This window comes from Enterobacter cloacae complex sp. ECL414 (assembly GCF_021869685.1).
GTDB classification, from domain to species: domain Bacteria; phylum Pseudomonadota; class Gammaproteobacteria; order Enterobacterales; family Enterobacteriaceae; genus Enterobacter; species Enterobacter kobei.
This window is the reverse complement of the sequence record NZ_CP091481.1, coordinates 1,323,440-1,381,110: the sequence shown is the minus strand read 5'-3', so window position 1 is coordinate 1,381,110 and position 57,671 is coordinate 1,323,440. Positions and strand designations below refer to the sequence as shown.

Here is a 57,671-nt window from a genome sequence, read left to right as displayed (position 1 = left end):
GACGTGGGAACGACGCTACCTGACGCACAGCACCGTTAGCCAGCGTCTGGATAACCAGCGCAGAACGACCGCTCTCGAAAGTCACGTATGCCAGTTTAGAACCGTCCGGAGACCAGGCTGGAGACATTAGCGGCTGGGAAGAACGTTTCACCAGGAACTGGTTGTAGCCGTCGTAGTCAGAGACGCGCAGCTCATACGGGAACTGACCGCCGTTGGTCTGCACCACATAAGCAATACGGGTACGGAACGCACCTTTAATGCCGGTCAGTTTTTCGAATACCGCATCGCTGGCCGCGTGAGCCGCGTAGCGCAGGTACTGTTTAGTGACCTTGTAGGAGTTCTGTGCCAGAACGGTACCCGGTGCACCGCCGGTATCTACCAGCTGCCAGGCCACGTTGTAAGAGCCGTCCGGGTTAGGGGTAACCTGACCCACAACGACCGCATCAATACCCAGCGCAGACCATGCAGCAGGCTGTACTTCCTGTGCATTGCCCGGCTGCTGAGGCAGACGAGAACGATCTAACGGGTTGAATTTACCGCTGTTACGCAGGTCAGCCGCCACGATGCCACCAGCATCTTCAGGTGCAGCGCCAGGACCGGCCCACTGGAACGGAACAACACCGATTGGGCGTGCCGAGTCCACCCCCTGGGTGATCTCGATACGTACTTCTGCGTGCAGCACAGCTGCCCACAGCATTAAAAAACTAAATGCTACACGTAATGCCTGCTTCATCATATCTCCCTTATCCGGGTAACCTTACCCACGATAATTTAGCAGAATGTTAACAAACTCAAATAGACAAAACTACACGATCCTGGCTATGACAATAGTCGGTTTTCTATACTTCCCAAAGGAAAGACGATCACAGCTTAAAGTCTAGTTTGGCATCTTTTATCTTATCGTAAACAGCCTCACTCGGCGGTTTAGGAATGTTCGCCGATCTTGCTGCGGCTAACGCTGCCTGGCAAAGCGCAGGATCGCCCCCTTCAGAAGTGACGCTTTTCAACCGTCCATCTGGGGCAAGATTGATATGCAGCACGCACTGTTTGCCCTGATACAGGCCCGCATCAAACAGACGGCTTTGGATCGCCACCTGAATCTGCTTCGCATAAGCGCTGATATCTGCACCCGTTGCCCCGCCGTTGGCGCCGGAGGTCCCGCTGTCTTTAGACGGCTGACCGTTCCCTTTCGCCCCGCCACCCGCTTTTGGTGCGTTCTTACCTGAACTCAGGTCGCCCAGTAAATCGTCGACGCCGGCAGCCGCAGCCGCTTTATCTGCAGCGGCCTTTTTGGCAGCGGCTTTTTCAGCCGCAGCTTTCTTATCGGCAGCCGCTTTTTTATCTGCTGCAGCTTTCTCGGCAGCCGCTTTTTTATCTGCTGCAGCTTTTTCAGCCGCAGCCGCTTTTTCAGCCGCGGCCTTCTCGGCAGCTGCCGCTTTCTTCGCAGCGTCAGCCGCTGCTTTCTTCTCTGCTTCCTGAGCGGCTTTCTTCGCCGCTTCGGCTTCAGCTTTCTTCTGAGCGTCAGCAGCCGCTTTCTTCGCCGCTTCGGCTTCGGCTTTCTTCTGAGCATCAGCAGCGGCTTTCTTCGCGGCTTCGGCTTCAGCTTTTTTCTGGGCATCGGCAGCCGCTTTCTTCGCTGCTTCAGCCGCTAATTTTGCCTGGGCATCAGCCTTCGCTTTGGCATCCGCTGCGGCTTTAGCGGCCGCTTCTTCCGCCTGCTTTTGCTGCTCCTGCGCTTTTTTCGCGGCCTCTTCAGCTTGCTTTTGCTGTTCCGCCTGCTCTTTCGCCGCTTCCTGCGCCTGCAAACGTTCTTTCTCAAGCTGCTTCAGACGTTCCTGCTCCGCGGCCTGCTTTTCACGCAGCTCTTCCGCTTGCTGTTGCGCCTGTTTTTCACGCTGTTCTTCAGCCCGTTTTGCACTCGCCTTCTGCTGCTGTTGGCGATTATAGTTTTGCACTACCGCACCGGGATCCACCATAACGGCATCGATGGAAGACCCTCCACCGCCGCCTGATGCATCAATATGCTCATCGAACGAACTCCAGATCAGCGCTGCAAAAAGAATCACGTGCAGCACTGCGGAGACGATTATCGCTCGCTTAAGCTTGTCGTTCTGTTCGGTTGCCTTTGACACTATCGGTTCCCAAAAACTACGCGGATGATCAAATAGGTTGAGTCATTAAGCCAACTGACTTAACACCCGCACTATGTAGCAAGTTCAGCGCTTTAATAATTTCATCGTAGGGTACGTCTTTCGCGCCACCGATTAAGAAGACCGTTTTCGGATTTGACTCCAGGCGACGCTGCGCCTCAGCTATCACCTGCTCCGGTGGAAGCTGATCCATACGATCTTTTTCTACCACCACGCTGTACTGCCCTACGCCGGAAACTTCAATGATGACCGGAGGATCGTCATTGGTGCTCACCGCCTGTGATTCTGTCGCATCCGGCAGATCCACCTCCACGCTCTGGGTTATGATTGGCGCTGTTGCCATGAAGATCAGCAGCAGTACCAACAGGACGTCCAGCAGTGGAACGATATTGATTTCGGACTTGAGCTCGCGACGACCTCGTCCACGCGATCTGGCCATGGTTTACCCCTTGTTGCTCTCGGTGCTGGTAAACGCCTGACGGTGCAGAATCGCAGTGAACTCTTCCATAAAGTTGTCGTAGTTCAGTTCCAGTTTGTTCACGCGCTGGTTCAGGCGGTTGTAAGCCATTACCGCCGGGATTGCCGCAAACAGACCGATAGCGGTCGCAATCAGTGCTTCAGCGATACCGGGTGCAACCATCTGCAACGTCGCCTGCTTCACCGCACCCAGCGCGATAAAGGCGTGCATGATCCCCCATACTGTACCAAACAGGCCGATATACGGGCTGATGGAGCCGACAGTACCGAGGAAAGGAATGTGCGTTTCAAGATTTTCCAGCTCACGGTTCATGGAGATACGCATCGCACGAGAAGCGCCTTCCACAACCGCTTCCGGCGCATGGTTATTTGCGCGATGCAGGCGAGCAAACTCTTTGAAGCCGCTATAGAAAATTTGTTCGGAGCCGGTCAGGTTTTCACGGCGCCCCTGGCTCTCCTGATACAGGCGAGAAAGCTCAATACCCGACCAGAACTTATCTTCAAACGCTTCCGCTTCACGGCCAGCAGCATTGAGGATACGCGTTCTCTGGATGATGATGGCCCAGGATGCGATTGAAAAACCAATCAAAATCAACATGATAAGTTTAACCAGAAGGCTTGCCTTCAGGAACAAATCAAGGATATTCATGTCAGTCACTGCTTAAACTCCGCGACAATAGACTTAGGAAGCGCACGAGGCTTCATTATGGTTGGATCAACACAAACAATCAGTACTTCAGCTGAGTTCAGTACGGTGTTCTCTGCGTTGACTATCCGCTGCGTGAAAACCAGTGAGGTCCCGCGCATTGATGTAATTTCAGTTTGGACTTCGAGCATGTCGTCGAGTCTGGCAGGCGCAAAATACTCAAGCGTCATCTTGCGTACCACGAAGGCAACTCGCTCAGCCAACAGCACCTGTTGACTAAAGTGATGATGGCGCAGCATCTCTGTGCGTGCCCGTTCATAAAAAGCAACGTAGCTGGCGTGGTAAACCACACCACCGGCATCGGTATCTTCGTAATAGACACGAACCGGCCATCGAAACAGCGTTGTATTCACTTTACATCCCAGTAATACAAGAAAAGTTGGAGCTTTCAAACTTCGCTACTATACGCGCGGGAAAGATGGTTTGGAATGGGAGAAAGTAAACGGAGAGTAAATTTTTATGGGCTCGGGTAAGCCCATATCGTTATAGGACATTTCTTATTCAGAAGAAGAAGAAAATCAAACCGGCGAGGAGAACCAGATCGGCAATCAGCGGGCAGAAAATGCCCTGCCAGTGTACCGCTTTCGGACGAAAGCCCACGCCGTGGATCACCCCAGCACACACTGCCCACATAATGAGGAAGCCATGCCAGATTTCCAGTTCGCTGGTTTTTGCCGCGAAACGCGACGGGTCCCAGAAGATGCAGCCTGCCAGCAGTAATGCCATCACTAAAGAAAGCGCCCGTAACGGGCGCTTATCCATTACCGCGTAAAGCGTCGCGATAATGTTCATCAGTGTTTTTCTTCACCCGCTTTCGTCGCTTCAACATGCTCAAGCGCCAGGGCGGTGATGACACCAAAAGCACAGGCAAGAAGCGTCCCTAAAATCCATGCGAAATACCACATATTCAGCTCCTTACTTAGTACATAGAGTGGGTGTTGCTTTCGATATGTTCTTTGGTGATACGACCGAACATTTTCCAGTAACACCAGATGGTGTAAGCCAGAACAATCGGAACGAACACGCAAGCAACGTAAGTCATTAAGTTCAGCGTCATATGGCTGGAGGTTGCATCCCACATGGTCAGGCTAGCATTCAGCATGGTGCTGGATGGCATGACGAATGGGAACATGGCAATACCCGCCGTCAGGATGATGCACGCCAGGGTCAGCGAGGAGAACAGGAACGCCAGCGCGCCTTTCTCCAGACGAGACGTCAGCATGGTCAGCAGCGGCAGCAGTACACCCAGAGCCGGGATTGCCCACAGTGCAGGCATGTTATTGAAGTTCACCAGCCATGCGCCAGCCTGACGCGTCACTTCTTTGGTCAGCGGGTTAGACGGTGCCGTATGGTTGATCGCAGACGTCACGACATAACCATCAATACCGTACACCACCCATACGCCTGCCAGTGCGAAGCAAACCAGCGTCACCAGTGCAGCAACCTGAGCCGTCGCACGGGAACGCAGGTGCAGTTCACCCACAGTACGCATCTGCAGGTATGTTGCGCCCTGCGTGATGATCATCGCCACGCTCACCACACCCGCCAGCAGACCAAACGGATTCAGCAACTGGAAGAAGTTACCGGTGTAGTAAAGACGCATGTATTCGTCCAGGTGGAACGGTACACCCTGCAACAGGTTACCGAACGCCACGCCGATCACCAGCGGTGGAACGAAGCTACCAATGAAGATGCCCCAGTCCCACATGTTGCGCCAGCGGGTGTCTTCAATCTTGGAACGGTAGTCGAAACCGACCGGACGGAAGAATAAAGAGGCCAGCACCAGAATCATCGCCACATAGAAGCCGGAGAACGCAGCCGCGTAGACCATCGGCCAGGCAGCAAACAGCGCGCCGCCTGCGGTGATCAGCCACACCTGGTTACCGTCCCAGTGCGGGGCGATGGAGTTGATCATGATTCGACGCTCGGTGTCATTACGACCGAGGAAACGAGTGAGCATCCCCACCCCCATGTCGAAACCATCGGTGACAGCGAAACCGATCAGCAGAACGCCAATCAGCAGCCACCAGATAAAACGCAATACTTCATAATCGATCATTTGATGACTCCTGTCTTAGCGTGCCGGCTGAGTAGTCGCAGTGGACTGCTCGTAGTGATAGCGACCGGTTTTCAGGCTGCTTGGGCCAAGGCGCGCGAACTTGAACATCAGGAACAGTTCAGCCACCAGGAACAGGGTGTACAGACCGCAAATCAGCAGCATGGAGAAGATCAGGTCGCCTGCAGTCAGGGAAGAGTTCGCTACCGCCGTTGGCAGTACCTCACCAATGGCCCATGGCTGACGGCCATACTCCGCAACAAACCAGCCGGATTCGATAGCGATCCACGGCAGTGGAATACCGTACAGCGCCGTGCGCAGCAGCCATTTTTTCTCGCCGATGCGGTTACGAATGACGGACCAGAAGGAAGCCGCAATGATCAGCAGCATGATGATGCCGCAGCCCACCATGATACGGAATGCGAAGTACAGTGGCGCAACACGCGGAATGGAGTCTTTGGTCGCCATCTGGATCTGCGCTTCCGTCGCATCAGAAACGTTCGGGGTATAGCGTTTCAGCAGCAGACCGTAACCCAGATCTTTCTTCACGTCGTTGAACTGGTCACGTACCGCCTGATCGGTAGAACCGGCACGCAGCTGTTCCAGCAGCGAGTAGGCTTTCATACCGTTACGGATACGCTCTTCGTGCTGAACCATCAGCTCTTTCAGACCAGTGACCTGCTTATCAACAGAACGGGTGGCGATGATACCCAGCGCGTAAGGGATCTGAATCGCGAAGCGGTTTTCCTGCGCGTCCTGATCGGGAATACCGAACAGCGTAAAGGCAGCAGGCGCGGGTTGAGTTTCCCATTCAGCTTCGATTGCAGCCAGTTTGGTTTTCTGCACGTCACCCATTTCGTAACCGGATTCATCACCCAGAACGATAACAGAGAGGATGGCAGCCATACCGAAGCTTGCAGCGATAGCAAAGGAGCGCTTAGCAAAAGCGAAGTCGCGACCGCGCAGCATGTAGTAAGAGCTGATGCCCAGAATGAACATCGCGCCGCACACGTAACCAGAAGCCACGGTGTGAACGAATTTCACCTGTGCAACCGGGTTCAGGACCAGCTCGGCAAAGCTGACCATCTCCATACGCATGGTCTCGAAGTTGAAATCAGACGCGATGGGGTTCTGCATCCAGCCGTTCGCCACCAGGATCCACAGCGCGGACAGGTTCGAACCTAATGCCACCAGCCAGGTGACGGCCATATGCTGGACTTTACCCAGACGGTCCCAGCCGAAGAAGAACAGACCTACAAAGGTGGATTCGAGGAAGAAGGCCATCAGACCTTCAATGGCCAGCGGCGCACCGAAGATGTCCCCTACATAGTGGGAATAGTATGACCAGTTAGTCCCGAACTGGAACTCCATGGTCAGACCGGTGGCCACGCCCAGTGCGAAGTTGATACCAAACAACTTGCCCCAGAACTTGGTCATATCTTTATAAATCTGTTTGCCGGAGAGGACGTAAACCGTTTCCATAATGGCCAGCAGGAACGCCATACCGAGCGTCAGCGGCACAAACAGGAAGTGGTACATCGCGGTCAAGGCAAACTGTAAGCGCGACAGTTCGACTACGTCTAACATTATGACTCCTTGCTCATCGCATGAAGACTCCGAGAGTGAACCCCGTCAGAAGAGATCCACACGCATGCCCCAATACAAATTATTCGCATCCTGGTCGTCGTTATTACCCTGAAGAAGGATAAAAACGATGACGTCAGGTTACAAATAGGTTAATAAAAAACTCAAATTGATCCCGCAAATATAATACGCTGCAAAACCCTTACAATAAACAGGTTTTTATTGAATCACATTTACGTTTTTCGACGGCGATCAATTTATAGCAAAATTACCACTTTTCGGCCATTTTGATCGGGAACAATTTAGCGCTTTTCAACGCCTTTTTCCAAGGATTAAACATTGATTTAAATCAAAAACCAGCAGCAATGTTAATCATGTTTAATCGCGGTGAGAATGGTAAAAACCATGTTAACGATATGTACATGCAAGGATGTGATAGGTTATCGAAGAAGGAAAAAATATAAACAGAAGTGATTTTTATTAACGCGAGAGAAATTGTCCTTTTCAAGCGCGACCAACAATAAAGCGTAGTCGAGCCAGATTATTTTTCCATTGCTTTTCTGCAACTCTTAGAAATTACATTTAATTTACCTTTATCACCCCATAAGTTAACACCACGGTGTGACTATTTAATAAAAAAGGCCGCTAACGCTGCAGCCTTTTATCACTGTTTTCAGCCGACAAGCACGCTAAAGGTGCGTGACTGTCCAGGCCTGAATACCCCTGCAATGCCCTCGCCTTCATGCTGCGCTAACACCTGTTCATTCATGTCCGTTTCGCAGCACCGTTTCACCGTCGGATTCACAGATAACGTCGCGTCACATGCGCTGGACGCTGACGGGTTAAACAGACGAAGAATAAGCTCATCACGATCTTCCGCCTTTTTGAGAGCACTGAGCACACATCCCGTTGGCGAAAGCGCTAACAAACTGTAACTTTCCGGCGTGGTAAACGGTGCGGGGTTCAGTTTCATGGCATCCCAGGGAATTTTGTTGTAGCACTGTACGGGCGTTAACCACGATTTAGCCTGCTGCGCGACACCCGCATTTTCCGGCGTACCGCTGAAACTGAAGAGACTAAAGCGACAGCTTAACGCGCCCCGAACCTGGGAGTCAGGAACGGGCAGTTTGATCCCTGATGGTCTGCCGGGACGCAACAGCAAATCTTCTTTGCCGAGTAGCCCCACGCCACGCAACAAGGTTACGGCAAAGGCTTTTTTATCCTCGCCCACCACTTCAAATTCGCGCAGTCCCTCGGTGAACAGCGCCAGCCCGTTTCGTTTCTCCTGCAGGACGGCGTAATTGAGTAAGTTCCAGACGGGAACCGGCGCTTCTTTCCAGCCCTCCTCCTGCCAGTTTTGCATGGCGGGATCCTGCGCAGCACGCGTGACCGTACCAAACTGCGTATCCGCTAATACCTCCTGAGTTGTAAACGGCGTTGGGATCAGCACGCGAACGCGGTGGTCGTCAGCCTGATTGTCCAGACGAACCGCCACATCAATGCGTCTGCTGTTGTGGCTAAGCGTGATTTCACACTCAGCGCTGAGAGAACCGTTCCTCTGGCGCGCCGTGCGTTCGGCCAGATTAGCCGGAACAGCGATCCGATGACGGATCACCGCCCTGCTCTGCCAGCCTTCATGCGTCACCTCAACCTTATGCTCGCCCTGTGCTGAAGTGAGCCTCCACTCTTCCCGGGCAGGCGAGTAGTCGTACTCATCGCCATCATCCGAACTCTCTTCGATTTCCAGTACGCGGTCATAAATCAGCCCGGTTTCTTTGTCACGCAGGCGCAGCGTGCCGTCTTCATTGAAATCAACCTGCCAGAACGCATTTTCAAGTAAGGATTCTGTGTTTTTCACCGCTGCGCGCTGCTTCCCGGCCACGTTCGGTTCGATAAACAACGTACGGTACCCCATCGACGGCAGTATCTGGCTGAGCTGAATATCAAACTCCATAAACGGTTCGTAATTGCCGTAATGGACAATCTGTCGGTCGATGAGACCGGGGTCGAGTTCGCGTGCGCTGCGAATGAAATACGGAATCTCATTGCCTTTATCATCCCACAGACGGAACTGGCTGGCACGCAGTCGGATGGTGGTGTTCATCACCTCTTCACGCGGCCAGGGCATCAGGTTGAACATCACCAGCTTATCGGCATCGCTTTGCGGCATGTTGTCGACAATCTTGCGCATATAGAAACGCACCAGGTTGTCTGCCATGTCTTCAGCCAGTTCGAAGCGGGAGACAATCTCACGATGCACTTTGTCGCTGCAGCAGCAACCGATGCTGTCGTGAGCGTGGTTTTTGAGGATCTCTTTCCACATTTTCTCCAGCAGACCGTGGTGGTAATCGAAGCCCAGCGTCCAGGCAAGGGTCGCCAGCGGCTCGAGGATATTGACAATTTTGTTCTCAATACGCGCATGGGCGATTTTGATGTCCATGCGCGTAGAGCCGATTGTCCGGTGAACGCGCATGTATTTCCCGTCGATAAACTCCCCTTTTACCGTCGCCAGTTCATCGCGGTGCGCATCGATGTGGTCAAATACCTCTTCGAACCGACTCATCACAAACTGACGCTGGGGATAGATTTCTCGCAGCTTGTCCATTACTGCAAAAATATTCTGCTGCAGCGGCATCTGATCGTGACCGTTGGGCAGCAAAATCTCTTTGGTGACGGAGGCGCTTTCCAGCACCTCGAGATAGCTGTCGAGCCGCTTTCGCAGCCCCGCTTCGTCCTCCGGTAAGTACTTACCAATCGCGTAGCCCAGCGGCAGTACCTGTGCCGTCACTTCGCTGCCGTCCTGGCTCTGCCAGAGAAATTCCGTTTTATCGGTTCCGTGTCGTTCCGAGCAGCCGCGCCAGAACATGGTCCGCGTTATGCCAAACCCGTTATAAATATGCGGAAGCTGACCGGACATACCAAATGAATCCGGCAGATAGCCGATTTTCATCGGCTCGCCGAACGCCATACAGTCGCGAATGCCATACATAAGGTTGCGGACGATCGACTCGCCGCTGACGAGGGTGGTATCAGTCTGGGTATACCAGGGGCCAATAATCAGTTTTCCGCGCTCGACAAGGGCCTTCACGCGCGCGCGGTTTTCAGGCACGACGGCAAAATAATCCTCCAGCACCGCCGTCTGCCCATCAAGGACGTAATATTTATACTCGTCATCCTGCTCCAGGCGGGTCAGGATCTCTTCCATATTATTGACCAGAAGAATACGTGACTCTTCGGTGGTGAAATACCACTCACGGTCCCAGTGCATATGCGGTGTGATATGAACGCGAGATACAGCTTTCATCTTCGTTTCCTGTGTGTGAGTTTTTACCGTATGGCGTCTTCAGTGACGTAGTTGCCCTTTTTTACCGCCTGGCGTCGCCAGAGCAGCAGAATAAACGTGGAGATAGCGGCCCCCAGCAGCGCCGCGCCAAACCAGCCCGCCGCGGCAACCACACCGGTCAGCCCTGCGTCGTGAAGTAAAAAGAGAGAGAAAATACCCGCCCCCGGGGTAGACAGCCCGATCCCCATCGCCCCAACAATCGCGCCGGTTACCATGGAGCCGAGCACAAAGGAGCCAATGACGCGAAGGGGATCTTCTATCGCCATCGGAATCGCCCCTTCGGTAATGCCCGCGAGTCCGAGCAGCCACGTTGATTTACCGGTTTCAATTTCAAACGGTTTAAACAGTCCCGGAGCCAGCATCGTTGACGCCGTCACGGTAAAGGCCGAGACCATTTTGACGGAGGCAAAGATGGCATAGGGACCGTATACGCCGTTCGCCATCGCGCCCAGGCAAAACGCGTAAGAGGCTTTGTTGACCGGCCCGCCCAAATCAAATGAACACATAAAGCCGAGGATCGCCCCCAGGAGCAGCGCATTCGCACCGGACAGACCATTAAGCCAGACGGTGAGCGTGTTATTAAGCCAGGCCACCGGTTCGCCGATCACAAACAGCATCAGGCTACCCGCCCCCAGCACGCCAATGACCGGATAGAGATAAAAGGTTAAAAAGCCGTTATAGCGGCTACTCAGGCGGATGTGATTTTTCACCCAGCGCATCAGGTAACCCGCGATCAGGCCGCCCACGATAGCCCCCAGAAAACCGGAGCCGATCATATTGGCAGCAAGACCGGCAGCAAATCCCGGTGTCAGCGCGGGTTTATCCGCCAGCGAGTAAGCGGTATACGCGGCCAGAACGGGAACCATCAAAATTCCGAGCATGCCGCCGCCAAGCTTGCGGTACATCCACAGCCACGAGTTTTCCTGGTCGAACAAGTGCTGCAAGCCCAGGATTTGCGCCAGCAGTACCGACACGGCCAGCACCGTACCGCCAGCGACGATCAGCGGCACCGCAAAGGAGATCCCGCTGAGGAGCGCCTGTTTGAGCTCACTTTTTACGCCCGTTTTCGTTTCGGTATCGACATACTCATGACCCGCATCGGATGAAGGCCGTAGCGCCAGCGCGCGCTCAATTAGCGCTTCAGCATGGCGCAGGGGCTCCGCAACGGGGACGGAAATCGCGGGGATCCCCTGAAAACGCTCACGCTCTTTGATCGCCACGTCTGCGGCAAAAATGCATGCTTTCGCCTCCTTCAACTGCTGCGCAGTGATGCGCCCCTCAATGCCGTTCGCCCCCTGCTTTTCGACCACCACGTTGACGCCCAGCCTGCGTCCCGCTTTTTCCAGGTATTCCGCAGCCATATAGGTATGCGCAATTCCAGCCGGACAGGCGGTAACGCAAACGATCGTCGGGGCATTCACCGCAACGGCGGCCTCTTGCGCTTCAGGGGTCGCTTCCAGGGCAGCAAGCACATCTTCCGCCGTGGTGGCTGCCATCACGCGCGCCCGGAGATCGTCATCCGCCAGGCGAGACGTCAGTTCCGTCAGTACCTGAATATGTGTCGACCCCGCTTCGGCAGGAGGAATGGCGAGAAGAAAAATCAGCTCAACCTCTTCCGGTCCGTCCACGCCTTCCCACTCCAGCGGTTCGCGCAGCGTTGCCACGGCGAAGGCCGCTTCTCTCACGACGGCTGATTTTCCGTGGGGCACCGCCAGCCCTTCGCCCAGGGCGGTGGGGCCAAGCGATTCCCGATGGAAAACTTCTTTAAGAAAAGCATCGGCATCAGCGATTTTGCCCAGCGCCACCAGACGTGTCGCAAGCTGACGGATTGCCTCATCCCGGCAGGAAAACCGCGCCTGAACGCAAACTGCACGCGGATCGGTCAGGGTCGTCAGGTTCATAGTGATCCTCACATTTAGATCGTTATTGTCTGGGATGGATTCTGGCAGATCTTATAATACATGTATGTGATCACTTTCACTAATAAGCCAATTTGTATTTTATTTGTATTATTTACAAATCATCAGTTGAATGCATAATTCCCTGAAAAGGTATTAAGCAGGCGCAATCAAATGGGTAATAAACCGATGTACCGGCAGATAGCCGATGCGTTTCGCGAGAAAATTAACGCCGGGGAGTTAAAACCCGGTGACGCGCTCCCGACGGAGTCCAGCCTTCAGGAGACGTTCAGCGTTAGCCGTGTCACCGTCCGGCAGGCCCTGAAACTGCTGGCTGATGAGCAGATTATCGAAAGCATTCAGGGCAGCGGCTCTTATGTAAAAGAGGAACGCGTAAATTACGATATCTACCAGCTCACCGGTTTTTACGAAAAGCTGGCGGACCGAAACGTCGATACGCACAGTGATGTTAAAATTTTTGAAGTGGTGAAAGCCGATGAGCGGCTTGCGGCAACGCTGGCCATCAATCCGGAGGATAAAGTCTGGCACGTGAAGCGCGTACGCTTCATCAAGCAGAAGCCGGTTAACCTGGAAGAGACATGGATGCCGCTGGCAATGTTCCCCGACCTCACCTGGGACGTGATGGAAAATTCGAAATACCACTACGTCGAGCAGATCAAAAAGATGGTTATCGATCGCAGCGAGCAGGAGCTGGTGCCGATCATGCCATCAGAGGAGGCGATCGCCGCGCTGGCGCTCGATCCGGCCAAACCGATCCTGGAAAAAGCCTCCCGCGGTTTCCTGAAGGACGGACGGGTATTTGAATACAGTCGCAACGTCTTCAATACCGACGATTACAAGTTCACGCTCGTTGCCAAACGCAGGCAATAAAAAAGGCCGCTTTTCAGCGGCCAACCATGTCGAAACGGACATTTTTTTACTTCAACGCTCCCCTGTCGGGGAGCAGAGAGGACTTACTTAATGATGGATTTCAGTGCTTCGCCGATATCCGCCAGGCTGCGAACGGTTTTCACGCCTGCGGCTTCGAGCGCTGCGAATTTCTCGTCAGCCGTACCTTTACCACCGGCGATGATCGCCCCTGCGTGACCCATACGCTTGCCTTTCGGCGCGGTCACACCCGCGATGTAACCGACAACCGGCTTGGTCACGTGTTCTTTGATGTAAGCAGCCGCTTCTTCTTCCGCGCTACCACCGATCTCACCAATCATCACGATCGCTTCGGTCTGTGGATCTTCCTGGAACAGTTTCAGGATGTCGATGAAGTTAGAGCCCGGGATCGGGTCACCGCCGATGCCCACACAGGTGGACTGGCCGAAGCCGTAATCGGTGGTCTGCTTAACGGCTTCATAGGTCAGGGTACCGGAACGGGACACGATGCCCACTTTGCCCGGCTTGTGGATGTGACCCGGCATGATGCCGATTTTGCATTCGCCTGGCGTGATGACGCCTGGGCAGTTCGGGCCGATCATGCGCACGCCGGCTTCATCCAGCTTCACTTTCACGGTCAGCATATCCAGCGTCGGGATACCTTCAGTGATGGTGATGATCAGTTTGATGCCCGCGTCGATCGCTTCCAGAATGGAGTCTTTGCAGAACGGTGCCGGAACGTAGATAACGGTCGCGGTTGCGCCCGTCGCTTCTACGGCTTCACGCACGGTGTTGAACACCGGCAGGCCCAGGTGCGTGGTGCCACCTTTACCTGGCGTGACGCCGCCAACCATCTGCGTGCCGTAGGCAATCGCCTGTTCGGAGTGGAAAGTCCCCTGGCTACCGGTGAAGCCCTGGCAGATAACCTTGGTATCTTTATTAATTAAAACTGACATTATTTCCCCTCCACTGCGGCAACAACCTGCTGAGCTGCATCCGTCAGACTTTTCGCTGCAATAATATTCAGGCCGCTGTCAGCCAGTTTTTTCGCGCCGAGTTCAGCGTTGTTACCTTCCAGACGTACAACCACCGGAACGTTAACACCCACTTCTTCTACCGCACCAATGATACCGTCGGCGATCAGGTCGCAACGAACGATGCCGCCGAAGATGTTAACCAGAACCGCTTTAACATTGTCGTCAGAGAGGATGATTTTGAACGCTTCGGTCACGCGCTCTTTGGTTGCGCCACCGCCCACGTCGAGGAAGTTCGCTGGCTCACCACCGTGCAGCTTAACGATGTCCATGGTGCCCATTGCCAGGCCCGCACCGTTGACCATACAGCCGATGTTGCCGTCCAGCGCCACGTAGTTCAGCTCCCACTGTGCAGCCTGTGCTTCACGCGGGTCTTCCTGAGACTGGTCGCGCATTTCGCGCAGATCCGGCTGGCGGAACAGCGCGTTGCCGTCAGCACCCAGTTTGCCGTCGAGGCAGATCAGATCGCCCTGGGTGGTGATCACCAGCGGGTTAATCTCGATCAGCGCCAGGTCGCGCTCCAGGAAGATAGTCGCCAGACCCATGAAGATCTTGGTGAACTGCTGAACCAGCTTGCCTTCCAGACCCAGTTTGAACGCCAGCTCGCGACCCTGGTAAGGCATTGGGCCTGCCAGCGGATCGATCGCCACTTTGTGGATCAGATGTGGGGTTTCTTCCGCCACTTTTTCGATTTCCACGCCGCCTTCGGTAGACGCCATGAACACCACGCGACGGGAGCTACGGTCAACAACCGCGCCCAGGTACAGCTCTTTAGCGATATCGGTCGCTGCTTCAACCAGGATCTGGTTAACCGGCTGGCCGTTCGCATCTGTCTGGTAGGTCACCAGACGTTTGCCGAGCCAATGTTCAGCAAACGCACGAATCTCTTCTTTGCTCTTAACAACCTTCACACCGCCCGCTTTACCACGGCCACCAGCGTGAACCTGACATTTAACTACCCACGGGCCGGAACCGATTTTAGATGCGGCTTCTTCTGCTTCACGCGGGGTAGTACAGGCATAACCCACCGGAGCCGGTAAGCCATACCGGGCAAACAGCTGTTTGGCCTGATATTCATGTAAGTTCATGTGTTCTATCCATCCTTCAGGTAATCGTTAGGTAGTGCTTTTAGTGGCCCGGCAGCCATACGCCGCCGGGCAAGACTGCAAAACTAGACGTCCAGCAGCAGACGCGTTGGATCTTCCAGCAGCTCTTTAATGGCAACCAGGAAGCCCACGGACTCGCGGCCGTCGATCAGGCGGTGATCGTAAGAGAGCGCCAGGTACATCATTGGCAGGATCTCAACTTTACCGTCTACCGCCATCGGACGATCTTTAATGGCATGCATACCCAGGATCGCGCTCTGCGGCGGGTTAATGATCGGGGTAGACATCAGCGAGCCGAATACGCCGCCGTTGGTAATGGTGAAGTTACCGCCGGTCAGGTCGTCTACGGTCAGCTTGCCGTCGCGGCCTTTAACAGCCAGCTCTTTGATATTTTTCTCGATGTCAGCCATACCCAGGGTATCCACATCACGCAGAACCGGGGTGACCAGACCACGTGGAGTAGAAACCGCCATGCTGACGTCGAAATAGTTGTGGTAAACCACGTCATCGCCATCGATGGACGCGTTCACTTCCGGGTAGCGTTTCAGCGCTTCAACGACAGCCTTCACGTAGAAGGACATAAAGCCCAGACGGATACCGTGACGTTTTTCAAACGCGTCACCGTACTGCTTACGCAGGTCCATGATTGGCTTCATGTTCACTTCGTTGAAAGTGGTCAGCATCGCGGTGGAGTTTTTCGCTTCCAGCAGACGCTCGGCCACGCGCTTACGCAGGCGCGTCATTGGGACGCGTTTTTCGCTGCGGGCACCCAGAGCAGGCTGAGCTGCTGCTGGCGCTGCCGCAGGGGCTTTCGCTTCTGCCTGAGCAGGTGCTTTCGCCAGGTGCTTGTCGATGTCTTCACGCGTCAGACGGCCACCCACACCGGTGCCTTTGATGGCAGCCGGGTCAAGGCTATGTTCAGCCAGCAGGCGACGGATCGCCGGGCTGAGGGCGTCGTTAGACTGTTCTTCCAGAGAAGCCTGCTGGCGCTGAGCCGGCGTAGAGGCTTTCTCTTCAGACTTGGCGCTGGACTCTTTACCCGCGCTGTTGCCTTCACGCAAGCGACCCAGGATCTGACGAGAGGTGACGGTCGTACCTTCATCTTCCAGCACCGCGTCCAGTACGCCATCCGCCGAAGCCGGTACTTCCAGTACCACTTTGTCAGTTTCGATTTCTACCAGCACTTCATCGCGCTTAACGGCATCGCCTGGTTTTTTGTGCCAGGTAGCGACGGTCGCATCTGCTACAGATTCAGGCAGGTCGGGAACAAGAATATCTACGCTACTCATTATGTATCCTTTAATTAATCGACGTTCAGCGCGTCATTGACCAGATCTTGTTGCTGCTTCTGGTGAACGGACATATACCCTACCGCCGGAGAGGCGGAGGCCGGGCGACCTGCGTAACGCAGAGCGGACCCAAATGGAATCACTTCACGGAAATGATGCTGGCTGCAGTACCATGCGCCCTGGTTAAGCGGCTCTTCCTGGCACCAGACAAAATCATGAACGTGAGCGTAAGGTTTCAGCACTTCCTGCATCGCCTGATGCGGGAACGGATAAAGCTGTTCGATACGTACGATGGCGACATCTTTCTGATCGTTCTTACGGCGCTGTTCCAGCAGGTCGTAATAAACCTTACCAGAACACATCACCACACGCTTCACGGCCTGCGGATCCAGCTCGTCAATCTCACCGATGGCTGGCAGGAAGGTGCCGTTTGCCAGCTCATCCAGGCTGGATACCGCCAGCGGATGGCGCAGCAGGGATTTCGGAGACATGACCACCAGCGGACGGCGCATACCGCGCAGTGCCTGACGACGCAGCATGTGGTAGACCTGAGCCGGAGTGGACGGCACGCAAACCTGCATGTTCTGCTCAGCGCAAAGTTGCAGATAGCGTTCCAGACGCGCGGAGGAGTGCTCCGGACCCTGGCCTTCATAACCGTGCGGCAGCAGCATGACCAGACCACACATGCGGCCCCACTTCTGCTCGCCGGAGGAGATGAACTGGTCGATAACGACCTGCGCACCGTTGGCGAAGTCACCGAACTGCGCTTCCCAGATGGTCAGGGTGCGTGGTTCAGCGGTGGCGTAGCCGTATTCGAAGGCCAGTACCGCTTCTTCAGACAGTACGGAGTCCCAGACTTTGAACTGGCCCTGACCGTTGTGGACGTGCTGCAGTGGGGTATAGGTTGAACCGTTAGACTGATTGTGAACCACCGCGTGACGGTGGAAGAAGGTACCACGGCCCGCATCTTCGCCGGACAGACGCACAGGAATGCCTTCGTCAACCAGCGTTGCATAAGCCAGCGTTTCCGCGCCACCCCAGTCAAACAGCTTCTCACCTGCTGCCATGGACTGACGGTCAGCATAGATTTTCGCCACGCGAGACTGCATCTCGATAGCGTCTGGTACGGTGCTGATGCGTTTAGCCAGCTCCTGCAGACGCTTCATCTCAACCTTGTTCGGGTAGCTCTCATCCCACTCGTGGTTGAGGTACGGCGACCAGGTAAAGGAGTGCATGTTCATCGGACGCAGCTCTTTCACTACGCATTCACCCGCATCCAGCGCATCGCGGTAGAGGTTGACCAGTTCGGTCGCATCTTCCAGCGTCGCCACTTTTTCGCTTTCCAGCTTGTCAGCATAGATTTTGCGTGGCGTCGGATGTTTTTTGATTTTCTGATACATCAGCGGCTGGGTTGCACTTGGCTCATCCGCTTCGTTGTGGCCGTGACGGCGGTAGCAGAAGAGGTCAATGAACACATCGCGTTTGAAGGTATTACGGAAGTCCAGCGCCAGACGGGTAACGAAAGCGACAGCTTCCGGATCGTCCGCGTTCACGTGGAAGATCGGCGCCTGAACCATTTTACCGATGTCGGTGCAATATGGTGTAGAGCGGGCATCCAGCGGGTTAGAGGTGGTGAAGCCCACCTGGTTGTTGATCACGATGCGAACGGTACCGCCCACTTCATAACCACGCGCTTTCGACATGTTCAGGGTTTCCTGAACCACGCCCTGCCCGGTTACCGCCGCATCACCGTGAATGGTGATTGGCAGCACTTTGTTGCTGCTTGGCTCGTCCAGACGATCCAGACGCGCACGCACGGAACCGATAACCACCGGGCTGACGATCTCCAGGTGTGACGGGTTAAACGCCAGCGCCAGGTGAACCAGACCGCCTTCGGTTTCGATATCAGACGAGAAGCCCATGTGGTACTTCACGTCGCCGGTGCCGAGGTGCTCTTTATGTTTGCCCGCAAATTCGTCGAACAGGTCCTGCGGTTTTTTACCCAGCACGTTGACCAGGACGTTCAGACGACCACGGTGCGCCATGCCCAGTACCACTTCACGGGTACCGCTCTTGCCTGCATGACGAATCAGCTCTTTCAGCATCGGCACCAGCGCGTCGCCGCCTTCCAGCGAGAAGCGTTTTGCGCCCGGGAATTTCGCGCCCAGATAGCGCTCAAGGCCCTCTGCTGCAGTCAGTTCGCCAAGGAAACGTTTTTTCTCGTCTGCTGAGAAATTCGCATGGCCCGCTACGGATTCGATGCGCTGCTGGATCCAGCGTTTCTCTTCGGTAGAGGTAATGTGCATGTATTCCGCGCCGATGGAGCCGCAGTAGGTTTGCTTGAGCGCATCAATAAGTTCGCCCAGCTTCATCGTGTCTTTGCCGATGGCAAAAGAACCTACGTTAAAGCTTTCCTGGAAATCGGCCTCGGTCAGATCGTGATACGCCGGATCGAGATCGGCCACACGTTCTTGCTGCCACAGTCCCAGCGGATCGAGATTCGCATGCTGGTGACCACGGAAGCGATAAGCGTTGATAAGCTGCAGGACTTTAACCTGCTTCGCATTGGTGTCAGGGTCGGAAATCGCAGAAGAGTAACGTGAGGCATCCTTCGCCAGACGACGGAAATAATCACGTGTTTTGGAATGGAATTGATCCGGTTTGACCCCTGTGCCAGGCAACTGCTGGAACATGGAACGCCAGTTTGCGTCCACTGAGTCAGGATCGGTTAAGAAGTCTTCATAGAGCTGTTCAATCCAGCTCTGGTTCGCACCAGAAAGGAAAGAAGAGTCCAGCCAGGCTTTCATTGCGCCGTTCTGCATCGTGATCCCTTAAGCATTTTTATGCTTACTTTCGCCGTAGAAACTACCACGCACACCACGTGTACGTGCCGGGGTTCACCTGCGAGCTCTTTTCATTTGGCCCGCGAAGGAACCTTTAGAAACTGTCTAAACTTCAGGGCAGTTTTTAAAGGTTTCTGCAATTTTCCCGGTGGCGCTACGCTTACCGGGCCTACTGTTACGTAGGCCGGATAAGCGCAGCGCCATCCGGCGTTTTTACTTACGCACTGCGCTGCAGCAGCATCGACTTAATATGGCCGATGGCGCGCGTCGGGTTCAGTCCCTTCGGACATACACTGACGCAGTTCATGATGCTATGGCAGCGGAATACGCTGAAAGCGTCACTCAGTCCTTCCAGACGACTCTCGGTTTCGGTGTCGCGGCTATCGATCAGGAAGCGATAGGCAGCCAGCAGACCGGCCGGGCCGATAAACTTGTCCGGGTTCCACCAGAACGACGGACAGGACGTTGAACAACATGCGCAGAGAATACACTCGTACAACCCATCGAGTTTTTCACGCTGCTCAGGAGACTGTAAGTGCTCGCGAGCGGGTGGATTTTGCCCATTATTCAATAAGTAAGGCTTAATCTTCTCATATTGTGCATAGAATTGCCCCATGTCTACCACCAAATCACGCACGACCGGCAGGCCTGGCAGAGGACGGATAACAATTTTCTGACCAGGACGCTGCAACGCGGAAATGGGCGTGATGCAGGCCAGGCCATTTTTGCCGTTCATGTTCACGCCATCAGAGCCGCAGACCCCTTCACGGCAGGAGCGACGGAACGACAGTGTCGGATCTTTTTCTTTCAGCTGGATTAACGCATCCAGCAGCATCATGTCGCGACCTTCTTCCGCTTCCAGGGTGTAGTCCTGCATACGCGGAGCATCATCAACATCCGGGTTATAACGATAAACTGAGAATTCGAGTTTCATTATCCTGTCTCCGCATTAGTAAGTACGAATCTTCGGCGGGAACGCCGGACGCAGTTTCGGTTCCATGTTGACGCTACGACGCGTCATGGATTCCGACTCTGGCAGATACAGGGAATGGCACAGCCAGTTTTCGTCATCACGATCCGGGAAGTCGAAGCGGCTATGCGCGCCACGGCTCTCGGTACGGAAGTTTGCCGACATCGCGGTCGCGAATGCGGTTTCCATCAGGTTATCCAGCTCCAGGCATTCAACGCGCTGGGTGTTGAACTCGCTGGAGGTGTCATCCAGACGGGCATTTTTCAGACGCTCGCGGATCGCTTTCAACTGCTCAAGACCTTTGGCCATTGCGTCACCTTCGCGGAATACCGAGAAGTTATGCTGCATGCATTCCTGGAGTGCTTTACGGATTTCCACCGGATCTTCGCCGTTACGGTTGCCGTTCCAGCGGTTGAGGCGCTCAAGAGAGGCATCAATTTCGTCGTCGGTCGCGTCACGCAGCGCGCCCTGCTCGGCAATGGATTCCTGCAGATGCAGACCAACTGCACGGCCGAATACCACCAGGTCCAGCAGCGAGTTGCCGCCGAGACGGTTTGCGCCGTGAACGGATACGCAGGCAATTTCACCTACGGCGAACAGGCCAGGAATAACCACATCTTCACCCTGCTCGTTCACGGTCAACGCCTGACCGGTCACTTTGGTCGGAATACCGCCCATCATGTAGTGGCAGGTTGGGATAACAGGAATTGGCTCTTTCACCGGGTCGACGTGTGCGAAGGTACGAGACAGCTCCAGAATGCCCGGCAGACGGGATTCCAGCACCTCTTTACCCAGATGGTCGAGTTTCAGCTTCGCGTGTGGACCCCATGGGCCATCACAGCCGCGGCCTTCACGGATTTCGATCATGATGGAACGCGCCACCACGTCACGACCCGCCAGGTCTTTCGCATTCGGGGCATAACGCTCCATGAAGCGTTCGCCGTGTTTGTTCAGCAGGTAGCCGCCTTCACCACGGCAGCCTTCTGTTACCAGAACGCCGGCACCGGCGATACCGGTTGGGTGGAACTGCCACATTTCCATATCCTGAACCGGCACGCCTGCGCGGATTGCCATGCCAACACCGTCACCGGTGTTGATGTGGGCGTTGGTGGTGGACTGGTAAATACGGCCTGCACCGCCGGTGGCCAGCACGGTTGCGCGGGCTTTGAAGTAAACGACTTCACCGGTTTCGATACACAGCGCGGTACAACCGACCACTGCGCCATCGGCATTTTTCACCAGATCCAGCGCATACCACTCGGAGAAGATGGTGGTGTGGTTTTTCAGGTTCTGCTGATACAGGGTGTGCAGCAGTGCGTGGCCTGTACGGTCAGCCGCCGCTGCGGTACGTGCCGCCTGCTCGCCGCCGAAGTTTTTCGACTGGCCGCCAAACGGACGCTGATAGATGGTGCCGTTTTCCAGACGGGAGAACGGCAGCCCCATGTGGTCCAGCTCCAGAATCGCTTCCGGGCCGGTCTTACACATATATTCGATGGCATCCTGGTCGCCGATGTAGTCGGAACCTTTTACCGTGTCGTACATGTGCCATTCCCAGTTATCTTCATGGGAGTTACCCAGCGCAACGGTAATACCGCCCTGCGCGGATACTGTGTGGGAACGGGTCGGGAACACTTTAGAGAGCAGCGCACAGGTCTGGCCGCTCTGGGAAATTTGCAGTGCGGCACGCATACCTGCGCCACCGGCACCAATCACAACAGCATCAAATTCTCTGACTGGCAGTTTCATTACACACCCCACACCACAACGAATCCATAAATAACGTAAACCACCAGTGCAACGACAATGGCCAGCTGCAGAGGAAGGCGAATCGCCAGCGGTTTAACGTAATCGGTCAACACCTGCCACATACCAATCCACGCATGAATAAGGATGGAGAACAGCGCCAGCAGGGTGAACACTTTGGTGAAGGCGGATCCGAAGAACCCACTCCAGATTTCCCACGTCAGCGTACCGCTGGTCGCGAAGAAACCAATCATATAGATGATGTAAAGGGTGAGAACGATGGCGGTAGCACGGACAAGAATGAAGTCATGTACGCCGTTGCGTCCTAATGCGGAGGCGTTGCTTACCATACGAGAACTCCTGCGAGAAGTGAAAGCACGACAGTAATCACAAATGAAATGTTAGCGGAGCGTTTCCCGGCTTCGAACGTCTCTTCCAGGTAGCCAAAGTCCATCAGCATATGACGAACACCCACGACGACGTGGTACGCCAGCGCGGTCAGAATGCCCCACATGATGAATTTCACGAAGAAGCTGTTCATGATGGCAGAGGCCTGGAGGAATCCTTCAGGGGAGGAGAGGCTGGTACCCAGTAACCACAGCAGAATGCCGACCGCCACAAACGTAATTACACCTGAAACACGGTGCAGAATGGACGCTATTGCTGTTACGGGGAACCGGATCGTTTTCAGATCCAGATTGACAGGTCTTTGTTTTTTCACATTTCTTATCATGAATAACGCCCACATGCTGTTCTTATTGTTTCCTTCCTCCGGACTGCGATGCGGGTCAAGCAGCGTTCCTTTTCTATAACTGCGCGTCATGCAAAACAATGCTTCCAGATGCTTCAACGACACATTACAACGCTGGGTGGCTCGGGATTGCAGGGTGTTCCGGAGACCTGGCGGCAGTATAGGCCGTTCACAAAATCATTACAATTAACCTACATACAGTTTGTCGGGTTTTCTCTGGAACAGTGATCAGGGTCACGATAACAACATCTTTTTAATTTTTAATCATCTGATTTGACAAATGTTAAACAATATTGTTACAAACGTCATCAGAAAAGGCATATAATGCGCAAAAGTTATGAGGTCTCTCTTTCACCTGACAAATAGTTATGTAACAGTGTGATGGTATTGACCGAAGTTATCAGGACAGTTATTAGTGATATACAGGTTTGAATAATTCGGACTGCAAAAACGCTGATTTGCTGTTGTTTCACTGATATTTCATTCGTTTACCTGCAAGGCGCCATAGCTCTGTACCCTGGTTTGTCCTCGTGAGCTGAGCGGTAAGCCAAATAACAATCTGGTAACGGTGATTAACAGCTGAAAGCAAATCCGGTAAAGCGCAGTCTTAAGCATAAGGCGCTAAGGAGACCGTAAATGGCTGATACAAAGGCAAAACTCACCCTCAACGGTGGTGATGCTATTGAACTGGATGTGCTAAAAGGCACGCTCGGTCAGGATGTTATTGATATCCGTACGCTGGGTTCCAAAGGAGTATTTACCTTTGACCCTGGATTTACCTCTACCGCATCTTGCGAATCCAAAATCACCTACATTGACGGTGACGAAGGTATCCTGCTCCATCGCGGCTTCCCCATCGATCAGTTAGCCACCGAATCCAACTATCTGGAAGTGTGCTACATCCTGCTGAACGGCGAAAAGCCAACGCAGGCGCAGTACGATGAATTCAAAACCACCGTCACCCGTCACACCATGATCCATGAGCAGATTACACGTCTGTTCCATGCGTTCCGTCGTGACTCTCACCCGATGGCGGTGATGTGCGGGATTACCGGTGCGCTGGCGGCGTTCTACCACGACTCCCTTGACGTGAATAACCCGCGTCACCGTGATATCGCGGCGTTCCGTCTGCTGTCCAAAATGCCTACTATGGCGGCGATGTGTTACAAATACTCCATCGGCCAGCCGTTTGTGTATCCACGTAACGACCTCTCCTACGCCGGTAACTTCCTGCGCATGATGTTCTCCACGCCGTGCGAAGAGTACGAAGTGAACCCGGTGCTGGAACGCGCAATGGACCGTATCCTGATCCTGCACGCTGACCACGAACAGAACGCTTCCACCTCTACCGTCCGTACCGCGGGCTCTTCAGGCGCGAACCCGTTCGCCTGTATCGCTGCGGGCATCGCCTCCCTGTGGGGACCGGCGCACGGCGGTGCGAACGAAGCGGCACTGAAGATGCTGGAAGAGATCAGCACCGTTGAGCACATTCCTGAATTCGTGCGTCGCGCGAAAGACAAGAATGACTCCTTCCGCCTGATGGGCTTCGGTCACCGTGTTTACAAAAACTATGACCCACGCGCCACCGTGATGCGTGAAACCTGCCACGAAGTGCTGAAAGAACTGGGTACCAAAGATGATCTGCTGGAAGTGGCGATGGAGCTGGAACACATCGCGCTGAATGACCCGTACTTCATCGAGAAGAAACTCTACCCGAACGTCGACTTCTACTCCGGTATCATTCTGAAAGCGATGGGTATTCCGTCTTCCATGTTCACCGTAATCTTCGCCATGGCCCGTACCGTAGGCTGGATTGCGCACTGGAACGAAATGCACAGCGAAGGCATGAAAATCGCCCGTCCTCGTCAGCTGTATACCGGCTACGAGCAGCGTGATTTTAAGTCTGATATTAAGCGCTAAAAACAAGCCCGGTGGCGCTCACGCTTACCGGGCCTACAAGTGCGAAATGTAGGCCGGGTAAGGCGTAGCCGCCACCCGGCTTTTTTACATCTGGCACCCGGGACACCAGTAAAACGGTCTTGAGGAAAGCATTGTCCTCTCTATAATCCCGCCACATCGCTCGCACTTTTTCCCCGCCCGATGAAACACCTTAAACCGGAACAGCGCCCCGTGATGCCTGTTCTCATCTACCACGCCGCGCGTCGTGTAGGATAAACGCGGAATGTCCAGCAGCGCATGGGACAGCGCTTCCAGCTGTTCATCGCTGAGCTGCGAAGCTTTATGCTGCGGCGCCAGCCCGGCTTCCCAAAGGATTTCCACCCGCAGGTAGTTGCCGAGCCCGGCCAGAAAGGCCTGGTCGAGAAACAGACCGGAAAACTGCCGATTGCGAAATTTGGGTGACAGCAAACGGGCTTTCACATCGCCCGCCGTCAGGCGCATATCCAGCACATCCGGCCCAACGCGCAGCAAGAACGGATGAACGAGCAACTGCTCAGGCGTTAACATTTCGATATCCGACGCGCTGTAAAGCAGGATGGCTTTATCCGCCGTTTGCAGCCTGACCCGCAGCACACGGGTGGTTTGCGGCTGTTCACCCGCGTTAACCACGCGCCAGACGCCGTAAAGCTGGTTATGGCTATATAACGTCAGGTTATGGGAAAAGTGCGTGAGTAAGGCTTTCCCGCGCGTTTCAATATGGGTCACCGTCTGCCCCAGCAGCTGTGATTCAAACGGTTTGAGTTGCGGAAAGGCAAACCAGACATCCGTCAGCGGTTTGCCCTTTATCGCCGCTTCCAGGCTATCCGCCGCGCGGCGGATCTCCGGACCTTCTGGCATGTTATTGTCCTTAAATGATTATTCTGCGCTGACAAGAATACCCTCATCAGAGAACGCTGCCCGCAGGCGCCGCGCAAACTGGAGCGCATGCTCGCCGTCGCCATGTAAGCATACCGTATCGGCCTGAACGTTTGCCGATGTACCATCCACAGCGGTGACACGCCCGGCGCGCACCATCTCCAGCGTCTGCGCCAGCGCTTTACCTTCGTCGGTAATGAGCGCCCCGGCCTGCGTTCGCGGCACCAGGCTGCCATCAGGCTGATATCCCCGGTCGGCAAACACTTCCTGGCGGGTGGTTAACCCCAGGCGCTGCCCGGCGCGGATCAGCTCGCTGCCCGCCAGGCCCACCAGAATCAGCTGAGAGTCACAATCCCGCACCGCGCGGGCAATGGCGTCCGCCAGAGCAGGATCTTTCGCCGCCTGATTGTAAAGCATGCCGTGCGGCTTCACGTGGCGCAGTACGCCCTTCTCAGCGCGCACTATCGCCTCCAGCGCGCCAATCTGGTAAAGCATCTGAGCGTAGACCGTCTCCGGCGGCAGGTCCATCGCCGTACGGCCAAAGTTCTCCCGGTCGGGAAAGCTCGGGTGAGCGCCTATCGCCACGCCGTTTTTAATGGCATTGCGCACGCTCTCCAGCATGGTTTGCGCATCACCCGCGTGAAAGCCGCAGGCGATATTAACCGAAGAGACCAGCGTCATCAGCTCTGCGTCGGCGCGGCTCCCCTCCCCCAGATCGGCATTTAAATCAATCTTTACCATCAAGCCTCCACGCCAGCTGTTCGAGATAACGCTGCTGATCCTGCCGCGCTTTCAGCGCCTCCTCCAGCGAACATTGCACGAAATGGATCGGCTGACCGAGGGGAATTTGCGCCAGATGGTAGCGATCCGCGTCAATAATGCAGGCAATGCGCGGATAACCGCCCGTCGTCTGCGCATCGTTCATCAGCACAATGGGTTGACCATTGCCCGGAACCTGAATGACGCCAGGCAATAAGCCGTGGGAGAGCAACTCCCGGTCGGTTGTGCGGGTCAGCGGCTGCCCCTGCAGGCGGTAGCCCATGCGGTTACTCTGCGGGCTAATCTTCCACGGCGAACGCCAGAAAGACTCTTTAGAAGCGTCATCGAACTCCTGATATTCCGGCCCCGGTAAGGCGCGGATCACGTTCCCCCACAGCAACTGTTTTACGCCCTGCGTCGTCGAGAAATCGCGTGTTGACGGCTTAATCGCCAGACGATCGCCATCGCGCAGCGAACGTCCCTCATGCCCGCCTATGCCCGCTTTCTGATCGGTACTGGCTGACCCCAGCACCTCCGGCACGTCAATGCCCCCCGCTACCGCAAGGTAACTGCGCACGCCGTGCAGAGGCCGTTTCAGCATCAGACGTTGCCCGGCTTTCGCCCGCAACCGCCAGCCGGTCCACACCGCTTTGCCGTCCAGCGTGGCGTCACAACCTGCGCCGGTCAACGCAAACCAGGTTTCCTGACCGAACTCAATCACGCACTGACCCAGCGTAATTTCTAACGCCGCCGTGCTGCCTGCGTTACCCACCAGCAGGTTGGCAATCTCCAGCGAAGGACGATCAAGCGCACCGCAGTAGCTCACGCCAGACTGGCGCAGGCCAAAGCGGCCGGCATCCTGTACCGAGGTATAAAGCCCTGCGCGAAGTAACGTTAGCATACCCCCTCCTTCTGCGGGATAAAGCGAAGGGTATCGCCAGGACGAAGGAGAATGGGTGCCTCCTGCCCCGGTTCAAATAATGGCATGGCGGTGTGCCCAATAAGCTGCCAGCCGCCCGGTGAGGTGAGCGGATAAATTCCGGTTTGTTCGCCGCCAATTGCCACCGTTCCCGCGGGAACGCTCAGGCGTGGCTCGGCCCGGCGCGGCGTATGCAGCTGGGGGGATAATCCGCCAAGATACGGGAAGCCGGGTTGAAACCCGAGAAACCAGACCACGTAATCCACCGAACTGTGCAGTTCAACAACCTGCTTCTCCGTTAATCCGCAGTGATCCGCCACCACGCCAAGATCCGGCCCACCCGTGCCGCCATAGACGACCGGGATTTCAATCATTCTCGATTCCGGCTCCAGCGCTTCGCTCTCTTCCCACCAGCGCTGAAGACGTTCAATAGCATCCAGCGCCTTTGTCTGCGGGTTGCGCAGCACGACGGTAATGTTATTCATACCAGGAATGGTTTCTACCACTTCCGGGATGTCAACCAGACGCTGTGTCAGCCGCCAGATACGCTTTTGCGTGGCAAGCGTGACCGGCGGTTCAAGTTCCAGTACAACTGCGCTTTCACCCAGAAGATAACAACGCGCTCTCTGCACTCGGGCACCTCTCATCAGGCGGGATTAGGGATATCAATAAAGGTCACATCCAGATCGGTATTTTCCGTCAGCCATTCGCTGAGGGCGCGGATACCGCCACGCTCGGTAGCATGGTGGCCTGCCGCGTAAAAATGCAGCCCCTGTTCACGGGCTGAGTGAACCGTCTGCTCAGAGACTTCACCGGTAATAAACGCATCAACACCAAAACGCGCGGCGCTGTCGATAAAGCCCTGACCGCCGCCGGTACACCAGGCAACGCGCTTAACGGTATCCGGCCCCGTGTCGCCACACCACAGCGGACGACGCCCGAGACGTGCTTCGATCCACGAGGCCAGCTCCAGACCCGGAACCGGCATCGACAGCTCTCCCCACGGGACCAGTGGCTCGATTTCGCCCATCACAGTGATCCCCAACAGCTGCGCCAGCTGGACGTTATTCCCCAGCTCCGGGTGTGCATCCAGCGGCAGGTGGTAGCCGTACAGGTTGATGTCATTGGCCAACAGCGTTTTCAGGCGGTTGCGCTTCATACCGCGAATAATCGGTGATTCGTTTTTCCAGAAATAACCGTGGTGAACAATGATCGCATCGGCCTCCTGACGCACCGCTTCATCCAGCAATGCCTGGCTTGCCGTCACACCGGTGATGATTTTTTGCACTGTCTCTCGGCCTTCCACCTGCAGCCCATTCGGGCCGTAATCGCTGAAGGCGGCGGTATTGAGTTTTTCGTTAATCAGGCTTTCCAGTTCGCTGTTTTTCATCATCACTCTCTTAAGCTTTACGGGCGGCTTCATAGGCCGCCAGCGTGGCGACGCGCGCCTGTTTATGGTCAACAATCGGGCGGGGATAATCGAGCTTTACGCCCTGTTTATCCGCCCATGCCCACGGGTCGTGGATCGCTTTCGCAGGAACATGCCTGAGCGCGGGCAACCAGCGACGAATAAAGTCGCCGTTAGCATCAAATTTTTGTCCCTGAGTGGTCGGATTGAAAATCCGGAAATAGGGAGCCGCATCGGTACCGGTAGAGGCCGCCCACTGCCATCCGCCATTATTCGCTGCCAGATCGCCATCGATCAGCTGAGAAATAAAATAACGCTCCCCGACACGCCAGTCGATAAGCAGATCTTTCACCAGGAAGCTGGCGGTAATCATTCGCAGACGGTTGTGCATCCACCCGGTTTCATTCAACTGGCGCATCGCGGCATCAACAATCGGATAGCCCGTCTCCCCCTTTTTCCAGGCCAGTAAACGCGCCTCGTCGTGCTGCCATTTTACGTTATCGGTCCAGGGAATGAACGGGCGATGCTTGCAGAGATCGGGATGATAAGTCATCAGATGGCGATAGAACTCACGCCAGATCAGTTCGTTCAGCCACACCGACCCCGTCCCGCCGTCCAGCGCCTGCGGCTGCTCGGCCAGGAGACGATGCAGACACTGGCGAGGAGAGAGCACGCCCAATGCCAGGCAGGCCGATAATCGGCTTGTCCCTTCAACCGCCGGGAAATCCCTGCGCGCGTCGTACTCTCCCGCGCCCTGCTTGCAAAACTGGCGCAGCTTCGCAATCGCTGATTTCTCACTGGCAGGGAACAGAAGATCGTCGAACGACTGTTGGGGATAGTTAAACGTTAATTCAGGCAGATCGGTTATGGCATCACCCCGAACAGCGGGCGCGGCCACGCACTCAGGCAGCGCCTCTTTCAGGCGTTTAACAAACGCATTTTTAAACGGCGTAAACACTTTGTACATTTCGTGACTGCCGGTCATGACGCTGCCCGGCGCCAGCATGACGCTGTCATCAAATCCTTCACAAACTACCCCGTCCAGCATGTTTTCCAGCTGGCGATCCCGCCGCTGTTCGTTCAGCTCGTACTGATAGTTATAAAAAAGGTGTGTGACGCCGTTTTGCTGACAGATCGCCTGCAGCATCTGAAGCTGCGCGGCAAAATCACTGACCTCTTTGTAGATCAGCGGAATACCTTTTTCAGCAAGCGAGTGTTGCAGAACGTTCAGATGTGATTTGAGGTAAGCCGCCTGGCGCGGTGCCATATCATGCTGCTGCCACTGTTCGGGCGTAGCGATGAACAGTGCCAGCACGCTGGCATCCTCAGAACGACAGGCTGCCGCGAGAGCGATGTTGTCATGTACGCGCAGATCTGCGCGAAACCAAACCAGATGGGTGGGCATAAAACTCCAGGCAAATATCCATTATGTCCGTAAGGGCACGCCACCAAAGGAAAAAGTGGCGAGCTTTTACTGTACTTTGCCATGAAGTGTAGACGGGATGAAATAAAAAAGACCGCCGGGGGGTGGTAATGCCAGTCAGTTAAGTAACTGACTGGCATTACCCATTGCTATCGGCGGTTTCTATATTGCTATGTGTAGTCTTTCTTTTTTAGTAGAAGTCGCAGGTCGCTTTCTCGGCCTGATCCATCCACACCGGCTTCTCGCTGGTTTTCGCCCAGACGCGGTGCAGATAGCTGTAAAAACGAGCGCGATCTTTCCAGAACAGCATCACCGGCAGGGCCAGCACGCCAGCCACTACGGCGAAAGTACGACGCATGAACACAATATGAGCTGGATACGCTTTATACAGATCCATATTTTCTCCCCTATAGTTGGCCGGAAACGTCATCCGGAAAATTCAAAATCTGTGACCTGGATAAAATAATATCGCTTTGCGTGTAATTTTACTACTCATCCGACCACTTATTTTCATTCATTTAGTGAATATTTACACTCGCGCCGTAATTTAGTTACAAAAAAGTTAACAATTTACTTACCAATAGTTAAATTGTGGGCTTTGCCATTTTTATACTTTTTTTACACCCTCTCTCCTCATTTTTGCGAAATCTTTGCGCCATAAATCCTACCGTTAACCCAACAACAAAAGTCACCCGGAGGTGGATTGTGAGTGCAGGTCTTATTGCCGGCATCGTGCTGGTGTTCCTGTTATTGGGTTATCTGGTTTATGCCCTGATTAATGCGGAGGCATTCTGATGGCTGCTCAGGCGTTTTTGCTTATTGCCAGCTTCTTACTGGCGTTGTTCGTTCTGGCAAGGCCACTGGGAATGGGGCTGGCAAGGCTTATCAACAACGTCCCCCTGCCTGGTACGGGAAGCGTTGAAAAAGGGATCTGGCGTGTACTGGGAATAGACGATCGCGAGATGAGCTGGCGTGAATATCTGTTTGCCATTCTGCTGCTGAATATTGTTGGGCTGATTGCACTTTTTACCCTGCTGATGCTGCAGGGGAGTCTGCCGCTGAATCCGCAACAATTACCGGGTCTGTCCTGGCATCTTGCGCTGAATACGGCAGTCAGCTTTGTCACCAACACCAACTGGCAGTCCTATGCGGGTGAAACCACGCTCAGCTATTTCAGCCAGATGGTTGGGTTAACCGTTCAGAACTTCCTCTCAGCCGCCAGCGGTATCGCTGTGATCTTCGCGCTGACGCGCGCGTTTGCTCGTCAGAAAATCAGTACCCTGGGTAACGCATGGGTGGATCTGACGCGCATCACGCTGTGGATATTGCTGCCAATTGCGCTGCTGATCGCGCTGTTCTTTATTCAGCAAGGTAGCCTGCAAAACCTGCTGCCATACACCCCTTATACCTCGCTGGAAGGGGCAAAACAGCTCCTGCCGATGGGGCCCGTGGCGTCGCAGGAAGCCATAAAGATGCTCGGCACCAACGGCGGCGGCTTCTTCAACGCCAACTCATCGCATCCGTTTGAAAACCCGACTGCCCTGACCAATTTTGTGCAGATGCTGGCGATTTTCCTGATCCCCACCGCACTCTGCTTTGCCTTTGGTGATGTCGTCAACGATCGCCGTCAGGGGCGCACCCTGCTCTGGACCATGTCGTTAATCTTCGTGGTCTGCGTTGCGCTGGTGATGTGGGCTGAATGGAACGGCAATAGCCATTTCATGCAGCTTGGGGCTAACAGCAATATCAATATGGAAGGTAAAGAGAGCCGCTTTGGCATTCTCGCCAGCAGCCTCTATGCGGTGGTCACCACGGCGGCCTCGTGCGGGGCGGTGAATGCCATGCATGACTCCTTCACCGCACTGGGCGGAATGATCCCAATGTGGCTGATGCAGATTGGCGAGGTGGTATTTGGCGGCGTGGGTTCAGGTCTTTACGGCATGCTGTTGTTCGTGATGCTGGCGGTGTTTATTGCCGGTCTGATGATTGGTCGTACCCCGGAATACCTCGGTAAAAAAATCGACGTTCGCGAGATGAAATTAACCGCGCTGGCGATTCTGGTAACCCCTGCCCTCGTACTGCTCGGCTCCGCACTAGCGCTGATGACCGAGGCCGGACGCAGCGGCATCTTTAACCCGGGTATTCACGGCTTTAGCGAAGTGCTGTATGCCGTCTCCTCTGCCGCCAACAACAACGGAAGTGCCTTTGCAGGCTTAAGTGCCAACTCACCGTTCTGGAACTGTCTGCTGGCGTTCTGCATGTTCGTGGGTCGTTTCGGGATCATTGTGCCGGTCATGGCGATTGCCGGATCGCTGGTGAATAAAAAAATTCAACCGACCACCACCGGAACATTACCGACCCACGGCGCGCTGTTTATCGGCCTGCTCACAGGCACCGTGTTACTGGTTGGTGCCCTGACCTTTATCCCCGCCCTCGCGTTAGGCCCGGTCGCGGAATACCTCTCTTTACGCTGATTTTGCGGAGAATTTGTCATGAGTCGTAAACAACTGGCCCTGTTCGAACCGTCATTAGTTCGTCAGGCGCTCATGGATGCGGTGAAAAAACTGAGCCCGCGCGTGCAGTGGCACAACCCGGTGATGTTTATTGTCTGGGCGGGAAGCGTCCTGACCACCGCACTGGCGATTGCCATGGGAACGGGCCACATGCCGGGAAATGCGATGTTTACCGGCGCCATTAGCCTGTGGCTGTGGTTTACCGTGCTGTTTGCCAACTTTGCGGAAGCGCTGGCGGAAGGCCGGAGTAAAGCCCAGGCCAACAGCCTGAAAGGGGTAAAAAAGACCGCCTTCGCACGCAAGTTACGTGAACCAAAATACGGTGCGCAGATGGACCACGTTCCGGCGGATGAACTGCGTAAAGGCGATGTGGTGCTGGTCGAAGCTGGCGATATTATCCCGTGCGACGGGGAAGTGATTGAAGGTGGCGCGTCGGTGGACGAAAGCGCCATCACCGGGGAATCCGCCCCGGTTATCCGTGAATCCGGCGGCGATTTCGCCTCCGTAACGGGGGGGACGCGCATACTCTCCGACTGGCTGGTGATCCAGTGTAGCGTTAACCCAGGTGAAACCTTCCTTGACCGGATGATCGCCATGGTGGAAGGCGCCCAGCGTCGTAAAACCCCCAACGAGATTGCCCTGACCATCCTGCTGGTCGCGTTGACCCTCGTCTTCCTGCTGGCAACCGCGACCCTGTGGCCGTTCTCCGCCTACGGCGGTACGGCGGTCACCATCACGGTGCTGGTGGCGCTGCTGGTCTGTCTGATCCCCACCACTATCGGCGGCCTGCTGTCGGCCATCGGCGTGGCCGGTATGAGCCGTATGCTCGGTGCCAACGTCATCGCCACCAGCGGACGTGCCGTTGAAGCGGCGGGCGATGTAGACGTTCTGCTGCTTGATAAAACCGGGACCATCACCCTCGGTAACCGTCAGGCATCAGACTTCTTACCCGCACCTGGCGTGGATGAAAAAACGCTGGCAGATGCCGCACAGCTCTCATCGCTTGCCGACGAAACTCCGGAAGGTCGCAGCATTGTGATTCTTGCCAAACAGCGCTTTAACCTGCGCCAGCGCGACGTTCAGAGCCTGCATGCCACTTTCGTGCCCTTCACGGCACAGACCCGGATGAGCGGCATTAATATTCAGGACCGGATGATCCGTAAAGGCTCGGTTGACGCCATCCGTCGCCACATTGAGGCTAATAACGGTCACTTCCCATCCGAAGTGGATAGCCTGGTGGAAAGCGTGGCCCGTCAGGGGGCAACGCCGCTGGTGGTGGCTGAAGGCGCAAATGTGCTGGGGGTGATTGCCCTGAAGGATATCGTCAAAGGCGGCATCAAAGAACGCTTTGCCCAGCTGCGTAAAATGGGGATCAAAACGGTGATGATCACCGGGGATAACCGCCTGACCGCCGCGGCGATTGCTGCCGAAGCGGGCGTGGATGATTTTCTTTCCGAAGCCACACCGGAAGCCAAACTGGCCTTGATTCGTCAGTATCAGGCGGAAGGGCGTCTGGTCGCGATGACCGGTGACGGGACCAACGATGCCCCTGCCCTGGCGCAGGCCGACGTGGCGGTGGCAATGAACTCCGGTACCCAGGCGGCAAAAGAGGCGGGCAACATGGTCGATCTCGACTCTAACCCAACCAAGCTGATTGAAGTCGTGCACATTGGTAAGCAGATGCTGATGACGCGCGGCTCGCTGACCACGTTCAGCATCGCTAACGATGTGGCGAAATATTTCGCCATCATTCCGGCCGCGTTTGCTGCGACCTATCCGCAATTAAACGCCCTGAACGTAATGCACCTGCACTCCCCGGCATCGGCCATTCTGAGCGCGGTAATCTTTAACGCCCTGATTATTGTCTTCCTGATCCCGCTGGCGCTAAAAGGCGTGAGCTACAAGCCGCTCACGGCGGCCGCCATGCTGCGCCGCAACCTGTGGATTTACGGCCTGGGTGGGCTGGTGGTGCCCTTCATCGGTATCAAGGCTATCGATCTGCTGTTGACCCTGTTCGGGCTGGTTTAAAAGGTGAATCAAATGACGATGTTACGCCCCGCTATACTTCTGTTTATTCTGCTGGCGCTGATTACCGGGGGGCTCTACCCGCTGGTCACCACCGCCCTGGGCCAGTGGTGGTTTAAGGATCAGGCTAACGGCTCGCTGATTATGCAAAACGGTGAAAACCGCGGTTCGCGCCTGATTGGCCAGAGTTTTACGGATGCCCGCTACTTCCAGGGACGCCCTTCCGCCACTGCCGAAAGCCCGTATAATCCGATGGCATCCGGCGGCAGTAACCTGGCGGGCAGCAACCCGGCGCTGGACAAAGCCGTCGCCGAGCGCGTGGCCGCCCTGCGCGCCGCCAATCCACAGGCCAGCCGCGAGGTTCCCGTGGAGCTGGTCACCGCCTCAGCCAGCGGGCTGGACTATAGCTTGACGCCAGCAGCGGTGGCGTGGCAGATCCCGCGCGTTGCCGCCGCCCGTCAATTGAGTGTTGAACAGGTGAGCAAGCTGGTGGCAGAACACACACAAAAGCCGCTGGTCAGCTATATCGGCATGCCGGTAGTGAATATTGTTGAGCTGAATCTGGCGCTGGACGCGCTAAGGAAAAACTAAATGACCGACGAGCCCATGCGCCCGGATCCGGACAGGCTGCTTGAACAGACGGCTGAAGCCCATCGCGGCAAACTGAAAATTTTCTTTGGCGCCTGCGCGGGTGTCGGGAAAACCTTCGCCATGCTGACGGAAGCCCAGCGGCTTCGGGCGCAGGGGCTCGATATACTCATCGGCGTGGTTGAAACCCACGGACGTAAAGAGACGGCATCGCTGCTGAAGGGGCTTGCCACCCAGCCGCCCCGCCGCATCAGCCATCGGGGTCGTTTAGTCACTGAGTTTGATATTGATGCCGCCCTCGCCCGCCGTCCAGCGCTTATCCTGATGGACGAACTGGCGCACAGCAATGCGCCAGGCTCGCGTCACCCCAAGCGCTGGCAGGATGTGGAAGAATTACTTGAAGCTGGCATTGATGTTTTCACGACGGTTAACGTGCAGCATCTGGAAAGCCTGAACGACGTGGTCAGCGGCGTGACCGGCATTCAGGTGCGCGAGACGGTGCCCGACCCTTTCTTCGATTCCGCTGACGAGGTGGTGCTGGTCGACCTGCCGCCGGATGATTTGCGCCAGCGCCTGCACGAAGGCAAAGTCTATATTGCCGGACAGGCCGAGCGTGCCATCGAACATTTCTTCCGCAAAGGCAACCTGATTGCCCTGCGCGAACTGGCTCTGCGCCGTACTGCCGATCGCGTTGACGATCAGATGCGTGCCTGGCGCGATTTGCAGGGCCAGGAACGCGTCTGGCATACGCGGGATGCCATCCTGCTGTGCGTGGGGCACGGCAGCGGTAACGAAAAACTTGTCCGCACCGCCGCGCGTCTGGCCGCCAAATTTGGCAGCGTCTGGCATGCGGTGTATGTCGAAACGCCGCAGCTTCATGCCCTGCCCGAAAACCAGCGCCGCGCGATTCTGAGTTCGCTGCGCCTGGCGCAGGAGCTGGGTGCCGAAACCGCCACCCTTTCCGATCCTCAGGAAGATAAAGCCATTCTGCGCTACGCCCGGGAGCATAACCTGGGGAAAATCGTCATTGGCCGTCGCCAGCATCGTCGCTGGTTCAGCCGTGAATCCTTTGCCGACAAACTGGCCCGCCGCGCGCCGGATCTGGACCTGGTGATCGTGGCGCTGGATGATAAACCCACGCCCCTTCCCAGCCGCGCCCCGGACAGCCGTACTTTCAGTGATAAATGGCGCATTCAGTTGCGCGGATGCCTGGTGGCCGTCGTGCTCTGCGCCCTGATCACGATTATTGCCAGCAAATGGCTGATTGCCTTCGACGCGGCCAACCTGGTTATGATCTACCTCCTTGGCGTGGTGGTGGTGGCGCTCTTTTACGGACGCTGGCCGTCGGTGCTGGCAACGGTGATTAACGTCATCAGCTTTGATCTGTTCTTTATTGCCCCTCGCGGGACGCTCGCCGTGTCGGACGTACAGTACATCCTGACCTTTGCCGTGATGCTCACCGTCGGGCTGGTGATCGGCAATCTGACGGCGGGCGTGCGCTACCAGGCGCGCATCGCCCGCTACCGCGAACAGCGCACGCGGCATCTGTATGAAATGTCGAAATCGCTGGCGGTGGGACGCACGCCGCTGGATATCGTGCAGACCAGCGAGCAGTTTATTCGCTCGACGTTTCATGCCAGCAACCTGATTTTACTCCCGGACGAACACGGTAAGCTGCGTCCGCTAACCTCGGCCTCCGGCATGACGCCCTGGGACGAAGCCATCGCGCGCTGGAGCTTTGATAAAGGGTTACCTGCGGGCGCAGGGACCGACACCCTGCCCGGCGTGCCCTATCAAATTCTGCCGCTGCGCAGCGCCGATAAAAATCAGGGGCTGGTGATTGTCGAGCCCTCCAACCTGCGCCAGCTGATGATCCCCGAGCAGCAGCGGCTGCTGGAGACCTTTACGCTGCTGGTTGCCAGCGCCCTGGAGCGGCTGGCCCTCACCGCCAGCGAAGAGCAGGCCCGGCTGGCGAGCGAGCGGGAAAGCATTCGTAACTCGCTGCTGGCGGCGCTGTCGCACGACCTGCGGACACCGCTGACCGTTCTGTTTGGTCAGTCAGAAATCCTGACGCTGGACCTGGCCGCGGAAGGGTCTAAACACGCCCTTCAGGCCAGCGAAATCCGCCAGCACGTGCTGAATACCACCCGTCTGGTGAATAACCTGCTCGATATGGCGCGCATTCAGTCGGGCGGGTTTAACCTCAAAAAAGAGTGGCTCACGCTGGAAGAAGTGGTAGGCAGCGCGCTGAAAATGCTGGAGCCCGGCCTCGGTGGGCGGCATATCGCGCTGAACATGCCTGAACCCCTGACCTTAATTCACGTCGATGGCCCCTTGTTTGAACGGGTGCTGATCAATCTGCTGGAAAATGCCGGTAAATATGCCGGCTCAAGTGCCAGGATTGGCGTGGATGCAATGGTAGAGGATGGCACGCTTCACCTTGACGTCTGGGATACCGGACCGGGCATTCCTGCCGGGCAGGAGCTGGCTATTTTCGAAAAATTCGCGCGCGGGAACAAGGAGTCGGCCATTCCGGGCGTTGGGCTCGGGCTGGCGATTTGTCAGGCGATCGTTGACGTCCATGGCGGAACCATTTCCGCAGAGAATCGTCCGGAAGGCGGCGCGCGTTTTTGTGTTACACTTCCTCTGGAAACCCCGCCAGAACTGAATGAATTACCCGAGGATTTGTGATTAACGTTCTGATTGTCGAAGATGAGATCGCCATTAGCCGTTTTCTGCGCGCTGCGCTGGAAGGAGACGGTCTGCGCGTTCACGATGCGGGTACGCTTCAACGGGGTTTAATTGAAGCCGCCACCCGCAAGCCGGACCTGGTGATCCTCGATCTTGGGCTGCCGGATGGCGACGGCATCGATTTTATTCGTGAGGTTCGTCAGTGGAGCCAGATGCCGATTCTCGTGCTCTCTGCCCGTACTGAAGAGACGGATAAAATCGCCGCGCTGGATGCCGGCGCCGATGACTATCTGATTAAACCCTTTGGCATTGGCGAATTGCAGGCTCGCCTGCGTGTGGCGCTGCGTCGTCATAGCGCCACCACGCCTGCCGACCCAACCTACACGTTTGGTGATATTCGGGTTGACCTCGCCGCACGGCGCATTGTGCGCGGTGAAGAGGAAATCCATCTTACCCCCATCGAATTCCGCCTGCTCGCCGTGCTGCTTAATAACCACGGCAAGGTTCTCACACAGCGCCAACTGTTGAGTCAGGTGTGGGGACCCAACGCGGTGGAACATAGTCACTATTTGCGCATATATATGGGTCACCTTCGTCAGAAACTGGAAGTCGACCCCGCTCGCCCTCGCCATTTATTAACTGAAACCGGTATCGGTTATCGGTTTATGCTTTGAATAACTATTCATATTATTTTCTAAATAATCAAAAACCCTCCCGATAAATATTAAAAAAATAATCAATACATTATTCCATGGATTATTTTTGCTCGTTTAAAACATTAACAAAACCAATCATTAACACTTCAACAACAAATCAGCATTTTGATCTGAGTTATTCATCAAAAACGACTAATTATTTCTGAAATGATCGGTTAAGGGTGATCTGATTCACAGTTAATCCCTTTTTCCTGGATAAAATGACCATGCTTTCAATTACTGAAAGGAAAATGAAACATGGAAAACAACAATCGCTTAATGCCCCATATAAGGCGGACAACACATATCATGATGTTTGCCCACCGAAACTGCTTTGACTTTCACCTCTTTAATGCCCGGTAGTCCTTCGACTTCTGGCGCACTCGCTTACAGGTTATCCTGAAACACCTTATTTTACAGGCCATTGCCTGTGAAGTCGTGCGCTCATTCCACTTAATTCAGACTCATCTGCAACCGGGCGGACTGAATTTCAATCATCAAAAAGCAATTTACTGATTTTAATCAGCGGCCACACCTTGCTTTTTTTCCGGAAAATTATCGATTTCTTTCTGACAAGAAATCGAAGGACGCTTATTACCTAAAATAAAGAGAGAAAGATGAAAAGTTTAAAAATCGCGGCCAGCCGTGCATGTCCGGACTGCTTTACCACCCAGCGTGAGCTTGTGGATGTCCGCGCTTCTGATTATATCGACGTCGCGGCCATTGTTTTGGCCGTTAGCGATATTTCCAGCGGCATACTGGAAGAAATAGAAGCCACCGGATTTGGCATTCCCGTCTTTGTCGCAACGCATAAAGAAGAGATCATTCCGGCAGATTATTTATCGCGCATTCACGGCGTATTTGAGCATTCAGACACCAGCAACGATTTTTATGGCCGCCAGCTGGAAGCGGCGGCCCAGAAGTACGAAACCCAGCTGCGACCGCCGTTTTTCCGTGCCCTTGTAGACTACGTGAAACAGGGTAACAGCGCATTTGACTGCCCGGGGCATCAGGGGGGGCAATTCTTCCGCCGTCATCCTGCGGGCAATCAGTTTGTCGATTTCTTTGGTGAAACGCTTTTCCGTTCCGACCTGTGTAACGCCGACGTGGCAATGGGCGATCTGCTGATCCACGAAGGCGCGCCGTGCATTGCGCAGCAACATGCCGCAAAGGTCTTTAATGCCGATAAGACCTACTTTGTGCTGAATGGGACCTCCTCATCCAACAAAGTGGTCCTTAACGCCCTGCTCACCCCTGGCGACCTGGTGCTGTTTGACCGTAATAACCACAAATCGAACCATCACGGCGCTCTTCTTCAGGCTGGCGCGACACCGGTCTATCTGGAAACCGCGCGCAACCCGTACGGCTTTATTGGTGGTATTGACGCGCACTGCTTTGAGGAAAGCTACCTGCGCGAGTTGGTAGCCGAGGTGGCGCCAGGTCGTGCACGCGATGCACGCCCGTTCCGTCTGGCGGTGATCCAGCTGGGTACCTACGATGGCACCATCTATAACGCCCGTCAGGTGGTGGATAAGATTGGGCATCTGTGTGATTACATCCTGTTCGACTCGGCCTGGGTAGGTTACGAGCAGTTTATCCCGATGATGGCAGATTGCTCGCCGCTGCTGCTGGAGCTGAACGAAAACGACCCGGGAATTCTGGTCACCCAGTCGGTACATAAACAGCAGGCAGGCTTCTCGCAAACCTCACAGATCCACAAAAAGGACAGCCATATCAAAGGCCAGCAGCGCTATGTACCCCACAAGCGGCTGAATAATGCTTTTATGATGCACGCCTCAACCAGCCCGTTCTACCCTCTGTTTGCTGCGCTGGATATTAACGCCCGTATGCATGAAGGTCAGAGCGGTCGCAACATGTGGATGGACTGCGTGGTTAACGGTATTGAAGCGCGCAAACTGATCCTGGAGAACTGCCAGTACCTTCGTCCGTTTGTGCCGGAGACGGTGGATGGCCGTCCGTGGGAAAGCTTCGACACAGCGGAAATTGCCACCGATCTGCGCTTCTTCCACTTCGTACCGGGTGAAAACTGGCACGCTTTTGAGGGCTATGCCGAGCACCAGTACTTTATCGACCCGTGCAAGCTCCTGCTGACCACGCCAGGTATTAACGCCCGCACCGGCGAGTATGAGGATTTCGGCGTGCCCGCCACCATCCTCGCCAACTTCCTGCGTGAAAACGGCATCGTGCCGGAGAAATGCGATCTCAACTCGATCCTGTTCCTGCTCACCCCTGCGGAAGATATGGGCAAACTGCAGCAGCTGGTGGCGCAGCTGGTGCGCTTCGAAAAACTGCTCGAGAGCGATGTTCCGCTGAAAGAGGTCCTGCCTTCTCTCTACAAACAACATCCGGAACGTTACGCGGATTACACGCTGCGCCAGATTTGCCAGGAGATGCACGATCTTTATGCCCGCCATAACGTGAAGCAACTGCAAAAAGAGATGTTCCGCAAGTCTCACTTCCCGCGCGTGATGATGAACCCTCAGGAGGCAAACTATGCGTATCTGCGTGGTGAAGTCGAACTGGTCTCCCTGCGCGACGCGGAAGGCCGCATTGCCGCTGAAGGCGCCCTGCCTTATCCGCCTGGGGTGCTGTGCGTTGTCCCGGGCGAAGTCTGGGGCGGCTCCGTGCTGCGCTACTTTGCCGCGCTGGAAGACGGTATCAACCTGCTACCAGGCTTCGCGCCTGAGCTGCAGGGCGTATACGTTGAAGAGTGTGAGGGTCGCAAACAGGTTCGCTGTAACGTCATCAAACAACCCGCTGCTCAGCCCGCGCTGCTGAAAGGAGAGACATTATGAGTAAATCCAATAAGATGGGCGTGGTGCAGCTGACCATCCTCACCATGGTCAACATGATGGGGTCCGGGATCATCATGCTGCCCACCAAGCTTGCCGAAGTGGGCACCATTTCGATTATCTCCTGGCTGGTGACGGCGGTGGGGTCAATGGCGCTGGCGTGGGCATTCGCCAAATGCGGGATGTTCAGCCGCAAGTCCGGCGGGATGGGCGGCTATGCGGAATACGCTTTTGGTAAGTCCGGCAACTTTATGGCCAACTACACCTATGGTGTATCGCTGCTGATCGCCAACGTGGCGATTGCCATTTCCGCCGTGGGTTACGGGACGGAACTGTTTGGCGCCACGCTCACCCCGGTACAAATTGGGCTGGCGACCATCGGGGTGCTGTGGATCTGCACCGTGGCGAACTTCGGCGGCGCGCGTATCACCGGACAACTGAGCAGCATCACCGTCTGGGGCGTGATTATCCCGGTCGTCGGTTTATGCATCATCGGCTGGTTCTGGTTTAGTCCTACGCTCTACGCCAACTCCTGGAACCCGCATCATGTGCCGTTCTTTACCGCCGTGGGCTCTTCTATCGCCATGACGCTGTGGGCTTTCCTCGGACTGGAATCGGCCTGCGCGAATGCGGAAGTGGTTGAGAACCCGGAAAAGAACGTGCCAATTGCGGTACTTGGCGGAACGCTGGGGGCGGCGGTGATCTATATCGTCTCAACCAACGTGATTGCCGGGATTGTGCCGAATATGGATCTGGCTAACTCCACGGCACCGTTCGGGCTGGCTTTCGCCCAGATGTTCACCCCGGAAGTCGGGAAGGTGATTATGGGTCTGATGGTGATGTCCTGCTGCGGTTCGCTTCTCGGCTGGCAGTTCACCATCGCGCAGGTGTTTAAATCCTCGGCTGACGAAGGTTATTTCCCCAAAATCTTCTCCCGCGTCACCAAAGCGGACGCACCGGTGCAGGGCATGCTGGCCATCGTGATTTTCCAGAGTGGATTGTCGCTGATGACCATTAGCCCGTCGCTGAACAGCCAGTTCAACGTGCTGGTCAACCTGGCGGTGGTGACGAACATCATTCCGTACATTCTGTCGATGGCCGCGCTGGTGATTATTCAGAAGGTCGCGAAGGTGGATCCGCGTAAAGCACGAGCAGCGAATATCGTGGCGCTCATTGGGGCGATTTACAGCTTCTATGCGCTCTACTCTTCCGGTCAGGAAGCGATGCTCTATGGGGCAATGGTGACCTTTATGGGCTGGACGCTGTACGGTCTGGTGTCACCACGGTTTGAATTGAAGAATAAGCATAGTTAGGTAAAAACAAAACGGCAGCCCGAGGGTTGCCGTTTTTATTGTTTTCTCCCTCTCCCCGTGGGAGAGGGCCGGGGTGAGGGCATCAGCCCGCACCGATAACGCACTTACGCGTTCTTCAGCACTTCGCTGACAATCTCTACGGCTTCTTTCTCAATCTGCTGACGGTGCTCAGCGCCGAGGAAGCTTTCGCAATAGATTTTATACGCGTCTTCCGTACCGGACGGACGTGCAGCGAACCAGCCGTTTTCGGTCATTACTTTCAGACCCCCGATAGACGCGCCGTTACCCGGTGCAGCCGTCAGACGCGCGGTGATCGGATCACCTGCCAGGGTGTTAGCACTGACCATCTCCGGAGAGAGTTTAGACAGCGCCGCTTTCTGGGCTGAGGTCGCGCTCGCCTGAATACGGTTGTAGCTTGGCGCACCAAAACGTGCCGCCAGGTCGTTGTAATGTTCCTGCGGGTTCTTACCGGTGACCGCGGTGATCTCCGCCGCCAGCAGGCACATGATGATACCGTCTTTATCGGTTGACCATGGCGTGCCGTCGAAACGCAGGAAGGATGCCCCGGCGCTCTCTTCACCACCGAAGCCGAAGCTGCCGTCGTGCAGACCGTCAACAAACCATTTGAAGCCCACCGGCACTTCCACCAGCTTGCGGCCCAGCGCGTCGACCACGCGGTCGATCATCGCGGAAGAGACCAGCGTTTTACCAACAGCCACCTCTTTGCCCCACTGCGGACGATGCTGGAACAGGTAGTTGATCGCCACAGCCAGATAGTGGTTCGGGTTCATCAGCCCGGCAGGGGTGACGATACCGTGACGGTCATAATCCGGGTCGTTCGCAAATGCCAGATCGAATTTGTCGCGCAGCGCCAGCAGGCCCGCCATCGCACACTCGGAGGAGCAGTCCATACGGATCGCGCCGTCTTTATCCAGGTGCATAAAGCGGAAGGTCTGATCGACGTGATCGTTCACGATGGTCAGATCCAGCTTGTAATGCTCGGCAATGCGTTTCCAGTACTCGATACCGGAGCCGCCCAGCGGGTCCACGCCCAGCTTCAGGCCTGCTTTCTGAATCGCCGCCATATCGACGATATCCGCCAGCCCCTCCACGAACGGCTGAACCAGATCCTGCTCTTTTACGTGACCGGACGCCATTGCCGCATCCAGAGAGATGCGTTTCACGCCTTTCAGACCGTCAGCCAACAGCGCGTTTGCGCGGTCTTCTACCACTTTGGTGACGTTAGTATCTGCCGGGCCACCGTTAGGCGGGTTGTATTTAATGCCCCCGTCTTCCGGCGGGTTGTGGGATGGCGTGATAACAATCCCGTCAGCCAGCGCACCACCTTTTTTGTTGTGCACCAGGATAGCGTTAGACACCGCCGGCGTTGGCGTGAAGCCGTTATTCTCCTGCACAATCACGTCGACGCCGTTTGCCGCCAGCACTTCCAGCACAGAGATGAACGCCGGTTCAGACAGCGCATGGGTATCTTTCCCCACGTAGCACGGACCGGTAACGCCGTTTTTAGCGCGCTCTTCCGCAATGGCCTGAGCAATGGCCAGAATGTGCGGTTCGTTAAAGCTGTGGCGCGCCGCGCTGCCGCGGTGACCAGATGTACCAAACTTCACTGCGTGTTCTGCGTTGCCCACGACCGGCTTCAGCACGTAATACTGCGCGGTCAGCTGAGCGACGTTAATCAAATCGCTTTGTTGTGCAGGTTGGCCTGCACGGCTGTGATTTGCCATTACCGGGTCCTTCTGATGCAAGGGTTAAATTGTACCGCAAACCTTTTCAATCAATTCCGCCGGGAACTGCATGGACTGCATGATGTGTTCAATCATGCTGCACTTGCGGCCCGTATTGGTATTGGTGATCACCCAGTATGGGGTGCCAGGGACATGTTTAGGTTTGGTTTGGTTGCCATTTTGCAGCAGCGTTTGCTCGTCGCCCGCGAAATAGACGCGAGTACGACCGTGCAGCGACTCGGTCGCTTCAGCAAACGCTTTGTTATCCAGGGAGTAAAGTGTAGACAGCACCAGCATAAAGCGGTTAACCGCCTTTTTCTGCTCCGCATACTCGTCGGACAGCAGCAGCTCGCGCATCGCGCGTACTTTATCTTTTACCGGCGTCACGGCAGGCTTTGCTTGTGCAACAACGCTCGGCTGAGACGCGACATCTTTGGTGACTGGGGTAGCAGGCTGTGAAGCGGCGGAAATTTTAAGCATGCGCCGTAAAATGTCGGACGCGCTCTCCCCGATATGCCGCGTTTGGCTGGCAATATACTGATAGAGTTCGTCATCAACTTCGATTGTTTTCATCTTAATCCAGTGCGATATCTTATCTGAATACAAGTCATTGGGATTATAAGGTCAAATCCCAACAGCGGATAGCGTCAAACCAGGTTGGCGGCAAAAGTCAGATTAAACTGGAACCTTGCGGCCGGGCGGCAGAATGGTCAACATGATACCCTAACCTGACAAACGTAAAAAAAGAACTTTGCCATGAAATTGAATACCCGAGCGCAAACTGCACAATCGCCGAACAATAATCCTCCCATCGTACTGGTTCACGGACTTTTTGGCAGCCTGGATAACCTGGGCGTGCTGGCGCGCGATCTGGTTACCGATCACGATATTTTACAGGTCGATATGCGCAACCACGGACTTTCCGGGCGCGCAGACGAGATGACCTACGCGGCAATGGCGCAGGATCTCCTGGATACGCTCGACGCCCACAACCTGCAGAAAGTGACCCTCATCGGGCATTCGATGGGTGGTAAAGCGGTCATGGCGCTCACAGCACTGGCACCTGAGCGAATTTCCGGGCTGGTGGTGATTGATGTCGCCCCAGTGGATTACGACGTTCGCCGTCACGATGAGATCTTCGCGGCAATTAATGCGGTGACGGAGGCCGGCGTTTCCACCCGTCAGCAGGCAGCAGCCGTGATGCGTGAGCATCTTGATGAAGAAGGCGTGGTGCAATTCCTGCTGAAGTCGTTTGTTGAGGGGCAATGGCGTTTTAACGTCCCGGTGCTGTGGGACCAGTATAATAACATCGTTGGCTGGGAGGCCGTCCCCGCCTGGCCGCATCCTACCCTCTTCATTCGTGGCGGTAACTCGCCTTACGTTACTGATGCTTACCGCGACACGCTGCTGGCACAATTCCGGCAGGCGCGCGCCCATGTAATTGCCGGTGCCGGGCATTGGGTACATGCGGAAAAACCTGAAGCAGTCCTGCGCGCCATTCGTCGCTATCTCACTGATACGGCAAATTGATTAAAAAGAGAGCGACTGGAAGACGACGGGCTTCCAGTCGTTGGCGTGCCGTTTTTGCTGATGTATGATGGCGCGCTTATCGCCCGGGCATTAGCAGGGCGGCGTGTTTCCCCCGAAGTCTCAGAATCATGGCCAAAGAACAAACGGACCGTACGACACTAGATCTGTTCGCGAATGAGCGTCGACCGGGACGACCGAAAACGAATCCGCTTTCGCGCGACGAACAGCTGCGTATTAATAAACGCAACCAGCTTAAACGCGATAAAAATCGTGGGCTTAAGCGTGTCGAATTGAAGCTCAACGCTGACGCTGTCGATGCGCTTAACGAGCTGGCGGAAGCGCGTAATATCAGCCGCAGCGAGCTCATTGAAGAGATGCTGATCGCCCAGCTTGAGACATTGCGCAGCCAGGCATAAGTCTGAAAAAACCCTTTTTTACCCTTTTCATGTAGCACAGAGTGCAGTCCTGCGCGATAGCGGTTTCCGCAGGGTTGCCTGTTCTGCTATTATTGCCCTTATCCGTGGCCGAATTGCGCCACCATACCATTAAGTTTCAAGAGGTTATTTTACTCATGGCAATCATCGGCATTTTCTTCGGCAGTGATACCGGCAATACCGAAAATATCGCAAAAAACATTCAGAAACAGCTCGGTAAAGACGTTGCTGATGTGCATGACATCGCCAAGAGCAGCAAAGAAGATCTCGAGGGCTACGACATTCTGCTGCTGGGTATTCCAACCTGGTACTACGGTGAAGCACAGTGCGACTGGGATGATTTCTTCCCAACGCTGGAAGAGGTGGACTTCAACGGCAAGCTGGTTGCCCTGTTTGGCTGTGGCGATCAGGAAGACTATGCCGAGTACTTCTGCGACGCACTGGGCACCATCCGCGACATCATTGAGCCGAACGGTGCCGTTATTGTCGGTCACTGGCCCACTGCCGGTTACCACTTTGAAGCCTCCAAAGGTCTTGCCGATGACGATCACTTCGTGGGTCTGGCCATCGACGAAGACCGTCAGCCTGAGCTGACCGCTGAGCGCGTAGAGAAGTGGGTTAAGCAGATCCGTGAAGAACTGCACCTGGACGATATTCTCAACGCCTGATTTTCGCGGCGCAACGGCGGTTGCGCCCGTTTTCCAGGTAAAACCGATTAAATTAATTGCTACAAACTTTTAACTTTTTCGCTCAGACCTGTACAATGTTTCCCTGGTAAAATGTGGTTTTCATTTCACAAGTTTGTCGGTGATACCCCATTTTTATAAGCATACTTTGCCTGAGACTTGCAGTTTTCATTTAGCCGTGGCAGTTCTATAATGAGACGCAATATCCAAGGTGCATTTTCTGTCACTTCTTTCAGAAGTGAATCGTTTAGCAACAGGACAGATTCCGCATGACTGACAACAATACCGCATTAAAGAAGGCTGGCCTGAAAGTAACGCTTCCTCGGTTAAAAATCCTCGAAGTGCTTCAGGGTCCAGACAACCACCATGTCAGTGCGGAAGACCTCTATAAACGTCTTATCGACATGGGTGAAGAGATTGGTCTGGCCACCGTTTATCGCGTGCTGAACCAGTTTGATGACGCGGGCATTGTTACCCGTCATAATTTCGAAGGCGGTAAATCTGTATTCGAACTGACCCAGCAGCATCACCACGATCACCTGATCTGCCTCGATTGCGGCAAGGTCATTGAATTCAGCGATGATTCCATCGAATCGCGTCAGCGTGAAATCGCCGCTCGTCATGGCATCCGCCTGACCAACCACAGCCTGTACCTGTATGGTCACTGCGCTGAAGGTGATTGCCGCGAAAATGAACACGCGCACGACGCAAAATAAGTCACGTTCATACTCTGAGCCAGCCGTAAGGCTGGCTTTTTTTTGCCTTAAAAAACCCGGTGGCGCAGCGCCTGGGCCTACGGACTATGACGCCTTTGTAGGCCCGGTAAGCGCAGCGCCACCGGGCGTAAAGCAACTTAATTATTGTTATTGCGTATCTCGTTCCAGATCTTATCGCAACGCTTCGCGACTTCCTGATCGTTACCCGTTTTACGCGCCTGGATACAGGCCTGATAATCCATCACACGAATATTCTCCTGCGTCGCGAATTGCTCATGCGCCTTCTCTTTCTTCAGCACATTCAGTACGCTCTGACAGGCTTCAATTTTCTCCGGCGAGCCTTGTGCGGTATTAATACAGGCGCTGTAAGCCTCCTTCAGCCTGGAATCTTCCTTCGGTGCCTGAGGCTGAGCGCAGGCCACCAGCCCCGATGCAAGCATCGCGACAATTACGATTTTTTTCATCATATGCAGTCTCCGGTCCGGCGGGCCTTAACCCGCCGGAAGATTCATCAGAAGATGGTGAATGGGGCAATAACCATGAATTTCACGTCACGTTCATCCTGGAAGATGTTGCCGTAACCGCCCGCATAGCTCGGGATATCGGAGTGGTTGTCATACTGAGTGAAGTGCAGTTTGAACATCGTGCCCTTCGCGCGCCCATCCTGCAGGGTATAGATAGCATCCAGGCTGTAGGAGGACTCTTTCAGGCGATAGTTTGGATCGTAGTACGCATCCGGCGTGGCCATGTCGCCAGGTTTTGCGTCCCAGGCGTAAGCGTAAGAAGCGCCCACTGCCCAACCCGGCAGGTTCCAGTTTTTCAGATCATACATTGCGCCGAAGAAGACCGCTTTTTCACCATCGGCGTTGAAGTCTGAGCGGTTATCCCACCAGATATCCAGACGACCGTTAGATGACGCGTAAGTTGGCGTCATACGTTGCAGGAAGTAGCCCTGCTGCCCTTCCGCCTTCACCCATGTCCCTTCCAGGCGTAAATCAACCTGGCCCACTTTATAGCCGAAAGTCAGCGCCTGCAGCCACGCGGTGCCGTCATAAATGTCGTTGACGCCGCCATCGCTGACCTTGTCACGCGTACCATAGAACTGGTAGCTGGTGCTCAGCGGACTTCCTGCGATATCAAATTTGTAGCTGGCTTTAGCAAAATACTGATCGATATAGCCTTCCGCCTGACCAAATGCGGCTTCCAGTACCAGATCGTTTTTAAAGTCGTATTTCGCGCCCAGCGAGTGGAGATAATCGACTTTGGTTTTCTTATCGTTCTGGTAGAACTTGTCCATTTCAATGTGCCATGGAGCCTTATACTCGTTGGTCCACATATAGGAGAAGCTCAACGCACCCGCATCACCATAGTCAAAGTTCGCCCCGGCTTCTGCGCCCTGATAGGTACCTGGCATGAAGCTCCAGTGTGGTGCTAACAGCGTCTGGCCGGTTGGCTGAATATACCCTCCACGCGCCCAGACCGGGCCGTATTTAAATTTCGCTGCGGCCTTGTACAGGCTGATACCACTCTTATCACCGGACCAGTCTTCATCGTAAGCTTTGTTGCTGGAGGAGAAGGCAATTTCGTTAGGGTGGCCGCTGTCGCCGTTTTCCGCCATTTCAATCGCGGTGAATGCAGCGATATCCAGGCCGAACATATCTGCGGCATAGCCTGACTGGAAGTCCAGGTTGGCGTTCCATGTGGAGTGAGAAAGGTTGGTTTTATATTTGTCTTCGGCGACGTCTTTACGGTCACGTTCACGCTGCCAGTAATAGATGCCGCCCGTGAGGGTAGAATCGTCGATGAAACCCGCAGCTTTCGCCTCAGGTGTAACAACCAGGCCAGACATTGCTGTCACACCGGCAATAGCCAGCGCCAGCGCACTACGTTTGCCACTGAACGTACGCATAGATTATTCCTCTTTGACGAATTAAAGCGCCTAAAACGGCGAAAATAAAAAAGACCAGGCGGTCAGGGGTAGTTATAAATACCCTCGAATTAACTACCGTCTTTAGGTTATTTTTCGCGACGCGAATTATCAATGCTTTTCATCAGGCAAAAGTCAGGATTATGACGAAGTGCACATAATTGGTAGTGCTTTGTAACATTTGGCCGGAAGCGTGATTTGGCGGGGGTATAGCAGCGTATTTCAGGGTATTAGAACATTAGAAATCGCGTATTTTACGAAATTTGCCATTTTCAAAAACAGACAAACTTTTTTAAAAAAAATAAGTAGCACCACATTGACCAAAAATAACGGCGGACATTTTTACAACGCCACTTTAACGATATGATCATTAATAAAAAAAACGCCGCAATAAGCGGCGTTTGTTTCTCATTGACCAGAGCGGCGTTATTATTCGCCGATCTTGGTCCAGGTGTCACGCAGACCGACGGTGCGGTTAAATACCGGTTTTTCCGCAGTGCTGTAACGGCTGTCCAGGCAGAAGTAACCTTCACGCTCGAACTGGAACGCTTTACCTGCTTCAGCTGTTTTCAGCGATGGCTCAGCATAACCCTGTTTGATCACCAGAGATTCCGGGTTGATCGTCGCCAGGAAGTCTTCCGCCGCACCCGGGTTAGGCACGCTGAAAAGACGATCGTACAGACGGATTTCTACCGGCAGCGCGTGAGAAGCGCTTACCCAGTGGATAACGCCTTTCACCTTGCGACCATCGGCAGGATCTTTGCTCAGCGTTTCGGCATCGTATGAACAGAAGATGGTGGTGATATTCCCTTCTGCATCTTTCTCTACGCGCTCGGCTTTGATCACGTAGGCGTTACGCAGACGGACTTCTTTACCCAGCACCAGACGCTTGTACTGCTTGTTGGCTTCTTCACGGAAGTCAGCGCGGTCGATCCAGATTTCACCGCTGAACGGTACGTCACGGCTTCCCATTTCCGGTTTGTTCGGATGGTTAGGCATGGCAACCAGTTCACTCGCACCCTGAGGATAGTTTTCGATAACCAGTTTTACCGGGTCGATAACTGCCATCGCGCGCGGGGCATTTTCGTTGAGGTCTTCACGAATGCAGGACTCCAGCGACGCCATTTCAATGGTGTTGTCCTGCTTGGTCACGCCGATGCGCTTGCAGAACTCACGAATAGAAGCAGCGGTGTAGCCACGACGACGCAGACCAGAAATGGTCGGCATACGCGGGTCGTCCCAGCCCTCAACGTGCTTGTCAGTCACCAGCAGGTTCAGCTTACGCTTGGACATCACGGTGTATTCCAGATTCAGACGAGAGAACTCGTACTGACGCGGATGCACAGGGATGGTGATGTTATCCAGCACCCAGTCGTACAGGCGACGGTTGTCCTGGAACTCAAGCGTACACAGCGAGTGGGTAATGCCTTCCAGCGCATCGCTGATGCAGTGGGTGAAGTCGTACATCGGGTAGATGCACCACTTGTTACCGGTCTGGTGGTGTTCAGCAAACTTAATGCGGTACAGCACCGGATCGCGCATCACGATGAACGGAGAAGCCATGTCGATTTTGGCACGCAGACAGGCTTTGCCTTCTTCAAAACCACCCGCACGCATTTTTTCAAACAGCGCCAGGTTCTCTTCCACGCTGCGATCGCGGAACGGACTGTTTTTGCCAGGCAGCGTCAGCGTACCGCGGTATTCACGGATTTCATCCGCGGACAGTTCATCGACGTACGCCAGACCTTTGTTGATCAGCTCAACCGCGTAAGCGTACAGCTGATCAAAATAGTCAGAGGAGTAGCAGATATCGCCAGACCAGTTGAAGCCCAGCCATTGCACGTCGTTCTTGATGGACTCAACGTATTCGATGTCTTCTTTTACTGGGTTGGTGTCATCGAAACGCAGGTTGCACTGCCCCTGATAGTCTTGCGCAATGCCAAAGTTCAGGCAGATGGATTTCGCATGACCAATATGCAGGTAGCCGTTCGGCTCCGGCGGGAAGCGGGTATGCACCGTGGTGTGCTTACCACTGGCCAGATCTTCATCGATGATCTGACGAATAAAGTTACTCGGGCGGGCTTCAGCCTCACTCATCGTGGATTCCTCAAAGCGTAAACAACGTATAACGGCATATGATCTTATAAGCCGGACGTAGTGACAACCCTTAGTTACGGAAAATACGTATCAGATGAAAATAATGGGGGCATTTGCTGCAAAAAAAAGCGGCGGAGGATATCCCCCGCCGCTTAAGGCATGACTCTACTCAGGAGCGATTACTTGCCTTTAATCTCATACAGTGGCGTTTGACCTGCAACCACCTGACCTGTTGCCTGAATAACCAGGCCACTGAAGTCGTCGATGTTGCTGCAAACAACCGGACTGATCATGGAGCGTGCATTGGCGTTCAGGAAGTCCAGATCCATCTCCAGAACCGGCTGCCCGGCCACCACTTCAGCGCCCTCTTCCACCAGACGAGTAAAGCCTTTACCCTCCAGCGCAACGGTATCGATGCCCATGTGGACAACAATCTCCGCGCCATTTTCGGTTTCGAGGCAGAACGCGTGGTTGGTGTTGAAAATCTTCACGATAGTACCCGCAGCAGGAGAGACGACGGTTTTGTCCGTTGGTTTCACCGCCACGCCGTCGCCTACCGCTTTACTGGCGAACGCTTCGTCAGGCACTTGTTCAAGGTCAACGACCTCACCCGTTACCGGAGAGACCAGAGCCGCCACCGTCACGGCGTTAGGTACGGCCTGTGGCTTCGCGGCCGGAGTCGCCGTTGCCGCAGGTGCGCTGTCAGCTGCTGCCGCTGCGACCGGGCCACGCGCAACCACTTTCTTCATTTCGTCACCGATGGATTCCGCTTTGGCGCCCACGATAACCTGGATAGTTTGTTTGTTTAGTTTAACGACGCCAGATGCGCCAAGGCGTTTACACATTGCATCGCTTACGCGAGCGGAGTCACCCACGGTCAGACGCAGACGGGTAATACAGGCATCAATGGCTTTCAGGTTGTCGGTACCGCCGACTGCGGCAATGTAGCTGGTTGCCAGCTGAGTTAAACCTTCTTCGGTATTGCTGTTGGCTTCACTGGTCACGACGTCATCAGTGGTATCTTCGCGGCCCGGCGTTTTGAGGTTAAACATACGAATAACCGCGCTGAACAGAACGAAGTAGATAACGAAGAAGGCCGCACCCATCACCACCAGCATCCAGACGTTCTTGCTTGCCGCTGGCAGGTTGTACATCAGCACGTAGTCGATAGCGCCTGCAGAGAAGGAGAAGCCCGCATGGATGCCCAGCAGAGTCGCCACGAACAGGCTGATACCGGTTAACACCGCGTGCATCAGGTACAGCAGCGGAGCCAGGAACATGAACAGGAATTCCAGAGGCTCGGTCACACCAGTCAGGAATGCGGTAATGGCGACTGACAGCAGCATACCGCCGACCATTGGACGACGCGCTTTCGGCGCAGCCAGGTACATGGCCAGCGCAGCGCCCGGCAGACCAAACATCATGATTGGGAAGAAGCCGGACATAAACATGCCCGCGGTGCCATCACCCGCGTAGAAGCGGTTAATGTCGCCGTGGAAAACGGTACCCGCCGCATTGGTAAACTCACCAATCTGGAACCAGGCGATGGTGTTCAGAACCTGATGCAGACCGGTTGGGATCAACAGACGGTTAATGAAGCCGAAGATGCCCGCACCCATCGCACCCGCAGAGACGATCCACTCGCCGCCCGCATGGATAGCATGCTGCACTGGCGGCCAGACGTAGCCAAAGATCGCGGCGAGAACCAGACAGAAGAAGCCGGTCGCGATTGGCACGAAGCGTTTGCCACCAAAGAAGCTGAGGAAGTCTGGCAGCTTGATGTTTGCCCAGCGGTTATATACCGCACCGCCGACCAGACCGGTAATGATACCCGCCAGTACGCCCATGTTGATTTCCGGGTTAATCGTTACCATCGCTTTCGTCAGGATGAAGTAACCGACCGCCCCTGCCAGCGCTGCGGCCCCCGCACTGTCTTTAGACCAGCTGGAAGCAACGCCGATGGCGAAAATCAGCGCCAGGTTGTCAAAGATTGCGCCGCCAGCCTGGGCGATAAACGGCACGTTGAGAAGATCGGGTTGCCCGAATCGCAGCAGCAGCGCTGCAACCGGTAGCACGGCGATAGGGAGCTGCAAAGCCCTACCGAGGCGCTGGAAAAAACCTAAAATATTCATCCTATTCCCCCTACGAGACCCTTTCCAGGCTCGCGCATTAACTATGTTTTTATTGTGTTGCTAACGATAAGTACCGTCGATAATTCATTGGCAGTGTGAGTGTGTGAAAAATTAATTCGTATCGCAAATTAAACACCCATTTTTTGTGATTTTTGTCACCAAATATCGTATTAAGCCCTCCCTTTCACTGGCTAACAGCGAAAACTTATTTTATCATTCAAAAAATCAAGACGGATTGATCCAGCCTGAAAGGTTCCAGGTTACGCTTAAGTATCAGGTTCCGGTAGCCATCCGCCCACTCTTCTACTTTAACTCTTGAGGTGAACAATGAGACTGATTCCCCTGGCAACTGCTGAACAAGTCGGTAAATGGGCCGCTCGCCATATCGTTAACCGCATTAATGCCTTCAAGCCTACCGCCGATCGTCCTTTCGTTCTTGGCCTGCCAACCGGCGGTACTCCGCTGACGGCGTATAAAGCCCTGGTTGAAATGCACAAAGCGGGCCAGGTTAGCTTCAAACATGTTGTGACCTTCAATATGGATGAATATGTCGGCCTGCCAAAAGACCACCCGGAAAGCTACCATAGCTTTATGCACCGGAATTTCTTTGATCACGTTGATATCCCAGCGGAAAATATTAACCTGCTGAATGGAAATGCGCCTGATATTGACGCAGAATGCCGTCAGTACGAAGAAAAAATCCGTTCTTACGGTAAAATCCACCTGTTTATGGGCGGCGTGGGTAACGATGGTCATATCGCGTTTAACGAGCCGGCATCGTCCCTGGCTTCCCGCACGCGTATTAAAACGCTGACCCATGACACCCGCGTGGCAAACTCCCGCTTCTTTGACGGTGATGTGAACCAGGTTCCAAAATACGCCCTGACCGTTGGCGTAGGCACCCTGCTGGATGCCGAAGAAGTGATGATTCTGGTGCTGGGTGGCGTGAAAGCGCAGGCGCTCCAGGCTGCCGTTGAAGGCAACGTTAACCACATGTGGACCATCAGCTGCCTGCAGCTGCATCCAAAATCAGTCATCGTCTGCGACGAACCGTCCACGATGGAGCTGAAAGTGAAAACGCTGAAATACTTCAACGAGTTAGAAGCCGAGAACATCAAAGGTCTGTAATTGATTAACCGCCTCTTCTCAAAGAGGCGGCCGCTTTTTTTAACCGGGGGTCGTTATGTACGCTTTAACCCACGGTCGGATTTATACCGGCCACGAAATTCTGGATGACCATGCGATTGTTATCGCTAATGGCCTGATTGAACGTGTTTGTCCGCTGGCAGAGCTGCCGCCAGGGATTGAACAGCGCTCACTCAATGGAGCAGTAATCTCCCCCGGTTTCATCGACGTACAGCTGAACGGCTGCGGCGGTGTGCAATTCAATGACACTGCCGAGGCGGTGACGGTTGAAACGCTGGAAATCATGCAGAAAGCCAACGAGAAATCGGGCTGCACCAGCTATCTGCCAACCCTCATCACCAGCAGTGATGACCTGATGAAACAGGGTATCCGCGTGATGCGCGAATACCTCGCCAAACACCCTAATCAGGCGCTCGGTCTGCACCTGGAAGGGCCATGGCTGAATATCGTGAAGAAAGGCACTCATAACCCGGATTACGTGCGCAAGCCTGACGCTGAACTGGTCGACTACATGTGTGCGAACGCCGATGTGATCGCTAAAGTGACGCTGGCACCAGAGATGACCGGCACTGACGTGATCAGCAAACTGGCTGCCGCCGGGATTGTGGTTTCAGCAGGGCACTCAAACGCCACGCTGAAAGAAGCCAAAGCGGGCTTCCGCGCGGGCATTACCTTCGCCACGCACCTTTACAACGCCATGCCTTATATCACCGGTCGCGAACCGGGTCTGGTCGGGGCGATTCTGGACGAGCCAGACGTCTACTGCGGCATTATTGCTGATGGTATGCATGTGGATTACACCAACATTCGTAATGCCAAGCGCCTGAAAGGTGACAAGCTTTGCCTGGTTACCGATGCCACTGCACCAGCAGGTGCAAATATTGAGCAGTTCATTTTTGCCGGTAAAACAATATACTACCGCAATGGACTGTGTGTGGATGAAAACGGTACGCTGAGCGGTTCCTCTTTAACCATGATTGAAGGGGTGCGTAACCTGGTTGAGCACTGTGGGATTGCGCTTGATGAAGTCCTGCGTATGGCTACCCTTTATCCGGCTCGCGCAATCGGCGTGGATAAACAGCTTGGCGGAATTGCACCGGGTATGGTTGCAAACCTGACGGCATTCACACACGATTATAAAATTATTAAGACCATCGTTAATGGTAACGAGGTCGTCACTGAGTAAGTAAAAGTATGACACCAGGCGGACAAGCTCAAATCGGTAATGTCGATCTCGTTAAACAACTTAACAGTGCGGCGGTATATCGCCTGATTGACCAACACGGGCCAATCTCTCGAATTCAGATAGCCGAACAAAGCCAGCTTGCTCCCGCCAGCGTGACAAAAATTACCCGCCAGCTTATTGAGCGCGGTTTGATCAAAGAAGTCGATCAGCAGGCCTCTACCGGGGGCCGCCGCGCTATCTCCATTATTACCGAAACCCGCAATTTTCAGGCGATTGGCGTTCGGCTCGGCCGTCATGACACCACGCTCACGCTCTACGATCTGAGCAGCAAAGCGATTGCGGAAGAGCACTATCCCCTTCCCGAGCGCACCCAGGAGACGCTGGAGCACGCGCTGCTGAATACCATCGCGCACTTTATTGAGAGCTGTCAGCGTAAGATCCGCGAGCTCATTGCAATTTCAGTGATTTTACCCGGTCTGGTCGACCCGGAAAGCGGCGTGATTCGCTACATGCCGCACATTCAGGTGGAAAACTGGGCGCTGGTCGATGCGCTGGAAAAACGCTTTAAAGTGACCTGTTTTGTCGGCCACGATATTCGTTCTCTGGCACTGGCAGAGCACTACTTTGGTGCGAGTCAGGACTGCGAAGACTCTATTCTGGTGCGTGTCCACCGCGGGACAGGCGCAGGTATTATTTCTAACGGTCGGATTTTTATTGGTCGCAACGGTAACGTCGGCGAGATCGGCCACATTCAGGTCGAGCCGCTGGGCGAACGCTGCCACTGCGGTAACTTCGGCTGCCTTGAAACCATTGCCGCCAACACGGCCATTGAGCAGCGCGTTCGCCATCTGCTTGAACAAGGTTACCAGAGTCGCGTCACGCTGGCTGATTGCAAGATAGGCACCATCTGCAAAGCCGCCAATAAAGGCGACGCGCTGGCCTGTGAGGTGATCGAGCAGGTTGGGCGCCATCTGGGGAAAACTATCGCCATCGCCATTAACCTGTTTAACCCACAAAAAGTGGTGATAGCCGGAGAAATTGTTGAAGCAGAAAAGGTGCTGCTCCCCGCGATTGAAGGCTGTATTAACACCCAGGCGCTGAAAGCATTCCGCCAGAATCTCCCTGTGGTTCGTTCAAAACTTGACCATCGCTCGGCAATTGGCGCTTTTGCGCTGGTGAAACGCGCCATGCTCAACGGTATTCTGCTGCAGCATTTGCTGGAAAGTTGATCGGACCTTATAGTAACGCCTTCTTTTTTTGATGTCGGAACGTC

Annotated in this window: 50 protein-coding genes (1 of these 50 cut by a window edge); 18 read left to right on the top strand and 32 right to left on the bottom strand. The window is 54.8% G+C overall.

Annotated elements, in window-relative coordinates:
• The 11 genes from tolB to mngA all read right to left on the bottom strand — a co-directional run.
• Positions 1-733, bottom strand: partial view of a Tol-Pal system beta propeller repeat protein TolB gene (tolB, locus tag L3068_RS06385; protein ID WP_117580638.1) — the 5' portion only. The gene continues 560 nt to the left of window position 1, outside the view; 733 of the gene's 1,293 nt are visible here — the first part of the coding sequence; its start codon is at positions 731-733; its stop codon lies off the left edge, out of view.
• 130 nt (positions 734-863) lie between these two features.
• Positions 864-2,132: a cell envelope integrity protein TolA gene (gene tolA, locus L3068_RS06380; protein ID WP_014883046.1), complete on the bottom strand. Its 1,269-nt coding sequence runs from the start codon at positions 2,130-2,132 to the stop codon at positions 864-866.
• A 28-nt stretch (positions 2,133-2,160) separates the two neighbouring features.
• The gene (tolR, locus tag L3068_RS06375; protein WP_003858589.1) at positions 2,161-2,589 is read right to left on the bottom strand and encodes a colicin uptake protein TolR; all 429 of its coding nucleotides are present in this window, start codon (positions 2,587-2,589) and stop codon (positions 2,161-2,163) included.
• Between the two features lie 3 nt (positions 2,590-2,592).
• Positions 2,593-3,285, bottom strand: a complete 693-nt coding sequence (gene tolQ / locus L3068_RS06370; protein ID WP_008501101.1) for a Tol-Pal system protein TolQ — start codon at positions 3,283-3,285, stop codon at positions 2,593-2,595.
• The gene (gene ybgC, locus L3068_RS06365) at positions 3,282-3,686 is read right to left on the bottom strand and encodes a tol-pal system-associated acyl-CoA thioesterase (protein WP_003858593.1); all 405 of its coding nucleotides are present in this window, start codon (positions 3,684-3,686) and stop codon (positions 3,282-3,284) included. The genes tolQ and ybgC overlap by 4 nt, the downstream gene beginning before the upstream one ends.
• Before the next feature lie 148 nt (positions 3,687-3,834).
• Positions 3,835-4,125 (bottom strand): cyd operon protein YbgE, encoded by a 291-nt coding sequence (gene ybgE / locus L3068_RS06360; protein ID WP_010428735.1) that lies wholly within the window; start codon positions 4,123-4,125, stop codon positions 3,835-3,837.
• Positions 4,125-4,238, bottom strand: a complete 114-nt coding sequence (gene cydX / locus L3068_RS06355; protein WP_003858598.1) for a cytochrome bd-I oxidase subunit CydX — start codon at positions 4,236-4,238, stop codon at positions 4,125-4,127. Before cydX ends, ybgE begins: the two co-directional genes overlap by 1 nt.
• Positions 4,239-4,252: 14 nt before the next feature.
• Positions 4,253-5,392, bottom strand: coding sequence for a cytochrome d ubiquinol oxidase subunit II (cydB, locus tag L3068_RS06350; RefSeq protein ID WP_023332425.1), 1,140 nt, complete (start codon positions 5,390-5,392; stop codon positions 4,253-4,255).
• A gap of 15 nt (positions 5,393-5,407) precedes the next feature.
• Entirely contained in the window at positions 5,408-6,976 is a 1,569-nt protein-coding gene (cydA, locus tag L3068_RS06345) for a cytochrome ubiquinol oxidase subunit I (protein ID WP_014883043.1), read from the bottom strand.
• Positions 6,977-7,646: 670 nt separating this feature from the next.
• Entirely contained in the window at positions 7,647-10,277 is a 2,631-nt protein-coding gene (gene mngB / locus L3068_RS06340; protein WP_117580640.1) for a mannosylglycerate hydrolase, read from the bottom strand.
• Between the two features lie 23 nt (positions 10,278-10,300).
• A complete protein-coding gene (gene mngA, locus L3068_RS06335) occupies positions 10,301-12,217 on the bottom strand; it encodes a PTS 2-O-a-mannosyl-D-glycerate transporter subunit IIABC (protein ID WP_117580642.1) in 1,917 nt (638 codons plus the stop codon).
• Between the two features lie 171 nt (positions 12,218-12,388).
• Here mngA and L3068_RS06330 point away from each other — a divergent pair, with 171 nt between their 5' ends.
• On the top strand, positions 12,389-13,105 hold the full coding sequence (locus L3068_RS06330) for a GntR family transcriptional regulator (RefSeq protein ID WP_014883040.1): 717 nt from the start codon (positions 12,389-12,391) through the stop codon (positions 13,103-13,105).
• A gap of 83 nt (positions 13,106-13,188) precedes the next feature.
• On the opposite strand, the gene sucD is transcribed toward L3068_RS06330, so the two are convergent.
• The 8 genes from sucD to sdhC form a co-directional block, all read right to left on the bottom strand.
• Positions 13,189-14,058, bottom strand: a complete 870-nt coding sequence (gene sucD, locus L3068_RS06325) for a succinate--CoA ligase subunit alpha (RefSeq protein WP_008501094.1) — start codon at positions 14,056-14,058, stop codon at positions 13,189-13,191.
• Positions 14,058-15,224, bottom strand: coding sequence for an ADP-forming succinate--CoA ligase subunit beta (gene sucC, locus L3068_RS06320; RefSeq protein WP_006809579.1), 1,167 nt, complete (start codon positions 15,222-15,224; stop codon positions 14,058-14,060). Before sucC ends, sucD begins: the two co-directional genes overlap by 1 nt.
• Before the next feature lie 83 nt (positions 15,225-15,307).
• Entirely contained in the window at positions 15,308-16,531 is a 1,224-nt protein-coding gene (gene odhB, locus L3068_RS06315) for a 2-oxoglutarate dehydrogenase complex dihydrolipoyllysine-residue succinyltransferase (protein ID WP_014883039.1), read from the bottom strand.
• A 14-nt stretch (positions 16,532-16,545) separates the two neighbouring features.
• Positions 16,546-19,353 (bottom strand): 2-oxoglutarate dehydrogenase E1 component, encoded by a 2,808-nt coding sequence (gene sucA, locus L3068_RS06310; RefSeq protein WP_014883038.1) that lies wholly within the window; start codon positions 19,351-19,353, stop codon positions 16,546-16,548.
• Positions 19,354-19,591: 238 nt separating this feature from the next.
• Positions 19,592-20,308 carry a succinate dehydrogenase iron-sulfur subunit SdhB gene (gene sdhB / locus L3068_RS06305; RefSeq protein WP_014883037.1) on the bottom strand — a complete coding sequence of 239 codons (717 nt, stop codon included), beginning with the start codon at positions 20,306-20,308 and terminating at the stop codon, positions 19,592-19,594.
• 15 nt (positions 20,309-20,323) lie between these two features.
• Positions 20,324-22,090 (bottom strand): succinate dehydrogenase flavoprotein subunit, encoded by a 1,767-nt coding sequence (gene sdhA / locus L3068_RS06300; RefSeq protein WP_014883036.1) that lies wholly within the window; start codon positions 22,088-22,090, stop codon positions 20,324-20,326.
• Complete coding sequence (sdhD, locus tag L3068_RS06295; RefSeq protein ID WP_008501088.1) at positions 22,090-22,437, bottom strand: succinate dehydrogenase membrane anchor subunit; 348 nt, start codon at positions 22,435-22,437, stop codon at positions 22,090-22,092. The genes sdhA and sdhD overlap by 1 nt, the downstream gene beginning before the upstream one ends.
• Positions 22,431-22,835: a succinate dehydrogenase cytochrome b556 subunit gene (gene sdhC / locus L3068_RS06290; protein WP_020684965.1), complete on the bottom strand. Its 405-nt coding sequence runs from the start codon at positions 22,833-22,835 to the stop codon at positions 22,431-22,433. The genes sdhD and sdhC overlap by 7 nt, the downstream gene beginning before the upstream one ends.
• A gap of 639 nt (positions 22,836-23,474) precedes the next feature.
• On the opposite strand from sdhC, the gene L3068_RS06285 reads away from it, so the two are divergent.
• Complete coding sequence (locus L3068_RS06285; protein WP_014883035.1) at positions 23,475-24,758, top strand: citrate synthase; 1,284 nt, start codon at positions 23,475-23,477, stop codon at positions 24,756-24,758.
• 84 nt (positions 24,759-24,842) lie between these two features.
• On the opposite strand, the gene nei is transcribed toward L3068_RS06285, so the two are convergent.
• The 7 genes from nei to L3068_RS06250 all read right to left on the bottom strand — a co-directional run bounded on the left by nei (position 24,843) and on the right by L3068_RS06250 (position 30,558).
• On the bottom strand, positions 24,843-25,634 hold the full coding sequence (nei, locus tag L3068_RS06280) for an endonuclease VIII (protein WP_059372972.1): 792 nt from the start codon (positions 25,632-25,634) through the stop codon (positions 24,843-24,845).
• An 18-nt stretch (positions 25,635-25,652) separates the two neighbouring features.
• Positions 25,653-26,393 (bottom strand): 5-oxoprolinase subunit PxpA, encoded by a 741-nt coding sequence (gene pxpA / locus L3068_RS06275; protein ID WP_023332416.1) that lies wholly within the window; start codon positions 26,391-26,393, stop codon positions 25,653-25,655.
• On the bottom strand, positions 26,380-27,312 hold the full coding sequence (gene pxpC / locus L3068_RS06270; RefSeq protein ID WP_023332415.1) for a 5-oxoprolinase subunit PxpC: 933 nt from the start codon (positions 27,310-27,312) through the stop codon (positions 26,380-26,382). Before pxpC ends, pxpA begins: the two co-directional genes overlap by 14 nt.
• Positions 27,306-27,962, bottom strand: coding sequence for a 5-oxoprolinase subunit PxpB (pxpB, locus tag L3068_RS06265; RefSeq protein ID WP_023336926.1), 657 nt, complete (start codon positions 27,960-27,962; stop codon positions 27,306-27,308). The genes pxpC and pxpB overlap by 7 nt, the downstream gene beginning before the upstream one ends.
• Positions 27,963-27,976: 14 nt before the next feature.
• On the bottom strand, positions 27,977-28,720 hold the full coding sequence (locus L3068_RS06260) for a type 2 GTP cyclohydrolase I (RefSeq protein ID WP_014883030.1): 744 nt from the start codon (positions 28,718-28,720) through the stop codon (positions 27,977-27,979).
• Positions 28,721-28,730: 10 nt separating this feature from the next.
• Positions 28,731-30,143 carry a deoxyribodipyrimidine photo-lyase gene (phrB, locus tag L3068_RS06255; protein ID WP_014883029.1) on the bottom strand — a complete coding sequence of 471 codons (1,413 nt, stop codon included), beginning with the start codon at positions 30,141-30,143 and terminating at the stop codon, positions 28,731-28,733.
• Between the two features lie 208 nt (positions 30,144-30,351).
• The gene (locus L3068_RS06250) at positions 30,352-30,558 is read right to left on the bottom strand and encodes a YbfA family protein (RefSeq protein WP_014883027.1); all 207 of its coding nucleotides are present in this window, start codon (positions 30,556-30,558) and stop codon (positions 30,352-30,354) included.
• A gap of 308 nt (positions 30,559-30,866) precedes the next feature.
• On the opposite strand from L3068_RS06250, the gene kdpF reads away from it, so the two are divergent.
• The 9 genes from kdpF to potE all read left to right on the top strand — a co-directional run bounded on the left by kdpF (position 30,867) and on the right by potE (position 42,799).
• Complete coding sequence (gene kdpF, locus L3068_RS06245) at positions 30,867-30,956, top strand: K(+)-transporting ATPase subunit F (RefSeq protein ID WP_014069365.1); 90 nt, start codon at positions 30,867-30,869, stop codon at positions 30,954-30,956.
• A complete protein-coding gene (gene kdpA, locus L3068_RS06240; protein ID WP_014883026.1) occupies positions 30,956-32,635 on the top strand; it encodes a potassium-transporting ATPase subunit KdpA in 1,680 nt (559 codons plus the stop codon). Before kdpF ends, kdpA begins: the two co-directional genes overlap by 1 nt.
• 18 nt (positions 32,636-32,653) lie before the next feature.
• Positions 32,654-34,702, top strand: coding sequence for a potassium-transporting ATPase subunit KdpB (gene kdpB / locus L3068_RS06235; protein WP_045268239.1), 2,049 nt, complete (start codon positions 32,654-32,656; stop codon positions 34,700-34,702).
• A gap of 12 nt (positions 34,703-34,714) precedes the next feature.
• The gene (kdpC, locus tag L3068_RS06230) at positions 34,715-35,290 is read left to right on the top strand and encodes a potassium-transporting ATPase subunit KdpC (protein ID WP_117580646.1); all 576 of its coding nucleotides are present in this window, start codon (positions 34,715-34,717) and stop codon (positions 35,288-35,290) included.
• Positions 35,291-37,978 carry a two-component system sensor histidine kinase KdpD gene (gene kdpD / locus L3068_RS06225; RefSeq protein ID WP_023336921.1) on the top strand — a complete coding sequence of 896 codons (2,688 nt, stop codon included), beginning with the start codon at positions 35,291-35,293 and terminating at the stop codon, positions 37,976-37,978. It begins immediately after the preceding gene.
• Complete coding sequence (kdpE, locus tag L3068_RS06220; RefSeq protein WP_008501074.1) at positions 37,975-38,652, top strand: two-component system response regulator KdpE; 678 nt, start codon at positions 37,975-37,977, stop codon at positions 38,650-38,652. Before kdpD ends, kdpE begins: the two co-directional genes overlap by 4 nt.
• A 279-nt stretch (positions 38,653-38,931) precedes the next feature.
• The gene (gene speFL, locus L3068_RS06215) at positions 38,932-39,036 is read left to right on the top strand and encodes a leader peptide SpeFL (RefSeq protein ID WP_003858645.1); all 105 of its coding nucleotides are present in this window, start codon (positions 38,932-38,934) and stop codon (positions 39,034-39,036) included.
• A gap of 254 nt (positions 39,037-39,290) precedes the next feature.
• The gene (gene speF / locus L3068_RS06210) at positions 39,291-41,489 is read left to right on the top strand and encodes an ornithine decarboxylase SpeF (RefSeq protein WP_014883022.1); all 2,199 of its coding nucleotides are present in this window, start codon (positions 39,291-39,293) and stop codon (positions 41,487-41,489) included.
• Positions 41,486-42,799, top strand: a complete 1,314-nt coding sequence (gene potE, locus L3068_RS06205) for a putrescine-ornithine antiporter (protein ID WP_022647448.1) — start codon at positions 41,486-41,488, stop codon at positions 42,797-42,799. The genes speF and potE overlap by 4 nt, the downstream gene beginning before the upstream one ends.
• Before the next feature lie 104 nt (positions 42,800-42,903).
• On the opposite strand, the gene pgm is transcribed toward potE, so the two are convergent.
• Complete coding sequence (pgm, locus tag L3068_RS06200; RefSeq protein WP_023332406.1) at positions 42,904-44,544, bottom strand: phosphoglucomutase (alpha-D-glucose-1,6-bisphosphate-dependent); 1,641 nt, start codon at positions 44,542-44,544, stop codon at positions 42,904-42,906.
• A gap of 24 nt (positions 44,545-44,568) precedes the next feature.
• Entirely contained in the window at positions 44,569-45,117 is a 549-nt protein-coding gene (gene seqA, locus L3068_RS06195; RefSeq protein WP_117580648.1) for a replication initiation negative regulator SeqA, read from the bottom strand.
• Between the two features lie 183 nt (positions 45,118-45,300).
• On the opposite strand from seqA, the gene ybfF reads away from it, so the two are divergent.
• The 4 genes from ybfF to fur all read left to right on the top strand — a co-directional run bounded on the left by ybfF (position 45,301) and on the right by fur (position 47,910).
• On the top strand, positions 45,301-46,074 hold the full coding sequence (ybfF, locus tag L3068_RS06190; protein WP_117580650.1) for an esterase: 774 nt from the start codon (positions 45,301-45,303) through the stop codon (positions 46,072-46,074).
• Between the two features lie 128 nt (positions 46,075-46,202).
• The gene (ybfE, locus tag L3068_RS06185; protein ID WP_014883017.1) at positions 46,203-46,490 is read left to right on the top strand and encodes a LexA regulated protein; all 288 of its coding nucleotides are present in this window, start codon (positions 46,203-46,205) and stop codon (positions 46,488-46,490) included.
• 155 nt (positions 46,491-46,645) lie between these two features.
• Positions 46,646-47,176, top strand: a complete 531-nt coding sequence (fldA, locus tag L3068_RS06180; protein ID WP_008501067.1) for a flavodoxin FldA — start codon at positions 46,646-46,648, stop codon at positions 47,174-47,176.
• A gap of 287 nt (positions 47,177-47,463) precedes the next feature.
• Positions 47,464-47,910, top strand: coding sequence for a ferric iron uptake transcriptional regulator (gene fur, locus L3068_RS06175; RefSeq protein ID WP_003858655.1), 447 nt, complete (start codon positions 47,464-47,466; stop codon positions 47,908-47,910).
• 137 nt (positions 47,911-48,047) lie between these two features.
• On the opposite strand, the gene chiQ is transcribed toward fur, so the two are convergent.
• From chiQ to nagE, 4 genes are all read right to left on the bottom strand, one after another.
• Positions 48,048-48,374: a ChiQ/YbfN family lipoprotein gene (gene chiQ / locus L3068_RS06170; protein WP_014883016.1), complete on the bottom strand. Its 327-nt coding sequence runs from the start codon at positions 48,372-48,374 to the stop codon at positions 48,048-48,050.
• A 47-nt stretch (positions 48,375-48,421) separates the two neighbouring features.
• Entirely contained in the window at positions 48,422-49,819 is a 1,398-nt protein-coding gene (gene chiP / locus L3068_RS06165; RefSeq protein ID WP_014883015.1) for a chitoporin ChiP, read from the bottom strand.
• A gap of 447 nt (positions 49,820-50,266) precedes the next feature.
• Positions 50,267-51,934 carry a glutamine--tRNA ligase gene (gene glnS, locus L3068_RS06160; RefSeq protein ID WP_117580653.1) on the bottom strand — a complete coding sequence of 556 codons (1,668 nt, stop codon included), beginning with the start codon at positions 51,932-51,934 and terminating at the stop codon, positions 50,267-50,269.
• A 179-nt stretch (positions 51,935-52,113) separates the two neighbouring features.
• Positions 52,114-54,066, bottom strand: coding sequence for a PTS N-acetyl glucosamine transporter subunit IIABC (nagE, locus tag L3068_RS06155; RefSeq protein ID WP_045268242.1), 1,953 nt, complete (start codon positions 54,064-54,066; stop codon positions 52,114-52,116).
• A gap of 327 nt (positions 54,067-54,393) precedes the next feature.
• On the opposite strand from nagE, the gene nagB reads away from it, so the two are divergent.
• The 3 genes from nagB to nagC are packed head-to-tail and all read left to right on the top strand — an operon-like array spanning position 54,394 to position 57,627.
• Positions 54,394-55,194 carry a glucosamine-6-phosphate deaminase gene (nagB, locus tag L3068_RS06150; protein WP_008501061.1) on the top strand — a complete coding sequence of 267 codons (801 nt, stop codon included), beginning with the start codon at positions 54,394-54,396 and terminating at the stop codon, positions 55,192-55,194.
• Between the two features lie 55 nt (positions 55,195-55,249).
• Complete coding sequence (nagA, locus tag L3068_RS06145) at positions 55,250-56,398, top strand: N-acetylglucosamine-6-phosphate deacetylase (protein ID WP_032637190.1); 1,149 nt, start codon at positions 55,250-55,252, stop codon at positions 56,396-56,398.
• A gap of 8 nt (positions 56,399-56,406) precedes the next feature.
• Complete coding sequence (nagC, locus tag L3068_RS06140; protein ID WP_014883011.1) at positions 56,407-57,627, top strand: DNA-binding transcriptional regulator NagC; 1,221 nt, start codon at positions 56,407-56,409, stop codon at positions 57,625-57,627.
• The last annotated feature ends 44 nt before the right edge of the window (positions 57,628-57,671 follow it).

Excerpts from the sequence above, each read along its gene's own strand:
- sdhA (WP_014883036.1), bottom strand. The coding sequence starts at position 22,090 with ATGAAACTGCCAGTCAGAGAATTTGATGCTGTTGTGATTGGTGCCGGT.
- phrB (WP_014883029.1), bottom strand. The coding sequence starts at position 30,143 with ATGCCCACCCATCTGGTTTGGTTTCGCGCAGATCTGCGCGTACATGAC.
- L3068_RS06250 (WP_014883027.1), bottom strand. The coding sequence starts at position 30,558 with ATGGATCTGTATAAAGCGTATCCAGCTCATATTGTGTTCATGCGTCGT.
- kdpD (WP_023336921.1), top strand. The coding sequence starts at position 35,291 with ATGACCGACGAGCCCATGCGCCCGGATCCGGACAGGCTGCTTGAACAG.
- pxpC (WP_023332415.1), bottom strand. The coding sequence starts at position 27,312 with ATGCTAACGTTACTTCGCGCAGGGCTTTATACCTCGGTACAGGATGCC.
- sdhB (WP_014883037.1), bottom strand. The coding sequence starts at position 20,308 with ATGAAACTCGAATTCTCAGTTTATCGTTATAACCCGGATGTTGATGAT.
- L3068_RS06330 (WP_014883040.1), top strand. The coding sequence starts at position 12,389 with ATGGGTAATAAACCGATGTACCGGCAGATAGCCGATGCGTTTCGCGAG.
- odhB (WP_014883039.1), bottom strand. The coding sequence starts at position 16,531 with ATGAGTAGCGTAGATATTCTTGTTCCCGACCTGCCTGAATCTGTAGCA.
- fldA (WP_008501067.1), top strand. The coding sequence starts at position 46,646 with ATGGCAATCATCGGCATTTTCTTCGGCAGTGATACCGGCAATACCGAA.
- nagA (WP_032637190.1), top strand. The coding sequence starts at position 55,250 with ATGTACGCTTTAACCCACGGTCGGATTTATACCGGCCACGAAATTCTG.
- sucA (WP_014883038.1), bottom strand. The coding sequence starts at position 19,353 with ATGCAGAACGGCGCAATGAAAGCCTGGCTGGACTCTTCTTTCCTTTCT.
- sdhC (WP_020684965.1), bottom strand. The coding sequence starts at position 22,835 with ATGTGGGCGTTATTCATGATAAGAAATGTGAAAAAACAAAGACCTGTC.
- cydA (WP_014883043.1), bottom strand. The coding sequence starts at position 6,976 with ATGTTAGACGTAGTCGAACTGTCGCGCTTACAGTTTGCCTTGACCGCG.
- glnS (WP_117580653.1), bottom strand. The coding sequence starts at position 51,934 with ATGAGTGAGGCTGAAGCCCGCCCGAGTAACTTTATTCGTCAGATCATC.
- sucD (WP_008501094.1), bottom strand. The coding sequence starts at position 14,058 with ATGTCAGTTTTAATTAATAAAGATACCAAGGTTATCTGCCAGGGCTTC.
- ybfE (WP_014883017.1), top strand. The coding sequence starts at position 46,203 with ATGGCCAAAGAACAAACGGACCGTACGACACTAGATCTGTTCGCGAAT.
- nagB (WP_008501061.1), top strand. The coding sequence starts at position 54,394 with ATGAGACTGATTCCCCTGGCAACTGCTGAACAAGTCGGTAAATGGGCC.
- seqA (WP_117580648.1), bottom strand. The coding sequence starts at position 45,117 with ATGAAAACAATCGAAGTTGATGACGAACTCTATCAGTATATTGCCAGC.
- tolR (WP_003858589.1), bottom strand. The coding sequence starts at position 2,589 with ATGGCCAGATCGCGTGGACGAGGTCGTCGCGAGCTCAAGTCCGAAATC.
- mngA (WP_117580642.1), bottom strand. The coding sequence starts at position 12,217 with ATGAACCTGACGACCCTGACCGATCCGCGTGCAGTTTGCGTTCAGGCG.
- nagC (WP_014883011.1), top strand. The coding sequence starts at position 56,407 with ATGACACCAGGCGGACAAGCTCAAATCGGTAATGTCGATCTCGTTAAA.
- sdhD (WP_008501088.1), bottom strand. The coding sequence starts at position 22,437 with ATGGTAAGCAACGCCTCCGCATTAGGACGCAACGGCGTACATGACTTC.
- speF (WP_014883022.1), top strand. The coding sequence starts at position 39,291 with ATGAAAAGTTTAAAAATCGCGGCCAGCCGTGCATGTCCGGACTGCTTT.
- kdpB (WP_045268239.1), top strand. The coding sequence starts at position 32,654 with ATGAGTCGTAAACAACTGGCCCTGTTCGAACCGTCATTAGTTCGTCAG.
- mngB (WP_117580640.1), bottom strand. The coding sequence starts at position 10,277 with ATGAAAGCTGTATCTCGCGTTCATATCACACCGCATATGCACTGGGAC.
- nagE (WP_045268242.1), bottom strand. The coding sequence starts at position 54,066 with ATGAATATTTTAGGTTTTTTCCAGCGCCTCGGTAGGGCTTTGCAGCTC.
- L3068_RS06285 (WP_014883035.1), top strand. The coding sequence starts at position 23,475 with ATGGCTGATACAAAGGCAAAACTCACCCTCAACGGTGGTGATGCTATT.
- cydX (WP_003858598.1), bottom strand. The coding sequence starts at position 4,238 with ATGTGGTATTTCGCATGGATTTTAGGGACGCTTCTTGCCTGTGCTTTT.
- kdpA (WP_014883026.1), top strand. The coding sequence starts at position 30,956 with ATGGCTGCTCAGGCGTTTTTGCTTATTGCCAGCTTCTTACTGGCGTTG.
- L3068_RS06260 (WP_014883030.1), bottom strand. The coding sequence starts at position 28,720 with ATGAAAAACAGCGAACTGGAAAGCCTGATTAACGAAAAACTCAATACC.
- pxpA (WP_023332416.1), bottom strand. The coding sequence starts at position 26,393 with ATGGTAAAGATTGATTTAAATGCCGATCTGGGGGAGGGGAGCCGCGCC.
- chiP (WP_014883015.1), bottom strand. The coding sequence starts at position 49,819 with ATGCGTACGTTCAGTGGCAAACGTAGTGCGCTGGCGCTGGCTATTGCC.
- speFL (WP_003858645.1), top strand. The coding sequence starts at position 38,932 with ATGGAAAACAACAATCGCTTAATGCCCCATATAAGGCGGACAACACAT.
- fur (WP_003858655.1), top strand. The coding sequence starts at position 47,464 with ATGACTGACAACAATACCGCATTAAAGAAGGCTGGCCTGAAAGTAACG.
- nei (WP_059372972.1), bottom strand. The coding sequence starts at position 25,634 with ATGCCAGAAGGTCCGGAGATCCGCCGCGCGGCGGATAGCCTGGAAGCG.
- potE (WP_022647448.1), top strand. The coding sequence starts at position 41,486 with ATGAGTAAATCCAATAAGATGGGCGTGGTGCAGCTGACCATCCTCACC.
- ybfF (WP_117580650.1), top strand. The coding sequence starts at position 45,301 with ATGAAATTGAATACCCGAGCGCAAACTGCACAATCGCCGAACAATAAT.
- kdpC (WP_117580646.1), top strand. The coding sequence starts at position 34,715 with ATGACGATGTTACGCCCCGCTATACTTCTGTTTATTCTGCTGGCGCTG.
- pgm (WP_023332406.1), bottom strand. The coding sequence starts at position 44,544 with ATGGCAAATCACAGCCGTGCAGGCCAACCTGCACAACAAAGCGATTTG.
- sucC (WP_006809579.1), bottom strand. The coding sequence starts at position 15,224 with ATGAACTTACATGAATATCAGGCCAAACAGCTGTTTGCCCGGTATGGC.
- ybgE (WP_010428735.1), bottom strand. The coding sequence starts at position 4,125 with ATGAACATTATCGCGACGCTTTACGCGGTAATGGATAAGCGCCCGTTA.
- cydB (WP_023332425.1), bottom strand. The coding sequence starts at position 5,392 with ATGATCGATTATGAAGTATTGCGTTTTATCTGGTGGCTGCTGATTGGC.
- chiQ (WP_014883016.1), bottom strand. The coding sequence starts at position 48,374 with ATGAAAAAAATCGTAATTGTCGCGATGCTTGCATCGGGGCTGGTGGCC.